Annotated in this window: 48 protein-coding genes and 1 pseudogene (1 of these 49 cut by a window edge); 7 read left to right on the forward strand and 42 right to left on the reverse strand. The window is 51.4% G+C overall.

Annotation, left to right across the window (positions count from 1 at the left end; all coding sequences use genetic code 11):
- Nucleotides 1–515, reverse strand: partial view of a signal peptidase II gene (gene lspA / locus DBR37_RS09045; RefSeq protein ID WP_124574095.1) — the start only. The gene continues 580 nt to the left of window position 1, outside the view; the window shows 515 of its 1095 coding nt (coding positions 1–515); its start codon is at nucleotides 513–515; its stop codon lies off the left edge, out of view.
- Nucleotides 512–2917, reverse strand: a complete 2406-nt coding sequence (locus DBR37_RS09050; RefSeq protein ID WP_124574096.1) for a heavy metal translocating P-type ATPase — start codon at nucleotides 2915–2917, stop codon at nucleotides 512–514. The genes lspA and DBR37_RS09050 overlap by 4 nt, the downstream gene beginning before the upstream one ends.
- Before the next feature lie 84 nt (nucleotides 2918–3001).
- Here DBR37_RS09050 and cadR (DBR37_RS09055) point away from each other — a divergent pair, with 84 nt between their 5' ends.
- Complete coding sequence (cadR, locus tag DBR37_RS09055; protein WP_124574097.1) at nucleotides 3002–3409, forward strand: Cd(II)/Pb(II)-responsive transcriptional regulator; 408 nt, start codon at nucleotides 3002–3004, stop codon at nucleotides 3407–3409.
- Nucleotides 3410–3506: 97 nt separating this feature from the next.
- On the opposite strand, the gene DBR37_RS09060 is transcribed toward cadR (DBR37_RS09055), so the two are convergent.
- The 20 genes from DBR37_RS09060 to DBR37_RS09160 all read right to left on the reverse strand — a co-directional run bounded on the left by DBR37_RS09060 (nucleotide 3507) and on the right by DBR37_RS09160 (nucleotide 28970).
- Complete coding sequence (locus tag DBR37_RS09060) at nucleotides 3507–3878, reverse strand: copper-binding protein (RefSeq protein WP_124574098.1); 372 nt, start codon at nucleotides 3876–3878, stop codon at nucleotides 3507–3509.
- A gap of 17 nt (nucleotides 3879–3895) precedes the next feature.
- On the reverse strand, nucleotides 3896–7048 hold the full coding sequence (locus tag DBR37_RS09065) for an efflux RND transporter permease subunit (RefSeq protein WP_124574099.1): 3153 nt from the start codon (nucleotides 7046–7048) through the stop codon (nucleotides 3896–3898).
- Nucleotides 7045–8538 (reverse strand): efflux RND transporter periplasmic adaptor subunit, encoded by a 1494-nt coding sequence (locus DBR37_RS09070; protein WP_124574100.1) that lies wholly within the window; start codon nucleotides 8536–8538, stop codon nucleotides 7045–7047. Before DBR37_RS09070 ends, DBR37_RS09065 begins: the two co-directional genes overlap by 4 nt.
- Nucleotides 8535–9842 carry a TolC family protein gene (locus DBR37_RS09075; protein ID WP_124574101.1) on the reverse strand — a complete coding sequence of 436 codons (1308 nt, stop codon included), beginning with the start codon at nucleotides 9840–9842 and terminating at the stop codon, nucleotides 8535–8537. The genes DBR37_RS09070 and DBR37_RS09075 overlap by 4 nt, the downstream gene beginning before the upstream one ends.
- A 71-nt stretch (nucleotides 9843–9913) precedes the next feature.
- Complete coding sequence (locus tag DBR37_RS09080) at nucleotides 9914–10291, reverse strand: hypothetical protein (RefSeq protein WP_124574102.1); 378 nt, start codon at nucleotides 10289–10291, stop codon at nucleotides 9914–9916.
- Between the two features lie 377 nt (nucleotides 10292–10668).
- Nucleotides 10669–11094, reverse strand: a complete 426-nt coding sequence (flgB, locus tag DBR37_RS09085; RefSeq protein ID WP_124574103.1) for a flagellar basal body rod protein FlgB — start codon at nucleotides 11092–11094, stop codon at nucleotides 10669–10671.
- 11 nt (nucleotides 11095–11105) lie between these two features.
- Nucleotides 11106–12737, reverse strand: coding sequence for a phosphoethanolamine transferase (locus DBR37_RS09090; RefSeq protein ID WP_124574104.1), 1632 nt, complete (start codon nucleotides 12735–12737; stop codon nucleotides 11106–11108).
- 9 nt (nucleotides 12738–12746) lie between these two features.
- A complete protein-coding gene (locus DBR37_RS09095) occupies nucleotides 12747–13871 on the reverse strand; it encodes a glycosyltransferase family 2 protein (RefSeq protein WP_233588320.1) in 1125 nt (374 codons plus the stop codon).
- 849 nt (nucleotides 13872–14720) lie between these two features.
- A complete protein-coding gene (locus DBR37_RS09105) occupies nucleotides 14721–15665 on the reverse strand; it encodes a cation diffusion facilitator family transporter (RefSeq protein WP_124574106.1) in 945 nt (314 codons plus the stop codon).
- 70 nt (nucleotides 15666–15735) lie between these two features.
- Nucleotides 15736–16026, reverse strand: coding sequence for a zinc ribbon domain-containing protein (locus DBR37_RS17405; protein WP_124574107.1), 291 nt, complete (start codon nucleotides 16024–16026; stop codon nucleotides 15736–15738).
- A 61-nt stretch (nucleotides 16027–16087) separates the two neighbouring features.
- Nucleotides 16088–16522 (reverse strand): MgtC/SapB family protein, encoded by a 435-nt coding sequence (locus DBR37_RS09115; RefSeq protein WP_124574108.1) that lies wholly within the window; start codon nucleotides 16520–16522, stop codon nucleotides 16088–16090.
- A 108-nt stretch (nucleotides 16523–16630) separates the two neighbouring features.
- Nucleotides 16631–19855, reverse strand: a complete 3225-nt coding sequence (locus DBR37_RS09120; protein ID WP_124574109.1) for a CusA/CzcA family heavy metal efflux RND transporter — start codon at nucleotides 19853–19855, stop codon at nucleotides 16631–16633.
- Between the two features lie 14 nt (nucleotides 19856–19869).
- Nucleotides 19870–20211 carry a P-II family nitrogen regulator gene (locus DBR37_RS09125; RefSeq protein WP_124574110.1) on the reverse strand — a complete coding sequence of 114 codons (342 nt, stop codon included), beginning with the start codon at nucleotides 20209–20211 and terminating at the stop codon, nucleotides 19870–19872.
- 10 nt (nucleotides 20212–20221) lie between these two features.
- Nucleotides 20222–21802 (reverse strand): efflux RND transporter periplasmic adaptor subunit, encoded by a 1581-nt coding sequence (locus tag DBR37_RS09130; protein ID WP_124574111.1) that lies wholly within the window; start codon nucleotides 21800–21802, stop codon nucleotides 20222–20224.
- An 8-nt stretch (nucleotides 21803–21810) separates the two neighbouring features.
- Nucleotides 21811–23100 (reverse strand): TolC family protein, encoded by a 1290-nt coding sequence (locus DBR37_RS09135; protein ID WP_124574112.1) that lies wholly within the window; start codon nucleotides 23098–23100, stop codon nucleotides 21811–21813.
- Between the two features lie 93 nt (nucleotides 23101–23193).
- Nucleotides 23194–23529, reverse strand: coding sequence for a cobalt-zinc-cadmium resistance protein (locus DBR37_RS09140; RefSeq protein ID WP_231949211.1), 336 nt, complete (start codon nucleotides 23527–23529; stop codon nucleotides 23194–23196).
- Between the two features lie 198 nt (nucleotides 23530–23727).
- A complete protein-coding gene (locus tag DBR37_RS09145; RefSeq protein ID WP_148089227.1) occupies nucleotides 23728–25248 on the reverse strand; it encodes a hypothetical protein in 1521 nt (506 codons plus the stop codon).
- A complete protein-coding gene (locus DBR37_RS09150; RefSeq protein ID WP_124574114.1) occupies nucleotides 25245–26285 on the reverse strand; it encodes an ATP-binding protein in 1041 nt (346 codons plus the stop codon). Before DBR37_RS09150 ends, DBR37_RS09145 begins: the two co-directional genes overlap by 4 nt.
- 8 nt (nucleotides 26286–26293) lie before the next feature.
- A complete protein-coding gene (locus tag DBR37_RS09155; protein WP_124574115.1) occupies nucleotides 26294–28276 on the reverse strand; it encodes a hypothetical protein in 1983 nt (660 codons plus the stop codon).
- Entirely contained in the window at nucleotides 28263–28970 is a 708-nt protein-coding gene (locus tag DBR37_RS09160) for a hypothetical protein (RefSeq protein ID WP_124574116.1), read from the reverse strand. Before DBR37_RS09160 ends, DBR37_RS09155 begins: the two co-directional genes overlap by 14 nt.
- Nucleotides 28971–29351: 381 nt before the next feature.
- On the opposite strand from DBR37_RS09160, the gene DBR37_RS09165 reads away from it, so the two are divergent.
- Nucleotides 29352–29789, forward strand: a complete 438-nt coding sequence (locus DBR37_RS09165) for a universal stress protein (RefSeq protein ID WP_124574117.1) — start codon at nucleotides 29352–29354, stop codon at nucleotides 29787–29789.
- Nucleotides 29790–29825: 36 nt separating this feature from the next.
- Here DBR37_RS09165 and DBR37_RS09170 read toward each other — a convergent pair whose 3' ends face one another.
- Entirely contained in the window at nucleotides 29826–30419 is a 594-nt protein-coding gene (locus DBR37_RS09170; protein ID WP_199739069.1) for a hypothetical protein, read from the reverse strand.
- 313 nt (nucleotides 30420–30732) lie between these two features.
- Between DBR37_RS09170 and DBR37_RS09175 the strand changes: the two genes are divergently transcribed.
- Nucleotides 30733–31554, forward strand: coding sequence for a hypothetical protein (locus DBR37_RS09175; protein ID WP_124574118.1), 822 nt, complete (start codon nucleotides 30733–30735; stop codon nucleotides 31552–31554).
- A gap of 111 nt (nucleotides 31555–31665) precedes the next feature.
- On the opposite strand, the gene DBR37_RS09180 is transcribed toward DBR37_RS09175, so the two are convergent.
- The 10 genes and pseudogenes from DBR37_RS09180 to DBR37_RS09220 all read right to left on the reverse strand — a co-directional run bounded on the left by DBR37_RS09180 (nucleotide 31666) and on the right by DBR37_RS09220 (nucleotide 43132).
- Nucleotides 31666–31950: a helix-turn-helix transcriptional regulator gene (locus DBR37_RS09180; RefSeq protein WP_124574119.1), complete on the reverse strand. Its 285-nt coding sequence runs from the start codon at nucleotides 31948–31950 to the stop codon at nucleotides 31666–31668.
- Between the two features lie 303 nt (nucleotides 31951–32253).
- A complete protein-coding gene (locus DBR37_RS09185) occupies nucleotides 32254–32871 on the reverse strand; it encodes a hypothetical protein (RefSeq protein WP_124574120.1) in 618 nt (205 codons plus the stop codon).
- A 103-nt stretch (nucleotides 32872–32974) separates the two neighbouring features.
- Nucleotides 32975–33688, reverse strand: coding sequence for a phosphatase PAP2 family protein (locus tag DBR37_RS09190; RefSeq protein WP_158610244.1), 714 nt, complete (start codon nucleotides 33686–33688; stop codon nucleotides 32975–32977).
- 252 nt (nucleotides 33689–33940) lie between these two features.
- A complete protein-coding gene (locus DBR37_RS17195; protein WP_233588321.1) occupies nucleotides 33941–34420 on the reverse strand; it encodes a hypothetical protein in 480 nt (159 codons plus the stop codon).
- Nucleotides 34421–34456: 36 nt separating this feature from the next.
- Nucleotides 34457–34525, reverse strand: a pseudogene (locus DBR37_RS17410) (SEC-C metal-binding domain-containing protein); the annotation flags it as partial.
- A gap of 142 nt (nucleotides 34526–34667) precedes the next feature.
- Entirely contained in the window at nucleotides 34668–37823 is a 3156-nt protein-coding gene (locus DBR37_RS09200; protein WP_124574122.1) for a CusA/CzcA family heavy metal efflux RND transporter, read from the reverse strand.
- Between the two features lie 18 nt (nucleotides 37824–37841).
- Nucleotides 37842–39137 carry an efflux RND transporter periplasmic adaptor subunit gene (locus DBR37_RS09205; protein WP_124574123.1) on the reverse strand — a complete coding sequence of 432 codons (1296 nt, stop codon included), beginning with the start codon at nucleotides 39135–39137 and terminating at the stop codon, nucleotides 37842–37844.
- Nucleotides 39138–39146: 9 nt separating this feature from the next.
- Nucleotides 39147–40427, reverse strand: coding sequence for a TolC family protein (locus DBR37_RS09210; RefSeq protein WP_124574124.1), 1281 nt, complete (start codon nucleotides 40425–40427; stop codon nucleotides 39147–39149).
- Nucleotides 40428–40502: 75 nt separating this feature from the next.
- On the reverse strand, nucleotides 40503–40838 hold the full coding sequence (locus tag DBR37_RS09215; protein ID WP_233588322.1) for a cobalt-zinc-cadmium resistance protein: 336 nt from the start codon (nucleotides 40836–40838) through the stop codon (nucleotides 40503–40505).
- Nucleotides 40839–40885: 47 nt separating this feature from the next.
- Entirely contained in the window at nucleotides 40886–43132 is a 2247-nt protein-coding gene (locus DBR37_RS09220) for a heavy metal translocating P-type ATPase (protein ID WP_124574126.1), read from the reverse strand.
- Nucleotides 43133–43263: 131 nt separating this feature from the next.
- Between DBR37_RS09220 and cadR (DBR37_RS09225) the strand changes: the two genes are divergently transcribed.
- Complete coding sequence (cadR, locus tag DBR37_RS09225; RefSeq protein WP_124574127.1) at nucleotides 43264–43719, forward strand: Cd(II)/Pb(II)-responsive transcriptional regulator; 456 nt, start codon at nucleotides 43264–43266, stop codon at nucleotides 43717–43719.
- A gap of 80 nt (nucleotides 43720–43799) precedes the next feature.
- Here the strand turns inward: cadR (DBR37_RS09225) and DBR37_RS09230 are convergent, their stop codons facing one another.
- A complete protein-coding gene (locus DBR37_RS09230; protein WP_124574128.1) occupies nucleotides 43800–44408 on the reverse strand; it encodes a hypothetical protein in 609 nt (202 codons plus the stop codon).
- Nucleotides 44409–44459: 51 nt separating this feature from the next.
- A complete protein-coding gene (locus DBR37_RS09235) occupies nucleotides 44460–44822 on the reverse strand; it encodes a hypothetical protein (protein WP_124574129.1) in 363 nt (120 codons plus the stop codon).
- 390 nt (nucleotides 44823–45212) lie between these two features.
- Between DBR37_RS09235 and DBR37_RS09240 the strand changes: the two genes are divergently transcribed.
- The 3 genes from DBR37_RS09240 (at nucleotide 45213) to DBR37_RS09250 (ending at nucleotide 48669) form a co-directional block, all read left to right on the forward strand.
- Nucleotides 45213–45965 carry a TorF family putative porin gene (locus DBR37_RS09240; RefSeq protein ID WP_124574130.1) on the forward strand — a complete coding sequence of 251 codons (753 nt, stop codon included), beginning with the start codon at nucleotides 45213–45215 and terminating at the stop codon, nucleotides 45963–45965.
- Between the two features lie 222 nt (nucleotides 45966–46187).
- The gene (locus DBR37_RS09245; protein ID WP_124574131.1) at nucleotides 46188–47927 is read left to right on the forward strand and encodes a DUF3300 domain-containing protein; all 1740 of its coding nucleotides are present in this window, start codon (nucleotides 46188–46190) and stop codon (nucleotides 47925–47927) included.
- 94 nt (nucleotides 47928–48021) lie between these two features.
- Entirely contained in the window at nucleotides 48022–48669 is a 648-nt protein-coding gene (locus tag DBR37_RS09250) for an HD domain-containing protein (protein WP_199739071.1), read from the forward strand.
- An 88-nt stretch (nucleotides 48670–48757) separates the two neighbouring features.
- Here the strand turns inward: DBR37_RS09250 and kdpE are convergent, their stop codons facing one another.
- The 7 genes from kdpE to DBR37_RS09285 all read right to left on the reverse strand — a co-directional run bounded on the left by kdpE (nucleotide 48758) and on the right by DBR37_RS09285 (nucleotide 57667).
- Nucleotides 48758–49456: a two-component system response regulator KdpE gene (kdpE, locus tag DBR37_RS09255; protein ID WP_124574133.1), complete on the reverse strand. Its 699-nt coding sequence runs from the start codon at nucleotides 49454–49456 to the stop codon at nucleotides 48758–48760.
- On the reverse strand, nucleotides 49453–52173 hold the full coding sequence (gene kdpD, locus DBR37_RS09260) for a two-component system sensor histidine kinase KdpD (protein WP_124574134.1): 2721 nt from the start codon (nucleotides 52171–52173) through the stop codon (nucleotides 49453–49455). The genes kdpE and kdpD overlap by 4 nt, the downstream gene beginning before the upstream one ends.
- Before the next feature lie 95 nt (nucleotides 52174–52268).
- On the reverse strand, nucleotides 52269–52838 hold the full coding sequence (gene kdpC / locus DBR37_RS09265; protein ID WP_124574135.1) for a potassium-transporting ATPase subunit KdpC: 570 nt from the start codon (nucleotides 52836–52838) through the stop codon (nucleotides 52269–52271).
- Between the two features lie 12 nt (nucleotides 52839–52850).
- Complete coding sequence (gene kdpB / locus DBR37_RS09270) at nucleotides 52851–54959, reverse strand: potassium-transporting ATPase subunit KdpB (RefSeq protein WP_370454239.1); 2109 nt, start codon at nucleotides 54957–54959, stop codon at nucleotides 52851–52853.
- A gap of 19 nt (nucleotides 54960–54978) precedes the next feature.
- Complete coding sequence (gene kdpA, locus DBR37_RS09275) at nucleotides 54979–56781, reverse strand: potassium-transporting ATPase subunit KdpA (protein WP_124574136.1); 1803 nt, start codon at nucleotides 56779–56781, stop codon at nucleotides 54979–54981.
- Nucleotides 56782–56871, reverse strand: a complete 90-nt coding sequence (kdpF, locus tag DBR37_RS09280) for a K(+)-transporting ATPase subunit F (protein WP_124574137.1) — start codon at nucleotides 56869–56871, stop codon at nucleotides 56782–56784.
- Between the two features lie 304 nt (nucleotides 56872–57175).
- Nucleotides 57176–57667, reverse strand: a complete 492-nt coding sequence (locus DBR37_RS09285; RefSeq protein ID WP_124574220.1) for a plastocyanin/azurin family copper-binding protein — start codon at nucleotides 57665–57667, stop codon at nucleotides 57176–57178.
- Between the last annotated feature and the right edge of the window lie 4 nt (nucleotides 57668–57671).

The following is a 57671-nucleotide window of genomic DNA, read 5'->3' on the forward strand; positions in this document are numbered from 1 at the left end:
CACCAGCCCGTCACCACATCAGCCGGAAAATGCATTCCTGCAGCGATGCGCGACCAGCCAACCAAAACAGCATAGAGCACCAAGCCGATGTGGCCGCGGCGGCCCACCAAAGGCCAAAGCACGCCGAGAACTAATGCCGAATAAGTGGCATGTCCGCTTGGCAGACTATAGTTTTGTTCCCGCTCACCGATAACACGTACCAATTCGCCAAGAACGACGGGCGGACGCGGGAAGTCAAATACCAGTTTTAATACAGTGGCGGCCAGCAAGCCCAACAGGAAGGCAATAATAAAACCAATGAGCCGCTGCCAAACTGCGTCCGCGCGACCTGGATCGGTTACTTCTTTCGACCACCACCACAGCCCTGCCAGTAGCAAAGGAGCTGTCCAATAACTTCCGAAGAAGCTAAAGAACGACACCAACGGCGCAAGTGAGGCAGGTGTTCCAGTGTTAACCGCTTGGAACAACGTAACGTTAAAACCATACCAGTCATAAAGAACGAATTTCCAATTCATTTACGTAACAATCTCAAACCGTTGCCCACGACAAGCAAACTAGCGCCCATATCGGCAAACACCGCCATCCACATGGTCGCGTTGCCAGTGAAGGTAAGCACCAGAAACACCGCTTTAATGCCAAGGGCCAGTACGATGTTTTGCATCAGAACCCGAGCCGTCGCACGTGACAGCCGCACGAATGTCGGAATCTTGCGCAGGTCGTCATCCATGAGAGCCACGTCGGCCGTCTCAATAGCTGTATCGGTCCCTGCGGCACCCATGGCAAATCCGATGTCAGCGCGTGCCAGCGCGGGGGCATCGTTGATCCCGTCACCTACCATGCCGACTTTACCTATCTTCGCCAACTGTTCTACCTCGCGCAGCTTGTCTTCAGGTAGCAAATTACCATGTGCACGATCAATGCCGGCTTGGGTGGCAATCGCCTGTGCCGTGTGTGTGTTATCGCCTGTCAGCATCATGGTGCTAATGCCAAGTGCATGCAAATCGGCTATTGCGCTTCTGCTACTTTCTTTGATGGTGTCAGCTACCGCGATGAGAGCCCGCGCACCTTTTGGCCCGACCAGTATTACTACTGTTTTACCTTCACTCTCCAGTGCATCGAGACGGCTCTCCAATTCAGGGGTGCAATGCCCTAACTCTTCGAGCATTCGATGGTTACCAAGGTGATAGACGATACCGTCAATGCTGCCGCGAACACCACGACCAGGTAGTGCAGCGAATTCGACAACCTCATGAAGCGCAACGACGTCGTCTTTCGCGGCTTGCGTGAGGGCTTTAGAAACGGGGTGGTCAGAACGCGATGCGAGACTGGCGGCAATCCGACGACTGTCGGCAGGCAACTCATCGCCCCACGCTACAAAATCGGTTTGCGCAGGTTTACCATGCGTGATCGTGCCGGTCTTATCCAGTGCAAGCCAGCGAAGTTTGCGCCCCTCTTCCAGATACACACCACCCTTGATGAGGATACCTTGACGTGCGGCAGAGGCAAGACCACTGACGATACTAACTGGGGTTGAAATCACCAATGCACATGGGCAAGCAACGACCAACAAAACCAGCGAACGGTAAATCCAGTCAAGCCATGCAGCGCCCATGAATAGCGGAGGAATCAGGGCAACCGCGACCGCCACACCAAACACGGATGGCGTGTACCAACGCGCAAACTGATCAACGAAACGTTGGGTCGGTGCGCGGCTACCTTGCGCAGCTTCTACCGCGTGAATAATGCGAGCCAATGTGGAATCGGTGGCCACAGCTGTAACCCGATACTCGAATGAACCGGATTCGTTGATAGTGGCTGCGAACACCTGATCTCCAGGGGCTTTTTCAACTGGAAGACTTTCGCCGGTGATTGGTGCTTGGTTGATCGTAGAACGCCCCTCCAACACTTCCCCATCGAGTGCAATACGTTCACCTGGCTTGACCCTAACCCTGCTACCAATGACCACCTTTTTCGCAGCCTCTTCGCGCCAGGAACCATCCGGTTGTTGCACCATTGCTTGCTCTGGTGCCAGATCAAGCAGGCCGCGAATTGCGTTGCGTGCTCGGTCCAACGATTTAGCTTCAATTAACTCGGCCAAGGTAAACAGCACCATCACCATTGCCGCTTCCGGCCAGTGCCCTATCAGCATCGCCCCCGTGACCGCTATAGACATCAAGGCATTCATGTTTAGGTTGCGGTTTTTGAGCGCAATCCAGCCCTTTTTATAAGTCGAAAGTCCGCCGGTCAAGATGGCGACAAGCGCAAGGACGACGACTGCCCAATGGTTGCCGCTGTGATACCAGTAGACTGCTTCTGCAGACATGGCAGCGACCAAAGAAATGCCAAGTGGCCACCATTTCGTCGGCGTGTCTGTGATACCTGCTGGCGAAGAAGCGACAATCTGCGTATCGAGCACTTGCGCCTCAAAATCCAGTGATTTCAGCGCAGATAATACTTCTGGTAAGGTTTGCGCAGTATGAGTCACCAACAAAGTGCGCTGCATCAAGTTGAAATCGAGATTTGTCACCCCAATCACCGTTGTAAGCTTTTTGCGGATCAGCGCTTCTTCCGTTGGACAGTCCATCTTGGCGATGACCAATTTGGTAGTCTGTTCCCCAAAAGCTTTATTCATAAGTACGGCTTGCATGCCTATGGCTTTCAAGGCTTGCTCAACCGGGGCCAGCGAAGGCAATTCATGCCGCACGGACAAGGTGCGCTGCATTAGATTGAAATCAAGATCGAGCACGCCCGGCATCACAGCCAGCTTAGCCCTGATCAACGCTTCTTCCGTGGGGCAATCCATGTTCTCGATGCGGTAGACGGCTTGAGCCTGCCCATCCGTCAATTCAACTTGCTCGGTGGGCTGACTGATTGGCGTGGTCGAACAGCCGCATCCCTTTGAACCGCAATCACTCATAGCAATTCCTTAATGTAGATTTCCGTATTGCTTATTAAAGACCCTATAGCTACTATAGAGTCAAGCAATATATAAGGATGAACCATGGAAATGAAAATTGGTGAACTTGCCAAACGGACGAGATGTGAGATCGTCACCATCCGCTATTACGAAAAGGAAGGACTATTGCCAAAGCCAGCGCGCAGCGACGGCAATTTTCGACTATATAGCAACGCACATGTAGAACGATTGCAGTTCATCCGCCATTGCCGTTCGCTTGACATGAGACTGGGAGAAATCCAGACATTACTGAACTTCCGGGACAATCCAAATCGGGACTGCAGCGAGGTCAATGCGCTCTTGGATGTCCATATCCAAGAGGTCAAAACCCGCGTAGAAGCGCTGTTGAAGTTGGAGAACCAATTGGTCGTATTACGCAAACGGTGTTCAGGTGTTCGGCATGTAGAAACGTGCGGCATTTTACAAGGACTAACAGGTTGTTCTTGCCATTGAACTTCTGTAGCAGGATCGCTTATCGGTCATCAATCCGCGGTCAGAGTAGAGAAACTTCCACTCCGGCCGCTTTCCATGACGAAACCAAAGTGCCTAATTACTTTTGAACTAATAGAACAGTTACTATTGCCTCGCCATTTACATTTTCAACCGTAAATTTCACTTTATCACCGGCTTTAACATTGGAAAGTAGAGCTTTGTCTTTCACTGGAAACGACATTGTCATAGGCCCCATTTCAACTGTTGTGCTTTTGATGCGCCCGTGTTTCAAAGTAATATTGTTGCTCTCCTTATTGATGGCTTTGACTTCGCCATCCGCCAAGACTGTCGTGTTCGTTGTTTTCGCTGGCATGCCATCCATCTTCATACCTGCCATGTCCATACCTTTGCTACCTTGTTCAGCGTAGACATCCACAGCCAACAAAGAAAATCCACAGACGGCTACCAGATTTAAAAGCGATTTTTTCATTTGATACTCCTTAGTAGTTAAATTGATTTGGTTCGTACTGCTAAACGTAATTTGCGTTCTTGAAGCAAACGCCATGCCGCTGGAATCACAAAAAGCGACAACAATGGTGCGGTAATCATGCCACCCACCATCGGTGCAGCAATCCTTTGCATTACTTCAGAGCCAGCACCGCTGCCGAACATAATTGGGATAAGACCGGCCAAGATAACTGCCACTGTCATGGCTTTGGGACGCACACGCAGTACAGCTCCTTCTCGTATCGCTTCCGCAATGAGTTGCTTGCTCAGCGGTTGGCCTGACTGCAATTTTTGATTCAAGGAGTTGCGTAGATACACAAGCATCACAACGCCGAACTCAGCCGCCAGTCCCGCCAATGCAATGAACCCAACCGCAGTCGCCACCGAGACGGCATGACCCAGTAACCACACAAACCAGAAGCCGCCGATAAGTGCGAAAGGCACAGTCAACATGAGCAGGAACGCTTCCGAGGTAGAACGGAACGCCAGATACAGAAGAATGAAGATAACCGCCAACGTTAGCGGAATGACGGTTTGTAACTTGGCGACGGCTCGCTCCAGGTATTCAAACTGTCCCGACCAGCCTATGGAATATCCAGGTGGGAGTTTTACTTCTTTTGCCACTGCTGCCTGCATTGCCTTCACCGCTGTGTGCAAGTCGGTCCCACGCACATCGACATAGACCCAGCCAGAAAGCCGCGCGTTCTCACTGCGTATCATTGGTGGCCCGTCGGTCACCTTGATGTTCGTAATATCCCCCAGCCTTACCTGCGCACCTCTCTCTGTGACTATAGAAAAATCACGCAATGTTTGCACAGAGTTACGGTAATCCTGAGGGTAGCGGACATTGATAGGAAAGCGCTGGCGTCCATCCACAACTTCACCAACGTTCTCACCACCAATCGCGGACGAGATAACCGATTGCACGTCCGTCACCGCAAGGCCATATCGCGCTGCTTTTGCCCGGTCGATATCGACATCGATATAACGCCCACCGCTTACGCGCTCCGCCAATGCAGAAGTCACCCCTGGCACTTTTTTGACGACGGCTTCGATTTGCGTGGCGATTCTGTCGATTTGGCCTAGGTCGGCACCAGACACCTTCACACCGACTGGTGTCTTGATTCCGGTCGAAAGCATGTCGATACGGTTACGGATAGGCGGCACCCAAACATTCGATAGCCCAGGAACCTTGACTATCCGGTCCAATTCTTCAATGAGCTTTGCAGATGTCATACCAGGACGCCATTGGTCTTTCGGTTTGAACTGAATCGTCGTTTCAAACATCTCCAAAGGTGCAGGGTCGGTTGCAGATTCTGCACGGCCGGCTTTACCAAAGACCGTAGCGACTTCAGGCACTGTCTTAATGAGGCGGTCTGTCTGCTGCAGCAATTCGCTGGCTTTGGACGCAGACAATCCCGGCAACGCAGAAGGCATGTACAGCAAATCACCTTCGTCCAGAGGTGGCAGGAACTCGCCACCTAGCTTGGACAGCGGAATCACCGTCAGGACGAGAGCAATAAACGCTATCGCAATCGTCCATTTCGGATGCGCCAGGCTAGCATTTAACCAAGGCCTATACACTCGTATCAATACGCGATTAATCGGATTCGCAGCCTCGCTCGGGATGCGCCCGCGAATCATGTATCCCATCAATACTGGTATCAACGTAATCGCCAGGCCAGCCGCGGCAGCCAAGGTGTAGGTTTTTGTATAGGCCAATGGTGCAAATAGCTTACCCTCCTGCGCTTCCAGGGCAAATACAGGAATGAAAGATAGCGTAACGATAAGGAGCGAGAAGAACAGCGCTGGCCCAACCTCAATCGCAGACTCTGCAATCAAATCCCATCGCTCACCCGGGCTAATTTCCTGATTTGGATGTGCGTGCGAATAGGCTTCAAGATGCTTGTGCGCATTCTCAATCATGACAATTGCCGCATCGACCATAGCACCCACCGCAATCGCGATGCCACCCAACGACATCAAATTAGCATTGACTCCTTGGTATCTCATCACAATGAAAGCCGCGAGCACGCCCAAAGGAAGCGAGATGATGGCGACCAAGGCACTACGCAGATGAAATAGAAATATCGCGCAAACCAGTGCGACCACAACAAACTCTTCAATCAGCTTGTCGCGCAGATTGGTCACTGCCGCGGTAATCAGTTTGGAGCGGTCGTAGGTCGTGACGATTTCCACGCCTTTAGGAAGCGAACTTTGCAAAGTAGCGAGTTTTGCTTTGACTGCTTTGATGGTTTCCAGCGCATTCTTACCAGAGCGCATGACGACGACGCCACCAGCAACTTCACCTTCGCCATTCAACTCAGCAATCCCGCGCCGCATTTCAGGCCCAATGCGAACTGTCGCGACATCCCGAAGCAACACAGGTGTCCCTGCCTCATTTGCGTTGAGCAGAACATTGCGAAAATCCTCTAGTGAACGCAAATACCCGTGCGAACGCACCATATATTCTGTCTCAGCCATTTCGACGACCGAACCACCGGATTCCTGATTTGCCTTCGCCAATGCATCAAGCACCTTTGCATGCGAGATACCGAAAGCACGTAACTTGTCCGGGTCGAGGATGACTTGATACTGCTTCACCATGCCTCCGATACTGGCGACCTCGGCCACGTCTGGAACGGTTTTGAGCTCGAACTTCAGAAACCAGTCGTTCAATGTTCGCAACTGACTGAGGTCGTTTTGCCCAGTTCGGTCGACCAGCGCATATTCAAATACCCAGCCGACTCCAGTTCCATCCGGCCCAAGTTCTGCGCGTACACCCTGAGGCAAGCGACTTTGCACCTGGCTGATGTACTCCAGCACTCTGGAGCGAGCCCAGTATTGGTCCGTGGCATCGTCAAAAAGAACATAGACGAATGAGTCACCAAAAAAGGAATAACCCCGAACGGTCTTGGCGCCGGGAACGGCCAACAGCGCCGTAGTTAGTGGGTAAGTGACCTGGTCCTCCACTATCTGTGGTGCCTTGCCGGGATACTGAGCGCGAATGATGACTTGCGTGTCTGACAAGTCTGGCAATGCATCCAAAGGCGTTTTGTTCAACGACCAGAGCCCCCATCCTGCGATGACGAGCGCGGCAAGTAGTACCCAAAATCGATTGGTAATAGACCAGCGAATAATTCGCGCAATCATCGCTTGCCTCCAACCGGTTTCACGCTTTCGAGCAGATAGCCGTCATCGTATTCCTTGAACGAGAACTCAACTTCCTGCCCTGCTTTTATTTCGCTGAATTGCTCAGGACTTGACTTGTTAAAGTCCATCGTCATCGCCCCCCATTCAAGCTCCGGAATGGGTTTGTGCGACAGGGTCAATGCTTTTGGCGTTACTTTCTCCACCGTGCCTATGCCCCGGTGAACAGCAGATGCTGCCGGCTGCATTGTCTGGTTGTTTCCAGCAAACTTAGGTAGCACTGACTTCAAGCTTGCTTCCGAATCAATAAGGAATTGTCCCGAGGCGACCACTTTCTGCCCCTCATTCAATCCACTCAAAATCTCGGTATCGTTGCCGGTATCTCGGCCAGTCGTAACCACCACAGGTTGCATGCTGTTGTTTTCACCAACCACTAGGACGACGGATTGCTTGCCGCTTGCAATCACGGCCTCACTCGGAATCAGAAGCCGCGAAACTGGCTTCTCAGCATCCAGGCGAACACGCATGAGCATGCCAGGTGTAAGACTGCCATCACGATTATCCAGCTCCAGTCGAGCCTGCAAGGTCCGCGTTGCAGTGCTGATACCCGGCAGGATTTCGCGAACCTTGCCGTTATACTTTCTATTCGTGTCCCCGGAGAACATCGCTTCAACCGTCATCCCGGAGCGCACGGCATTGCTGAGCGTCTCTGGTACCTCTGCTACCAGCCAAACCTTGTTTAAACCAGAAACTTTCGCGATAGTCACACCTGGCGCAACCATCGCGCCATCGCGCACGGACAACTCGGTAATAACACCTGTAACTGGCGATGTCAGGGTGTAGTGTTTTTGTGATTGCCCGGTACGGTCCGCCTGATTTATCAATCCGTCCGGGATAGACATCGCTCGCATTCTTTGTCGAGCGGCTGCCGCCAGTTCGGTATTGCCACCACGTTTGAGTGCCAGATACTCCTCTTGCGGTGCAATCCAGTCGGGAACGAAAATAGAAGCAATTGCCTCTCCGCGTTTAATGCGTTGCTGAGGTGAGCGGGCATACAGTTTTTCGATGTATCCCGTCACGCGACTTTGCACGACTTCCGATGCACTCTCATCAAACTGAGTCGTGCCGACCATTTCAAATGCATCTCGTACTTCTTCACGTCTTACGGTTGCAAAGCGAATACCGAGATTCTGTTGAAGTGCTGGACTGACTTTAACCCCACCATCTTCCGAACCTTCATCCGCATAAACCGGAACCAACTGCATATCCATAAAAGGACTTTTGCCAGGCTTATCGAACTTGTTTCCCGGGACCATGGGGTCATGCCAGTACAGGACTTTGCGCCCCGTCTTTGGGTCAACTTTCCCGGTTGTCGCGCCGGATGTAGTTGCGCCCTCCATATTTCTTTGTGTCCCGAACCAATACCCGCCAAACACCAGACCAGCACCTGCTAGTACCAAGACAATCGCTTTCAATGCGAATTTTGTTTTCATTTCATTTCTCCTGCAGACACCATGTCGTGTGGAACCACGTGATATTCCAGCGCAGCCCAAGTCAGTGCTGCTTCTCTTTCAAGCTCAACTATTTGCAGCCGTCGTTCCAACAACATTTTTTTCGCATTGAAAACGGCACTTAGACTGCCGGCACCCGAACGGTAAGCTGCAGTTGCCAGCTCCACCTGCTGTGATGCAGGCGGTAGCAATTGCGTATTGAGTTGCACGACACGGGATTTGAGACTTTCCAGAGTGGATGACTGATTCTCGATTTCAGTTTGCAGGTCACGCAATGCCTCTTCGTACTGCATCCTGGCTTTGGTACCCAGGGCAGATTTTTCAGCGATGTCGCGATTCTGTTTTTGTGCGCGATTAACCGCTAGAGGAATGCTGATGCCAAAGGACACCATGTTTGAGTACTGGCTACCCCGTTGACTATATGACGCTTCGAACGACCAGTCAGGATGGCTTTCGCGTGTCGCGACGGTGCTGTCGGCATCAGCCAGATTGACCGCTCGACGCGCAGATAAAAGCATTGGATGATATTTTTCAAGTTCTTCTACTGGCAACCCAGGCACATGTGAGGTCAGTGTAGGCGTCTCGTCCGCGACAGTAGCGGCTGGCATGCCGGTCCAACGGCTTAACGCAAGGCGTGCATTTCTTAAATCCTGTGAGTTCTTTCGCGTTGCATCTTCCGCCTGAGAAAGCGTCAATTGTGCTTGCATCACGTCCGAAGCGCTTACTTTGGCACCACGATGTGCAGCATTCATCGCATTGAGGTCTGCCGCGGCCTCTTTTTCCATTGCGCTGACCAATGCCAATGTGCGCTGGCCGTAGAGTACATTGACCCATGCCTTGGCTGCTTCTTCCCTTACCTTGGCAATGGTTTCTAGGTATGTACTTTCTTCCATTTCGACAGCGCGTTGGGCACGTTCTGAACGTGCAGCACGCTTATCGGAAGAGACCCATTGCTGTTCGATTCCAATCCTACGCATGGTCATAAAGTCACTCGTAGTGCTGTAACGGTCGCTACCCGTCACTGGTAGATTGTCGATGCCTACTTTCAGCATCGGGTCTGGTAACTGGTCAGCTTTCGCCGCGGATTCGCGACTGGCCGACACGGAAGCATTGGCAGCTTTGGTCAGAGATGACCGCTGCAATGAAAGCCGCAATGCTTCGTTTAATGTAAGCCCGTTAGATTGGGCGTGAACAAGAGATGTGCCAACAGTCAGCGCCAGTAAAACGCAGACTCGACAGAGATTGCGCGACTGACAATTCAGTCGCGCGTGGATACGCAAAAACATATAACCCCCAGTAGTAAAGACGAACGCCGACCACGGCACATTGCCGGTCAGCGGAACAACTGAGGGTTAAATCAAATGCGGAGTCGTTGAGTTCGGAGATAAGGCGGGTCTACGCCTAATTCCAGAGGAGCGCTAGTCCAAGCTGATGCCAAGACGGCAGGAATAATCGGCAGAACGGCCGGAATGATGAAAGAAACGGTGCTTGGTGTCAGCGAAGGTGCTGTTGCCAAATACTCAAGTGCTTGTTCGGAACCTGATTGTTGTTCAGCACAATGAACTGGCTTTTCGATGTCCATCCCTGCACATGGCATGTCACCCGTTGCCATTTCTTGCACCGAAACCAAAGTCTGCGGGCAGACGTAGGCAGCCATTGCTATTCCTGAGGTCAGAACAGTCATGACCAGGAGCAAGGCAATCGAACGGGAAAATAATGAAAGTGAGCGTTGCATTAGCTGTACTTACAAAGTTTTATATAGTCTAACCTAATTTAATGAAAGAGGAGAAATTCAGTGTGATTTAATGCATAGCTTCAAATTCGATCTCTACAGATAGGATAAGGATTCTAGTCGTACATTTTCGAATGAATAACGTCAGGCGAACTAACGACTTCGGATAGCGCCTATCCGATCCTGGAGTCAGCAGAAGCAGCAAAAAGCCGATCGCAAACAAAGGCTGAACTGAAGCAGGCCCGAACTAGCGAAGAGCCACGAAAATTTGAACAAATATACGGCGGATAAACACCTCCGAATTTCATATAGAACCTGGCCCTTTCAGGCCATTTTCTTTTGTTCGCTCATCGTTAAGCAATGCATTAATAGGGAAACTACTACTTCAAATTTTTGAAAAGATCACTTAATTCCTTATATGTACTCACGGCCTGCTCCATTGCAAATTCATAGCGGATTGCGGTGGTTGTAAATACTGCTCGTTCCGCATCAAGCTCCACGGTATTGCCATCGATACTCTGTTGATAAGGGGTGCGATATAAAAGTTTAGGTAATACATCATTCACGGCAGCTGATGGCGGTAAGGTCGTTGATGGCGCGAGCTTATTTGGCGCTGATAACGTTCGATTTAAGGCCGTCTTAAAATCAATGTCTCGCGCTTTATAGTTTGGTGTATCCGCATTCGCGATGTTAGAAGCGACGATCTCCAATCGTTTGCTAAACAACCGTACCGATGTTTCCCAGAAGCGATCATCCGAACTTTGGTTTCCAATAGGTATGTGCCCCTTGTTTGTAACATTGTCCATTTGACCGCTCCTTATAAACGACGACATTGTCTTAACATGTCCAGCTTTGGCGTGTAGACAGCATTTTCAATTTCTGTCATGCCAAGAATCGTGTGATAAATGTTGTCATGACTAAACGATTTGGTTTGCAATGACTTCATGCAGTTGGCGTCAACTGCCATCCGGCTGCGATACCCTTCCGACATCCATAACAAAAGGGGGATGTTTTTCTGGACATCTGGCGCAAAGTAATACGGTGCGCCATGCAGGAACAAACCATTCTCACCAAGCGACTCACCATGGTCAGAGACGTATAGAAATACGGTGTCGTACTTGTCTGACAGGCCTTGGAGCATGCTGATCATTTGGCTAAGAACATGATCGGTATAAAGAATTGTGTTGTCGTAGGCGTTATGTATCTCGTCTAGAGAACATGCCCCTAAATCCGTTGTACGACATGCTGGCTTGAAAACTTCGAAGGCTGCGGGATATCGACGCCAGTATGCTGGCCCATGACTTCCAATTTTGTGTAAGACCATTAGTTGATCTGTCGATTGTTGAGTAATTGATTCCGACAATCCGGTGAGCAATATCTCGTCATGGCAGTAGTCCTGTTCACACAACGATGGAGCCATTTGAGGTTGCATAACGACAGTTTTAACCCTGACACAAATTCCTTTGCAGCCGCTATTATTGTCTCGCCACTCTACTGCGATGCCATTTTTAGATAGTGTATCAAGTAGATTTGTTCTGTTACGCTCGTTGACAACGTCAAAGTCTTCTCTACCTAATCCAGAAAATATGCAGGGTAATGAAACAGCTGTGGATGTTCCACAACTCGTCATGTTGGTAAAACGATAAAGATTGCTTATCGCACTGAGTTTCGGGTTCGTCTGACGCGAATGTCCCATCAGCTGGAAATCGACTGCTCTGGCCGTCTCCCCAATGACGAGGAAGATGAGCAATGGTTTAGAACTAGAGGTCGAAATGACGCGATGCGTGTTTCCATCAATATCTGTTACGGCAGAATCTGATGGCCTGGCTTCATGACGTGCATAATTCCAAGCTGCATACATCAGATTGCCGGGGTTCATCATGTAACGTACTGATTTTTGCTCTCTTAAGAACGTGGCAAATTTCCCCGATTGAGGCAGTATCGCCACAAGAACAAAGATCGCGCCAATCCAAATGAATACGATCCGTTGAAGAGCGTATCTACGAAATGAAATAGGCTGAAATTTGATCTTCCATAGCACCCATGCTGGAGCAAAGCCAAACACTAAAATATAGGCAAGAAGACGGACATTAAGCAAACCAAATGCTTCGGTTGAGTCTGTTTGCGCGACATTGCGAAACATCTCAAGGTCAATTCCAATACCGAAATTGTCGACGAAATAAGCGCTAGAAGAAGCTACGATAATTAAGGTGACGCCTAGCAGCCTCATTGCAGTACGCCCGGGGATCAATAAAAGCAAGACGGCGTACAACCAGGTAAAAAGCAAAAGCAAAGAAAAAATGAAGGCAGCTCCGGAAAATCCAGATAGCGACATATTTTTCGTGAGCGTCGTCCAAAATTGCCAATTACAAAGGGCGACTAAGACGATAGCCGTAGCCGAAGCAAATAAAATGTCCGGATAGGACTTAAGTAATTTGTTCGCAGGCATATATGGAACTCAATGTTTATTTGTCCACATGACAGATTCTTGATAGGAACCGATCGCAGGATTTACGCTATCTTCAGATTGAGATGGAGGCTGGTATTGTTCTAGAAGATAGAGAGGACGACGCTTACTCTCAATAAAAAGACGTCCTAAGTACTCACCGATAATTCCAATAGCCATCAATTGCAGTCCGCCGAGAATCATCACAGTGACGATCAATGTTGGAAATCCCCTCACCGACTCGCCAATGAGCAATGTCTTTACCAAAAAATACAAGGCATAAAGAAATGCCATACTCGAAAAGACCAAACCTAGATAAGTTGCGATTTTTAAAGGTGCGACCGAAAAGCCAGTAATGCCTTCAAGTGCAAAGTTCCATAGTCTCCAGTAACGCCACTTGGTTGTGCCGGCTGCACGGGCGTCACGGTCGTAATCCAACGTCACATGTTTGTATCCCACCCAGGCAAACAAGCCTTTCATAAAGCGATTGCGCTCTTCTAAGAGATTAAGTGCATCTACCGCGCGTTTGCTCAGCAAACGAAAATCCCCAACGTCTGCTGGTACTGGCACATCACTTAAGCGATTAATGACTCTATAGAAAGCATGTGCGGTTGCTTTTTTTAGCCACGACTCACCGCTGCGCTGGCGCCTACGCATATTCACAATGTCGGCACCGGCCAGCCATGCCGTGATCATTTTCGGAATGAGTTCAGGAGGGTCTTGAAGATCGGAATCGATAATGATCGCAGCATCCCCGGTTGCCAAACGCAACCCAGCGCTCATGGCCTCTTCTTTGCCAAAATTTCTGGTGAAACGAGCTATGCCGACCTTTGGGTTATCTGCACGTAGTTGCCCTAACAGAGCATATGATCTGTCAGTGCTGCCATCATCAACGTAGATAATTTCCCAATCATGATTAAGGTCTGAAAGTACATTTTTCAAACGTTCATGAAAAATCGGCAAAACACTCTCCTCGTTGAACAGAGGGACAATTACGGACAACTTGTATGAGGAAGTCTTGACGTCTTCAAAACTAGAGATTGAATATAGGTTTTCCATCGCACTTCTCTTTTCTTTCACGACAAATTGCGGGCGCGCGTGGACGATGAATGAATAAAGATCGAAATATTTATTCATTCATTTGAAAACTAATCCAACAAGCGCAAACAAGAGCTATCAGACGCAGCGGCTAAGGCTGCGACGAAACTTCTGTGCAAGATGTACTTTTTAGTTATTAACAGTGAACCGACAGCTGCCCACGAAATCGCAGGCGGACTGCTAGATTGGGAGGGCGGTGGATCGAGGGGGGCGAAAAGGTGCGTCAAATGCTGCGAGAGGGAGCTCCCTAAAATGGGGGTATGTCTTTATGATCGTAGACAGAGGAAGGAGCGAAATTTTCTGTTCTGTTCCTAAAAAATACTGTAAATGATTGGCAGCATGAAGTAATTCGTGTTCGACAGCTAAAGAGCTTGTGGCGCTAATATCGTCTGGCGACTCAACATCATGCAATGCAACATAATCTGCCGTCGCCTGATCAGGAATGACATTCACGTTGTGTTCAAGATCATGAGTGAGCCAGTTCGAATGGTTACTCCATATGCCAACGTTGGTCATAAATGCAAATATGACCAACATTAACAACGAGAAGTATTTCGAAAATGATATGCCCATGATTTTGTAATTTAATGCCTCTACCGACCTTTAGAAAAAGAAGAATATCACTTAAATATATGACCAATTAAATTTGCATATACTATTTTTTTCTACGCAACTTCCGTCTTTTTCTCTTGGTTTTATGCTGCTTTTCATTTCGTGGTGTAGAAGATTTCGTTCCCGAACGGCCAAACCAAATTAATGCACCAAAAATGACTATGGCGATAATTATCGATACGCCAATAAGCGTATTGGCGAGATTCATCGGTACCCATCTATTTTCTAAAAACATAATGTGTAATCAAGTCGAAACATTCCATTAATGGATCAGTTTCATTTTTCTGGTGTGAGATATTTTTCGGATTCACCAGTCGGACCAAAGGTGTGCTCGTTCGTGGCTTGATCACATGCTTCTGCCTCCATCTGTATCGTTGTATGGTGAATTTCCCATTGCTCGGCCAGTGTTGTTTGAATTTCTTTCAACAAATTATCTTTGTTAAAGGCCTCAAGATCGCTAACGACGTGCATGGTCAAACTAATTTTTCCGCTTGTAATTGACCAAACGTGCAAGTCGTGAATACTTCGGACGCCTGCAATATCGGACACCGATTTGCGCAATTTTTCTAGATCAATATGCTCAGGCACCCCCTCCAGTAGGACATTTATACTTTCTCTTAACAAAATCCATGTCCGTGGAAGAACCCAAAATCCTATCCCGACCGCAATTACCGAATCAACCCAGGCCCATCCTGTAAAGCGAATGATCAATGCGCCAGCGATAACGCCAACTGAACCCAACATATCGCTCCATACCTCAAGATAAGCCCCCTTGACATTGAGACTTGCATCCTTTCCGGAGCTCAGCAATTTCATACTGATCAGATTAATGATCAGTCCCAGAGACGCAATAATCAGCATCCCCATCGATTGGATTTCTATCGGTGACTTAAAGCGGCGATATGCTTCGTAGAGAATGTACATGGCCACGAAAAACAGCATGATCGCGTTGAATGACGCAGCTAATATTTCGAAGCGATGATAGCCAAACGTGCGTCGTGAGTCGGCAGCACGTTTGGCTATTTGAATCGCTATCAGCGCAATAGCTAGTGCGCTGGCATCCGTCAGCATGTGTGCGGCATCAGACAGCAATGCCAGGCTTCCTGTTACCAACCCGCCTATTACTTCAGCGACCAGAAAAGTTGACGTTAATACGAACGCTATCAGCAGATACTTCTGATTCTGCCCTTTTGGTAGTGCATGGTTATGACCGGCGCTCATGAGATTCCTCAAATAGATTATCTGTCTCGTTGAATATACGTTTAACGTGCAACCTTCCAGCCAACTCTTGTCAACGTTCCTTGCCACACTTTCCGCAGAATTTCATTCCCTGAGCCATATCTGCATTACACCCCGTACATTTATGTGGAGTCATCGACGTGCCGCATTGTTGGCAAAACCGGGCGGCACTGCTATTTGAAGTGCCACACGCATTGCACAGAGTCGATGGTGCTGCCGTGGGCTGTGATCTACCCCAGTTTTCGTCCTGATTTCTCGGATAAGAATTGTCATATCGACCGTGATGACCACCGCCATCCCGACGATGATGTCCGCCACCTAAAAGTCGCTCAAAGATGCCCATGATGTTTTCCTTTTTTCTTTGTTAACTGCCATAAGATACAAATCCACTTTCCACTACCAGACTACTCAGTTTCATTTTTAGCCCTGCATTTACTGCGCGTAAAACGTTTCCATCCAGGGAAATGGTGAAGCACTAACATGCCATAGATGAGTGCAGTAGTTAGTATTGCGAGCACATACATACCGAACGCACTTGCCATACCAACAGATGCAGTCGCCCATAAGGTAGCTGCTGTCGTTAGTCCTTCTATTCTTCCTCGAACTTGGAGAATCACGCCTGCGCCAAGGAAGCCGATTCCACTCACAACTTGTGCAGCAATCCTGGTTGGCTCGCCATTAACGACATGAAGCGAGATAAGACTAAATGCACAAGAGCCGATCGAAATAGCCATACAAGTACGCACGCCTGCATCGCTTCCTTGACGCTCTCGATCAAGGCCAATAATTGCGCCTAACAGACCTGAAAGCACGATCCTGGCGGCAAATAGCAATTCCATTTTCCAGTCCACATTAGTCCTCTTCTTAGTACTAATACGTTCGTACTATTCAATACCTTCTTGAATAGGGGCGTCGGAGCATACTTAGCCCCGACACCCCCCCCTCACCTAGATACTTTTAGAGCTTAAATTGCCCCATTTTTTCCAGAACGCGAGTTTTTGCATGAAACTTGGTTGTGAGTTTTCGGAATCAGCAGGCCCTTCTTCGTCTCGGCGATGCGCTATCTTGTACAACAACGGCAACACCAATAAGGTCAATATCGTCGAAGAAATAATTCCGCCAATGACGACAGTGGCGAGTGGTCGCTGAACTTCTGCGCCGGTACCTGTGGCGATCGCCATCGGTACAAAACCTAAGGACGCAACCAACGCCGTCATCAATACTGGCCGCAGTCGTGTTAATGCGCCCTCGTGTATCGCGATATCAAGCGTTCTACCCTCTTCGCGCAAACTTCGAATAAATGAAATCATCACCAAGCCGTTAAGAACAGCGACACCTGAAAGCGCGATAAAGCCAATCCCCGCCGAAATTGAAAGAGGAATGTCTCGCAGCCAAAGCGCTGCGATGCCACCGGTTAGTGCGAAAGGAACACCGGTGAAGACAAGCATCCCGTCCTTGGCATTGCCAAACATAACGAAGAGAAGCAGGAATACCAGCAATAGAGCAATTGGTACAACGATCTGTAGACGTTTTGTGGCGGATTCCAGTTGCTCAAACGTGCCGCCCCAACTGATCCAGTTGCCTGAAGGTATTTTGACGGTCTCTTGAATCTTCTTCTGAGCCTCCATTACGAACGAACCGATATCACGTCCCCGCACATTGGCTGTCACAATAACGAGACGTTTCCCATTCTCACGACTGACCTGATTAGGGCCTGGTGCGAGATTAAGGTCTGCTACTTCGCCGAGTTGCGTATAACCAACTTGACCGGGCGTAGGGCCCTCCGCAATAGGCAAACGAATAGGTATACGCTTTATAGCGTCAATATCGTTACGTAAGTCATCAGGCAAACGAACAAGGATGTCGAATCGGCGATCACCTTGAAACAATATCCCTGCCTCTCGTCCACCTACAGCAATAGACAGAGCATCCTGAATATCAGAAACATTGATTCCCAGTCTTGCTGCCTTATCTCTATCTATCTGAACTGTTAGCATAGGTAAGCCAGTAGTTTGCTCTACTTTCACGTCAGCAGAACCCGGCACGCTAGATAGTGCGTCGGAAATCTGATCCGCAGTGGCGTTCATGACGTCCATATTGTCACCAAATACTTTCACCGCAACGTCGGCGCGCACACCTGAAATCAGTTCATTGAAACGCATTTGGATTGGCTGCGTAAATTCATAGTTATTGCCGGGGACCTGAGCTACAACCTTCTGCATAGCCATGACCAACTCTTCTTTTGTACGTTTAGGAGACGGCCATTCAGATTCTGGCTTTAAAATGATGAAAGTGTCAGCGACATTCGGCGGCATCGGATCTGTCGCAATTTCTGCCGTACCAATTTTTGCAAAGACGCGTTTTACTTCAGGGAAAGTTCGAAGATTCCGCTCGAGCTCCTTCTGCATTTCAATCGATTGCGTCAAACTAGTTCCAGGTATTCGCATCGCTTGCAGAGCAATATCACCCTCATTGAGACTCGGGATGAATTCACTTCCCATACGTGTCAACAACAAGCCGCAAAGCACTACCGTAACGCTAACAGTTGTAAGAACGAGCGGTTTTCTATCCATTACCCAATCCAGCATCGGTTCATAGCGACGTTTGGACCAGCCAATCAGACGATTCTCTTTTTCAGAAACTTTGTCACCGATGAGAAGCGCTACAGCCGCGGGGATAAAGGTAAGCGAAAGAATCATCGCTCCAAATAAAGCCACCACCACCGTAAATGCCATCGGATGGAACATTTTCCCTTCTACCCCTGATAGGGCAAAAATCGGGAGATACACAACCATGATGATCAGTTGCCCGAAAATCAGTGGACGACGCGCCTCCTTTGAAGCTTCAAAGACTTCGTGGAAGCGTTCGTTTCGTGTCAAAGACCTTCCAGCGTGCGCTTGGGCGTGTGATAGCCGCCTAATACAGTTTTCTACGATAACAACGGCACCATCAATGATGATCCCGAAATCTAGCGCCCCCAAACTCATAAGATTGGCGCTTACCTTGTTATTGACCATGCCGGTGAACGTAAAAAGCATGGCCAATGGAATTACCATCGCGGTAATAATTGCAGCGCGAATGTTGCCTAAGAAAAGAAAGAGAATCGCGATGACAAGTAATGCCCCCTCCATCAAATTCTTTTTAACTGTTGCAATTGCCTTATCAACCAAAACCGTGCGGTCATAGACAGTAGCCGCCACCACACCTTCCGGTAATGTCCGGCGAATTTCGTCCATTTTTTTGTCTACGGCTTCGGCCACCGAACGGCTATTTTCGCCAATCAGCATGAACACCGTACCTAAGACTATTTCACGAGAATTTTCTGTGGCAGCACCTGTTCGCAATTGAGAGCCAAGCATAACTTCAGCTACATCCTTGATTCGCACAGGAATACTTTGTTTGGTACCGATAACGATATTTGAAATATCGTTCAAGTCAGTCACCTGTCCTGGGGCACGAATCAAGTACTGTTCGCCACGTTTCTCAATGTAACCGGCACCGACGTTGTTGTTATTGCGTTCCAGGGCTGTAACTAAATCCGCTAAAGAAAGCCCGTAAGACATCAATTTCCCGGGGTATGGTGCGACTTGAAATTCCTTTGCGTTGCCGCCAATAGTATTGATTTCTGTGACGCCAGGGACATTACGTAATTGCGGTTTGATAATCCAGTCTTGGATCTCTTTCAGATCGGTCGGCGTGTAGGGCTTTCCATCCGGTTTCAATGCACCTTCTTCAGCCTCGACTGTCCACATATAGATTTCACCGAGACCAGTCGAAATTGGGCCTAGCGCTGGGACAACACCTGGAGGCAACTTATCTTTTGCTTCTTGAATTCGTTCGTTGACCAGTTGTCGAGCAAAATAGATGTCGGTCCCTTCCTTGAAGATGACCGTTACTTGGGACAGGCCATACCGCGAAATGGAGCGCGTTTGCTCCAATTTAGGCAGACCTGCCATAACGGTTTCGATTGGATAGGTAATCCGTTGTTCAGACTCCAATGGGGAATAGCCTGGAGCGCTGGTGTTAATCTGAACCTGGACATTGGTAATGTCTGGTACAGCATCGATAGGAAGTTTCTGGTAACTATAGATACCAAATGCTGCAATACCTAATGTCATTAACATGACCAGCCATCGCTGGTCGATGGCAAAGCGAATGATTTTCTCAAACATGAATTTTCCTTGAGCTAGAGGGCTGCGTTGCCGCGTTCGCCACTTTGTATGCGCACAATGTCATCAACCGTGGAAACGGCAATTAGACCGTCTCCTGTATTGCCGGTGTGCGACGCGCTTCGTATAGCTTCAACAACTTCTTGGGCGATGTCGTCAGAACAAAACATCAGCAGCGCAGTGTGCTCATGCATATCTGGATTCCATTCATCCGCTGCGAATAGATGCCCTATTCCACGACCTCTTGCGTGACCCCGTACTTGAAACAAGGTAAAACCAGGCAAATGACTAAGGCTTTGCAAGGCATGTTCGACAGCGTCAAGCCTATGCGGCTGAATAATCGCGATGATCTGTTTCATATCGATATCCTTAATGAGCGTGGCTAGCGGACGCTTTGCCTAATTCAGCTTTGATAAGGAAGCTGTTTGTCCCTGCATAGTCCTCTCCAGTCTCTAGCCCCTTCAGAACCTCAACGTACTTCGCGCCACGACGGCCAAGCTCAAGCGGTCGTGCCTCAAAGAGTTCACCATAGCGACCGAAAACAACGGTTGCATTGCCTAACGTTTGGATAGAGTCCGTCGTCACTGCCACAGGAACGTCGACTTCATCAGACACCAACGCAACGTTAACTGCTAAGCCTGGACGCCAAGTACCTTTAGGGTTCGCCATCACTATCCGTGCTTTAGCAGCGCGCGTTTGTTCGCCTACGAGGGAACCTATATACGAAACCGTTCCAGTGCCTTCAGCATCAAATGCTGTCGCCTTCACAGTCGCTTTTTGACCAGTTTTTACGGCATTGATATCTTGAGCGCGGACGGTCAGATCAACCCACACTGTGGACAAGTCCGAAATATCAAAGATATTTGCGTCTTCTTTCGCAACTGTTCCGGCAGAAATACGCTTCTCAGTGATGACGCCATCAATTGGCGATCGAATTTCGTATTGAGTCAGATTTGTCGAGGATGGTGACGCACCTAAAGCAGCGAGCTTCTGTTGCGCGCTTTGTGCAATGATTTGTGCTTCCTGCATTGTGGTACGAGCTTGCAAATAATCCTGTTCAGCAGATATTTTTTCTTCCCACAATGTTTTTTCGCGCTCATAGGTAGTACGAGCTAACGCAAGACGTTTTTGAGCGGCAAGAAGTTCGCTACGTTGATCGGAAAGCGCTTGGCTAGATATCACTGCAAGTATCTGGCCCTTACGCACCCGATCCCCAGCGTTTGCACGGACCGATTCAACAATGCCCGCTAGTCTAGGTACCACTTGGACGGTGCGGTCTTCATTAAGACGAATTTCTCCGATTAGTTGCAACTCTGTTTTGATGCGGACAGGCCCTGCCTTGAGGATTTTTACGCCGTTTTTTGTTAATTGTTCGTCGCTCATAGCAACTTGGCCTTCTTCTTGCGCATATGAGAACTCATATGATTGGTCGCCTTTGGTGGCCTTGATCTGAACCTTAAATGAGTGAGGTTCTTCGATGATCGAGTTACTTTTTAAATAGTCATTCTCCTTTGAGAATGAAATACTTTGAGGGCTTCGTCCAAGTCGCTCCAGAATTACGACGGCCTTAGTCGCGGCTGGATCGATTGGCTTTCCATCTTGGTAGGTATATATACGAAATTGAGGCTTGCCCTCATTTTCAGAAATAGTCAGCTCAAGGCTGTATCCATCTTTAGTGAATAATTTCCCGCCCTTAGGACCACTTTGAGGCGTTGATTCGGCGTGATGCTCATTGTCTTCATGCCCACCCGCATCATCATGTTTTGTCGCACTTTTTTTTCCATGATGCTCAGTGTCAGCGTGCTCCTTAGTTTCCGCATGTCCTTTGCCGGACTCTTCATTTTGCGCGCCTTTCGGATCTGAGACTAAGATCAAGCCTCCTAAAAGAAGGCCGATAGCTATTACGATTATGATGAAGGTGGTTTGTTTGTTACGGGGAATGTTTTTCATCGTGGCCTCTAGTTCTTTGTGGCAGAAAATTGTTCGCCAAGCAGACGGTCAATTGCGGCTGCGGCTCGGTGTGTGTCGGCTAACGAGCGCAAGTACTGCGACTTGGCTTGGAAGAAAGTGCGTTGAGCATCAAGGACTTCTAGGAAGCTAAATTTACCTAGTTCAAAACCTTTGGTCGTTGCTTCATAGGCACGTTGCGCGGCAGGCACGACTTCCGACTTCAGCATTTCTGCTTCAGTAATTGAAGTACTTAAACGTCCGTGCGTTTGCCCAAGTTCACGATTCAAACTCACTTCGGTTGTGGTCAAATCGTCACGTGCTTTGTCAGTCCTACGTAGGGCTTCGAGAATATTTCCTTGATTGCGATCGAATAGTGGCAACGGGATAGATAGACCAACTACTGCTGTATTACGACCCACTTGCTCATCTCGCTTAGAACCTAGAGTGAGCGTGACATTAGGGATCCTGCGTGAGCGCTCTACCGCAGTCATAGCTTTTCTTCGCTCAACTTCTATCCTTGCACGCGCCAAAAGCGGAGATTGCTCGAGGCGCTGCATCAAAGCAGGCAGAGGAATAAGAGGAGGCAGATCTTCAGCAGGTTCTTGTACCTTGTCGAAGTCTGGAGTACGAGCTCCCCAGGTAGCGGCCAGCTCGCGTCGTGCTGTCCCCAAATCATTTAAGGCTTGGGCAAGTTCGATACGTACGCCGGCTTCGGCGACACGTGCTCTTGTTTCTTCAACGGGAGAAATCTTCCCTGCCAATACACGTTTCGAGGCAATGGTCGTTGCTCGCTGTGCTAGTTCAACTGTGCTTAAGGCTAACCGATAACGCTCTTGACCGATAACTACGTCATAGAATGCAGCGACTACGAGCGCTCGTATGTCAGCTTGTTTGGCTGAAAGATCTGCTAACGCAAGATCTCGGGTACGTTCGGCGGCTGCGATACGTGCACTCCGTTTGCCCCCAAGTTCAATGGGCTGGCTGATCTGAACCGTCGTCGTACGCGTGTCACGTTTGAGGTCTTCTATCGTAGTAGAAAGCTCAGGATTAGGAATGATTCCAGCTTGTTGAATCATCCCTTCCGTAGCTTCTACTTCACGACGAGCAGCAGAAATTTCGGAATTGGCGCCATATGCCAGATCTAGAGCGGCAGCAAGTGTGAGCAGCGAGATATTAGCTGCCTTCATCTGCCCACTTTGAGTGGTTTCGCCACCATATGACGATATTACCTGCGCGTAAGCAGGAATTTGTAATGTTAGAGATGCCGCAAATAGAAGCGGCAATAACGGCTTTTGCATCGAATTTCCTTAGTAATAGACAAAGGGAATCCAGCAGCCAACGCTATGAACTACATCAAGAACGAGGAAAAAATAGAACGAGCGGGTGCCGGATTAGGAAGCGGCGTAGACCCACTTTGGGCGTTCTGGACGCGGAGGGAGAATTGAAGCAAGTATAGAAGTGTCAGGTATACGTGGTGTTACGCTAACGATGTCAGAAATCAGAATGGCTGCAGGAATTTCTGCAATAGCAATGCCACCAAGATGACAGAATGCGCAATCTATATCAGATGCCGAACTAGACTTCGGCACATCACTTTTTTGATCACTCAACGATGCAATATGCTTATGCTCATGGTGACCGAAATGCACAGTTACCGGGTTACTTTCATGCTGACAATAAACCGCTGCCGCTGCCCAGCTAATCTGGAGCGGTACGATCAAAAGCATGAGGATGACTAGTAAGCGTCGCATAATTGTGCTTATTTTATAGCAGTTTTAAAAAATTCTCGCAAAGTATTTAATTTTGAAATGGAAAACAGATGATTTCACCATTATGGTGAGATATTAAGACGCACTACGCAGTTGATTTGATGCATTCGGGCAATTATGGGGAGTGTCGTTTAAAACTCTCGTATCTCCAGGCGTTTAGACATAGAGATAATCATAATGGCCCTGATTCCGAAAGAATTTGGTTTTCGAAATAGTAAATCGTCGTTCACCCAATTTACGGTTCTTGCCCGTCCAGGAAGCGAACATCGCGTAGTTATTGTAAGTCTGGTAATCTAGCATTAGTTCTCCTGCTCGTCTTCTCTCATCACATTTGCCAGCAGCAGCTTTAACGAGCCTATCGGAAGATGGAAAAACTGCGTGGCACTGCCCTACTCTCTGCCTGGACTTATTCTGAAATGCGTCTTGTTTTTTGCTAGGAAAATTGCATTTCCAAAGAACATGCCCATCCCTATTTAAATTAATTCTTTCTATTCTGAATCTGTTGCGGCCGCATCGTTCATTAATCTGATGCCAGATACAGAAAAATGAAAAGTAACTCCATCGCAGAAGATCTCTGTTTGAAAGTCTAAACGCCGGATAAGGCCCCATGAAACTCAGTTGGGTATTTGCATCTCTTTTATCTTTCAGCTGATCGAGCACTACATTTTCAATCGACATTCTCCATGTAAGGAATGCAAGCGCAACAGGACAGACCAAAACGCCATTTAGCGCATTGGCCTCATAGCAATCCAACCCTAAAAGCTCTTTTAAGCAGTCTTTGTGGTTGTGGACATAAGCATTGGCAATATGCCGCCTGAGACTTCTGTAACAATGCCCTATATCACTTTGAAGTAAATGCTGCCTATTGCAGGACTCATTGTAGATAGGAGTTTCATCGATGACACCTTCTAAACGAACTAGATCAGCAGCGATAGGCTCGAAGAAAAATTCCCATCCTTCAGGCGGGGGGCCAGCTACAGCTATTGCCAGTCCAAGAAGCCATCGTTTTCCATCATTCGCATCTAGATCCGCTCCATCGAATAGTTCTTTGAGCAACATGCTGCTGTCGCCAAGCTTCTCGTTGAGCACATGAATCCAAGCAGCAAAGGAATCACAACATTCGCTAATTTGCGTCAACAGGTCCGGAGGCATCTGCTTAGATGACATTACTTCCTCGAAACCAAGAAACTCCCTGCTACACCTTGAGCAACTAGAAGGAGATTGGCTTTTACATATCGCGTTGAGCGATGCTCTGGTAACGCATCGATTACAACCACTGGTAAGGTCACACCGATGCCAAGGGCACTGCCGTAGGATGGGCAAGTCAAACAAAGAACAATGGTACTTATGCTTCCAGCATTGAGGGCAATAACGAGTTAAAAACTGTTGACCATTGATAGGAACGATTTGATCTACAAAGCCGTTCAATACTTCATGTTTTTTTGCGTTCAAAAGCTGTGCCAATTTATCGAAATTAATCCATCCGCTGCAGGACAAATTCGCAATGTCATAGGCCGAGGTCAACTTAGGATCAATTTCGATTAGCTTTTTTAACTCATTGATATCGACATGATTAAGCATGATGATTTTTCTGACGATCATCTTGCTGGATTCGTAGGGGGCAAGACTGCCGTCAGGCCAGGTTAGCCGACTCTCTTCGTTCCAATTAATTTTCATTGTTCCCATCCACCTTCCTTACTGGGCGACTGAAGGAGAGCACTGAAACTGGCTAAGTTCGACGATTCGACTGCAATCGCAATATCGCTATCCGAGATTGAAAAATTACTGCAGTCTTCCTTTTTTGATGCGAGTAGCAAATACTCTATAGACAAACATACATGCTCCATTGGAACCATACCAAGCCCTAGTGGGCCAGCGGCTGCGGCTAGTGCCTCCCACAGCTTGGATGCGTAACGATGAAGCCTAAATCCCTTGGCAAATGCTTCCGGAAGAAAAAAGCGTGTGTAACTCCAGCCAGATCCTTCAGGATATTCAGACTGCTCGTCATAGGCTTTCAATAAAAGCTGCAACTCAATCATGCTGGAACAACCTTCAAAAGCTATGGGTTCGCTGAGAAAGCGAGCGATGATTTGATGTTGCCCACTGACCAATAGTGCAGCGCGGCGATGCATGATTTGAGGTTGGGCAAAGAATATCGTCGTCATTTTTATTTTCATCAGATCTAGGGCATTGTGCAAAACGAAAAGTTGTTCCAGATCCGTATCTGACAATAACTGTGCTTCGTCCACAATTAAGACAAACTGGGACCCTCCAATTTTGCTCAACTTTAGAATTGTGTCGGTCTTAATATTCTCCAGAAGAAAACCTACTTTTGTACGGCTCGACAAGATATGTTTTTTGGCTTCTAGTATCAACGAATACATGTGGTATTCCGACGATTGCTTTGATCGTCGAGCACTTAGTAGTAGCGTATATGTTCGCGGGAATTCGTTATTCAACAGATTTTGAATCTCCTTGGCGCAGGTTGTTTTACCCATTCTAGGAGTCGCATAAAAGACGACGCCAGTACGTCTGGTCCATACTTTTTCTCGTGCAATTCTGTACGTACGTTCGAGCATGGGTGTGGGAAGCGTGTAGTCCCGTTCAAGTACAGGGTGAAACTCCAACAGCTGCTCACGGCGTCTTGGTGAGAGTTCGCACGGTTCCGCCTTGCCGATGATGGCAGGATCAACTGTATTGATCGACTCTGGCATACAAACTCCTATCTCCGATTTTTTACTTTCATCAAGCCTACAACCGGGGTATCCAACAGCGAACTACGATTAGCAACAACCTTCGTCGTACGAATATGGGATTCATCAGGCTTTGCTTTGGCATCGATAACAAGTTCAAGGCCCGATTCTCTAGAAACCTGCGTCGCCTTGGTTACTTGTTTTGCAGAAAGAGGTTGTATTCCTCTCTTAGTTTTCGAGTTGGTCTTGCCGAGATATGCCATATAGATGTGGACAGGGTCGTCAAACTCAGACACCACAATAGTCCTGTGGTAGACCAAACTATTTATGACCTTACGTGTTCTACGGCTATGTTTGGTGTGCGCCCATTTTCCCTGGACACACAAATAGCCGAAATCCGCACCATTTTCTAGGTAGGCTCGCACTTGGCGGAAGTCGTCATCGGCATTATCAATATCGATAAACAAACGTTTTCCAACTAAATAGCCAGCCTCAGCGAGAATTGGATTCGTATAACGCGCACCGTCGAGTTGTATGTAGGGGCGACGTCCTGACTCTCTCCCCCCACGCACGGTGACACTGATCGTAGTAGAGAATGTTCGTCCATTCTTTGACATCTCTTTAGGAAGGTGTCTGATTGTGCAAAGCGGAACTTCACCTTCTAGGTGATATTGTAGGTACTGCAATGGAGATAAACTTGAAAGGCCTGAATTCGGCGTGGCATTATGTTGAGCGATCGTTACATCCAATAATTCAGCCACTTCTGCAGCCCTAATTTTATGCTTTAACGCTTTTTTCTGCGCATTGGGCGCACGACCACTATGCGGATTACTTCCAGTTGTGGATGGCAGTCGTTTAAACAGCTTGTCGGCGATTTGACCAAACGTGCGCTCAACACTATCTCGCCTCTCAAAATGAGCTACTGCTCCCCAATTAATGACGAATCCTAGGCCTTTCCGCAGATTCTCATGAACCGGTTGCGCCAAGTGCGCCAATGCACCATCAAGCTTAGTGACGCTCCAAAGCGCGCCATAAGCCCTCTCTATAATTCCGCTTGGTAGTCCAGCATCGGGAGGGTAATTCAGCCCGTCAACAGTAAGCTCTATTGGATGCCATTTTTTTGTGATGGCATCGCGTACAACTTTAATCACGTCTTCTTTCGTTACTTCGCTCCTATACACGACCAAGTAGGACAATATAGCTGCGGAAGCACCCTCTACCACTGCAATCAACCACAGTCTGTCCAGAAGTAGATCTCTCTCAGTTCCTTCTGGAGTGCGAAAAGTTACAGTTGAATGACAGTCAATTCGATATGCGTCTATTTCCACTACATCATAAGGCTCACTGAAATACAAAAATGGCGCGTGCCCTGTACCAACATTAAGGTGTGCTTTCGCAGCTGCCCCCTCCCTGATATTTACAGCGCGCTTAAAGTTTCGGTCTAAGACATCACGCATAAAACTACGGATGGATTTAATCCCGCGATGTTTGGTTGTAAAAGGCCACTCGGAAGCACTCACCCCGTACTCTTTGATAGCCTTAATAAAAAGTTTATGCAGGTCGCGAGATCGCAGTCGAAATTCTGGGACATCTTTGTACTTTGCATCTTGCCTGATGAAGCGAGTAAGTTTTTCTTCTAATTCAGGAAAGCGATCCAACATCATGCCAAGCGCACCGGTTTGGCCGCCTTGCTGCTCGCCAAATTTCCTCCCTAATGGCGCGCGACGCCTATATGGTTCGATCCGAACATGTGGTACCAGTGCCCGAAAGCCGAATATCTTTCCGTCAGATGCAATTTCCAAGCATTTTCGCGCCATGCGTGGGAGACTCGCGGCGGCAATGCCGGTTCTTTCGGTAATAAATTTTACTGACTGGTATTCGAAATAGAGACGCATTGCCAATTCATTGCTCTCGTACTTCTCGACATCTTCAGACCTCAAGGCTGCTTTTTGCACTTTCGGCCAGAGGTCAAGTGGTAATGCCGTAGCTACGGCCTCTCTACGACTCCACATATCGAGCCCTTTGATTCCATGTCCATCTTGTAGATCTGCCGAATGGCTTCTTCGTAAGATCTAAGGAGATATGGCTTTGAAGCGCGTAACGAACAAGAAGCCCCATTACCACCGATTCGTCATAATCAATCAAATCGGAAAGCAGTTCTCCAACTGTCCCATCTGATTGATCTCGCAATCTACTAATAAGCGCTATTAGAGTGGGTGTTTGGTGCTGATCCCGAATGGCTGCGGCGAAAGCAATAGCTTTCAGCCACCTACAAGCAGATTGCACATGCGGCTTGAGTTCGTTGTCGCTGAAAACACGATACGAAACTCCTTGTTTGGCCGCAGCGGAAGATTGAGCCAAAAGTTGAGGTCGGGCTTCGACCAGCTCCTTTTCCGTACTTTTTACTTCATGCCACTCTGTTTTACCATTAGTCAACTCAACTATGGCATCGAGCTGCGTTCCTCTAGCTTCTTTTTCGTCGTGAGAAATGATGTTTTCGGGATGGAGGTCAAAGGATTTGACCTCAGGATTAATTTCTAGAAAATGTATCCAATGAACAAGTTGCCGATCGCTAGGCAGCAACCAGTCGGCATTCATCTTGGGACTGTAAATTAGCCAAAGATTATTATTTCTATGCCCACGCGCGCGGTATGCGTCCATTACATGCAAACGCTGCGTACTCTTCAATGAAGGATTTGATTTCATCAAAGCACCTTCAGGAAACGCGGTCCAAAAGGCGCGTTTTAAGGTCGGGCTTTTTACATTAGTTCAAAACGATGCGATGTCAAGATAACGATGTCCGGCCTTGATAAAAAGCGCGCATAGTTTTAACAACTTTAGTTCCGGCAGCATTATTTTTACAAAATTACTTCCATAAAAAGGAACTAAAGTTGCTATCTGAGTTAGGAGGAAGCATCAAAATAAATTTGTAAACTGTTGATTTTTATGAAATTCAGTTGACTTTGGAAGGTTGGAACTTTAGTTCCGAGCGCTTATGGATTGCAGATCAACCGCATAGGTAAGGAATCACGTTGAAAAGATGCAAAGAAATCCTACACTGAAGCACGACCAGAAAAGGAGAACAAAATGTTTAAAAATATCTTGCTCCCGACCGATGGATCAGCCCTGTCCGAAATTGCCATTCAGAAAAGCATAGCCCTTGCCAAGGTCCTCGGTGCCAAAATAACCGGCTTATACGTCATTCCTGAATACCAGATATTGACCTGGCAGGCAGAAATGCTCACGGATACAAGCCAAGATTTTAAAAAGCTCGCGGCATCGCATGCAGAAAAGTTTCTGGCCGTAATCAGCGACAGAGCAAAGGAAGCTGGCGTACCAGCAGCATTGGTTCAAGTAACAGGCGAGCATCCTTATGAGGCAATTCTCAAGGCTGCCGATGACAATAAATGTGATTTGATAACAATGGCATCTCATGGCCGTAAAGGTATTCAAGGCTTCCTAATAGGCAGCGAAACTCAAAAGGTTCTTGTGCATAGCAAAATACCTGTTTTGGTGTACCGATAAGTAGTGACGTCATCGATTTTGTAACTAAATCTGGTGTCACCTTAAAAGAGCTACAGCGACAGCAGCATTGACTGCACCCAGCATGTCGTCGCTATGCAAGCGCCATTGAACAATCTCCGGTTTAGAAATGCCACGGCTTGAGAAAAACCGCTTTTGATCAATCTCCCGGCAATCCATCGCCTTGGTGCAGTACTTGGCTATATATGCAGCCAGCTTGTGAATGCCGTTCTTACCGAATCCGAACCGATGCGGGTCACGCACGTTGACCTGCCCCATTTGCTGGCCAAGCTCATTTTTGCCAAGGACACGTTGCCATATAAAGCGTAGGAGCTCGTAGTTCTTGCGCCCTTGCACGGCGATGTGGAAGTGTATCGCTCCCCTCTTCTGATTTTCCATAATGGCTACATATTGAAATGCATGCTGCACCTTGCGTAGTCGGCGGGTGATTTCTTTCCAATCCTTGAGTACCTGTGCACTGTCTGTCAGGTTTTCTCTATAGGTCAACGTCACCAAGCGATCAGCACCAATTTGCTCGCAGCGATCGAGAATGTCGCCCTTAGCCTTGTGGCCAGCTACACGGCAATTTCGTTCGCGTTCTTCTGATCTGCCATCGTTGAAAGACCAGATCAACTTAGTATCAAATTATTTCCAGTTTTGTGTGATGAGCTGCCAGCCTGAAGTGAAGTGAAAACTTATTTTCAGGTGTTTACTGTATGAGGTTCAGAAGAAAAATTATCGAATTTTCTTAACATAATCAGCGAGCTATATTGCTGAAGTTAATCGAGAACCTGAAGTTTGCGAAGCCATAGCTTTAGTTTCAATCTTGTGCTTAACTGTTGTTAACTGATCAATGCCCAACCAGCTCAGTGTCAGGCACCCTCCACTCATCAGAGGATGCCTTGGCCGTGTCTTCATCTGCCGTCCAACCATGCCGGAGACTGCCATGAATATCTGCAAAGCAATTATTTTTGTAGTCTCATCCGCATCCTGCGTCAGCGCCATCGCGCAAATCCAGGAAATCAAATCGTCTAATAATCAGATCGGTATACAAGGCATTTCCAGCTACGTCGACTATACGGAAACCAACGATGGCCGATTCGGCACGACGGTCGGCAAGCTGAACACAGAAAAAGGCTGGGTACCGGGCTTTGCTGTATCGGCTTCTGTGATGCAGGACTGGCTGTTCGGGAACGATTATCTGCAGTTCCAGTACAGCAGGAATAAAGGGCATACCGACTACACAGGCTCGCGCCTGACCGGCGGCGTGTTCGGTTCTGCGGTACAGCAGAATGATGCGACGTTGACCGATTACAGCTTGCGTTGGGGTAAAGGCTTCACCGTAAACCAGAGCAGCATGTTCACTCCGTTTCTGGAAGTCGGCCGGCATGAATGGAAGCGTGCCGTCAATCAAGGCGAAACCTATACCAATAATTATTACGGCATCGGCGCCCTGGCGCAGTACTCACCTATGCCACGCCTGGTGTTGAGCGCCAACGCCCTGATCGGCCGGACTTTCAGTTCCGATATCAGCGTGAACGGCCCGCTCGGCTTTTCCGGTGGATTGGGGAACTCCAATCTGTATAGGGCTGGCTTGTCCGCGGATTACGCGTTCACGCAAAAATTCAGGGGGAATGTGGGCATTAATTACTCGGCGTTCAAGTACGGAGCCAGTTCCAATTATCCGGTCGGCGGCACGATTACCTGGGAGCCGGATAGCAGGACCCGCTATACGACGATTAGTGCAGGTGTTGGCTACGCATTTTAATGTAGGTAAACGCGACAGGGCGCCAGTGTGATCCGGCGCCCTGCTTTCTTGTGTGCTGTGATTACATTTGTTACGTGTAATCAAGCGTATACCAACGATGCCTGGAATACTTTACTGAAAAACTTCTCTGCCCTGTTTGCGCACGAAGTACCCCCAGATTGATTTCTTGCCGGATTTCTTTGCCCGATCTGTCCCCGCCGCCATTAATACCGGCAGCGGATGATCGAGTTTCAGTGCTACCGCGACCTTGAGACAAGTGTCTTCATCCATAATGCGCTGACCGCTTTTATACAAACTGATCGCACTCCTTGTGATCTTCAGTTTCTCGGCCAACGCAGCATCATTTTTCAGTGCGTATTTGTCTTGTACTTGCATCAGATACTTCACGCTTTTCATCACAATACTCCTTCAAGTTGTTCTGAAAAGGATTTTGCTGGATCACACTGGCAAAGTATTTAATGATCATACAGGTGTGGGACAATCGTCCGAAATTCTGCATCTGCCTGAGTTCGGACGCAAAGGTTACAGTCGTCATTGACAGCTGTTTGTCATAAAGACATCCAGGCATAAGACGCTATTGACGGCGGGCAATCCAAGCCTGGCACGCAGCTTGGGGGCAAATGATATTGGGAGTGTCCTGAGCGCTGTAATCAAATGAAAACCACCTCATGCCGAGGTGGTTTTGCGCATAAACCGGGTTTAACCGGCGTCACCACCGCTGACAAAATGTCGTTCTTTATGCAGGTAATGCGCGAGCCATTGCAGCAGCGCCACCGCATCGCCAAACTCCATAAAGCCTTCCTGCTCGCCATCGCCAAACAAGGGCTTGCCGGTCAGGCTGCTGTCTATCACCAGTCCGTCAAAGGTCGCCATCGGGATATACCCTTGCGGGATTTTGAAGGTGTTGGCATTCAGGATAGCGTCCATGACGTGATCAAGGAACTGGATTTCCGGAGTGCGCATGGAACCAAGATCGTGTTCCTTGAGGAACATCCCTATCGATAACAGGGCATTGCTAATGACGACGCGCAGATAAGTCGCTTTTTGCAAGGGACCTTCATGCAGGGTTTTATTGGAAGCCTGCAAATCCAGTACGGTCGTCGCTTGCGCGTTGTCCACCACAATGTTTCCGGCAGAACCTGTTTTTGCCTGTTTTTTCTTCCTGTGCAACATGAGTACTGGCGCATTACCTGCTTCTGACTCGCCGGCTTTGGCCGGTTGCAGGATCATGGCGATTGATACAGGCAACACTCTTAGCTGTTCTTCGATCAGATGAATAGCTAATAGTGATCTGCTTTCTTTACACGCGTTGCTCATATCAACTCCTTCTGTAATGAATGGCCTGTTGAGAACGATAGTAAGTGCGGTACGACAATCAGACTGTACGCCAGCGCACGGCGAAATTCAATTGCGACAATAATTATTTGCGCCACCAATGCCCGGACAGCCCCTGCCCTGCGTGCAAGGTCAGGTAATTGTGATGGAATAAAACGCGCAAGGTCATCACCCAACACAAAGCGACCATCCATCCGGCCAGAATATCGCTCGGATAGTGATAGCCAAGATACATGCGGCTCAGCCCTACCAGCGCAGCAAATAGCAAACCGCTGAACAATACCGCCTTATGCCAGCTGCTCAGACGCAGCAGTACCAGCAATGCAATAACGATGGCCATTGAATGGGTAGCGTGGCCGCTGGGAAAACCAAATGAGGTGTCCGGTGTATCCAGCCAAAGCTCCGGGCGGGCGCGCTGAATCAAGCCCTTCATGATATTGCCCAGGATGGCTGCACCCGAGACAGCGCACAACCAGAACAAGGCGATACGCCAAAGCTGGCGATACAACAGGTAGCACAATATGCCTACACTGACGACTGTTACCAGCATCGACAGGTACACTGCGAATTGTCCCAGCAGGGATTCAGTCTGTACGCGTAATGACCAGAGTATCGTTCTTTCCAGTGCAAGCCAGCCGCTGTTCCGAATCGTGTCCGCAAGAACACAAAACAAGGCCAGCGGCAAGATCACGCCCAGCAGGCACGCCAGGACCTTAATGCGGTCATTCAGCAGAGAATGACGGATGTAAGCAAACGACGGCCCGGACTTGTAGAAACTACGTTGTATTGCACGCATCATAAATACTCGTTTGTGTGACATTTAATGAAGGCACCAGCGCAGACTGTTCGATACGCCGCGTACTAAGCAGCACTATGCTAAGCAAGCAGCATGACGGCGCGATGACAGCAACAGCCATTAACGCTAATTATTGATGTCGGGTATGGAGTTTTTGATGCGGCAGATACCGGATTGGCGATACCCCAGACAGAAAATAAAGGCCGGAACAGTCCTTAAACTGATCCAGCCTTGTATTCAAAAAAACGAATGAAATTAACGCGATGCCGCGTGTGATTCAAATAGTGGCATGCCGCGCTGTATGCGCATTTGCATATCTTCCAGGAAGGCTGCCGGGCCGTAACCCAGAGTCTGGCCATGCTGTTCGTAGAAGAAAGGACGATTGGTCTTCTGACTGAAATTCATCATCCATTCCAGTTCGCTCTTCTCCAGGTCGCGTCCGCCATATGCCAGACGATAAGCAGGCTGGCCGCGCCAGGTAGTCTGCACAATGATGACACCGAGTTTGGTCGGTTTGAACTCATCCGGGAACGGGCTGCCTTCATCCACCCAGCCGCAAATAAACTGACGGCAAGGCGAATCAGGTCGCGTTTCATAAATGGTGCAACCGCCATCCTTCACAAAATGGCAACGCACGCCAGGCCGCATTTCGTGACCATAAATGGTCGATTTCAGCCAGCCGTCACAGCATGCGGTGCAGTCGCCGCACTCGCGACGTGCAGCGCTGTAGGGCACTGGGCGGACGGGTGCTGCAGGTGCTATTTGTATAACCTTGCCGCAGCATTTTTTGTACTTATTGCCGCTGCCGCAAGGGCAAGGATCGTTTCTGCTCGGTTTCACTGCCTGAACTGCCTTTCATACGATGACCGGATGCTGCGGGGTACTCAACTTGCCTGCATGCATCCACGGTGCGACCCGTCGCCTGTAGCGAACCCGGTCCAGCCCTAGATTATGCACCACCCGGCCATTTTCATGTGCGCGCTCAGCTATTTGCCGTACTTTCCGCCTCCTCTTCCTTGCGGTAAGCCATCCGGTACAACAAGGGCAAGACCAGCAGCGTCAGCATGGTAGACGACAGGATGCCGCCGATTACCACGGTTGCCAGCGGACGCTGCACTTCAGCGCCAGTTCCGGTTGCTATCGCCATCGGGACAAAACCAAGCGAGGCCACCAGTGCCGTCATCAGAACCGGGCGCAAGCGCGTCAAAGCGCCGTCGCGTACTGCCGCCGCCAGCGTATGGCCATCCTCACGCAGGCTGCGGATGAAGGAAATCATCACCAGTCCGTTCAGCACCGCCACCCCGGACAACGCAATGAAACCAACCGCCGCCGATATCGAAATCGGTATGTCCCGCAGCCACAGCGCAATAATGCCGCCGGTCAGCGCAAACGGTATTCCGCTAAAGACCAGCAAGCCATCCTTCATATTGCCGAACATGACAAACAGCAAAGTGAAGACCAGCGCCAGTGCGACCGGAATCACCAGTTGCAGGCGTTGCGTCGCCGATTGCAATTGCTCGAACTGACCACCCCAACTCGTCCAGTAACCGGACGGGATTTTGACTTGCTGCTCGATTTGCTCTTCTGCCTCGGAGACAAAGGTGCCGATATCACGTCCGCGTACGTTCGCACTGACGACAATGCGCCGCTTGCCGTTTTCGCGGCTGACCTGGTTCGGGCCGGGAGCCATATCCAGTGTCGCCACTTCAGACAGCGGGATATAGCTGGTGCGTCCGGCGCCAGCCTGTTCGCGTGGCAACGGCAAAGGCAGGCGCCTGATCGCGTCCAGATCGTTCCGCACTTCTTCCGGCAAGCGAACCAGGATGTCGAATCGACGGTCGCCCTGGAACAGGGTGCCGGCTTCCTTGCCACCTATCGCCGTCGCTACCGTATCCTGCACATCGGCCACGTTCAAGCCATACCGCGCAGTTTTTTCGCGATCGATATTCACGGTCAGCATAGGCAAACCTGTGGTCTGCTCAACCTTCACTTCTGCTGCGCCTGGAATTTTTTCCATCACAGTCGCGATCTTCGCTGCGGTGTCGTTGAGCACATCCATATCATCGCCAAACAATTTAACCGCGACATCGCTACGCACACCGGAGATCAGTTCATTGAAACGCAATTGAATCGGTTGCGAGAATTCATAGTTGTTACCCGGTAGCTGCGCTGCGGTTTTCTGTATAGCCGTCAGCAATTCAGCACGCGATTTTCTCGGTTCCGGCCACTCGCTTTCGGGCTTTAGCATCACGAGGCCATCGGAAATATTTGGCGGCATCGGGTCGGATGCGATTTCCGCCGTACCTATCCGTGAGACGACGCGCCGGATTTCCGGATGCGCTTTCGTCAAGGCGACTTCGAGCTGCTTCTGCATCTCTATCGATTGCGTCAGGCTGGTGCCTGGTATGCGCAGGGACTGGATCGCAATATCGCCTTCGTTCAGGTTAGGTACGAACTCACTCCCCATGCGCGTTACCAGCAATCCGGACAACAAAACCAGCACGCAGGCAAAGGTCAGCACCACAGGCTTGTTACCCATGACGTAGTCCAGTGCCGGCGCGTACCAGCGCTTGGCGGCCTGCATCAGCGCGTTTTCCTTTTCTGCCACTTTGTCGCCGATGAAGAGCGCGACCGCAGCAGGGATAAAGGTGATGGACAAGATCATCGCACCGACCAGCGCAATGACGACCGTAAACGCCATCGGATGGAACATGCGACCTTCGACGCCGCTGAGTGCGAAGATAGGCAGGTACACCACCATGATGATCAGTTGGCCGAAAATCAACGGACGTCGCGCTTCCTTCGCGGCAGCAAAGACTTCCTGGAAACGTTCGCTGCGACTCAGCGAGCGCCCTGCTGCGGCTTGCGCATGTGCCAGCCGCCGTACGCAGTTCTCTACGATCACGACCGCACCATCGACGATGATGCCGAAGTCCAGTGCCCCCAGACTCATCAGATTGGCGCTGACCTTATAGGTGACCATACCGCTGAAGGTAAACAGCATCGAGAGCGGGATCACCATCGCGGTGATCAGTGCGGCGCGGAAGTTGCCAAGGAAGAGGAACAACACCACGATGACCAGCACCGCCCCTTCCAGCAAGTTCTTCTTCACCGTATTGATGGCTTTATCGACAAGCACAGTGCGGTCGTACACGGTCACCGCATGCACACCTTCCGGCAATGTGCGATTGATTTCCACCATCTTCTTGTCCACCGCTTGCGAGACGGTACGGCTGTTCTGCCCGATCAGCATGAAGACCGTGCCCAGTACCACCTCACGCCCATTCTCGGTGGCAGCACCAGTACGCAATTCACGGCCAATCTCGACCGTACCGACATCGCGGATGCGGATCGGCACACCCTGCACGTTACCGAGGATGATATTGCCGATATCGGCAATCGATTGCACCTGCCCGGGCGTACGTATCAGCAATTGTTCGCCGCGTTTTTCGATATAACCTGCACCGACATTGCCGTTGTTCCGTTCGAGCGCGGTAACGATGTCTTGCAGATTTAAACCATACGATGCCAGTCGTTCTGCAACCGGCGCGACCTGATACTCCTTGGCGTAGCCGCCGATAGAGTTGATTTCCGTGACGCCCGGGACGTTACGAAGCTGTGGCTTGATAATCCAGTCCTGGATTTCACGCAGCTCCATCGGCGTATAAGACGAACCATCCGCTTTCTTTGCGCCCTCCTTCGCTTCCACTGTCCACAGGTAAATTTCGCCGAGTCCGGTGGAGATCGGTCCCATGCGTGGCGTCACACCGGCGGGCAAATACTCGCGCGCCTCCTGCAGGCGCTCACTGATCATCTGCCGCGCAAAGTAGATATCGGTACCATCTTCAAAAATAACCGTAATCTGCGATAAGCCATAACGTGACAGCGAACGTGTTTGTTTCAGGTTAGGCAAACCGGCCATCACGGTTTCCAGCGGAAAGGTCACCCTTTGCTCGGTCTCCAGCGGCGAATAACCGGACGCCTCTGTATTGATCTGTACCTGTACATTGGTAATGTCAGGTACTGCATCGATAGGCAGCTTCTGGTAGTTGTAAATTCCTAATGCAGCCATACCGGCCACCGCCAGCATCACCAGCCAGCGCTGCGCAATGGCAAAGCGTATTAAACGTTCAAACATAATCAGGACTCCTTCGCATCAATGCGAGTGTTCGGCGCTGGATTTACCCAATTCCGATTTGATGACGAAGCTGCCGCTGGCCGCGTATTCGCTGCCGGCTTTCAGGCCTTTGCTAATTTCGATGCGCTTGCCGTCGCTGCGCCCGGTGGTCACTTCCTGCGCGACAAAGCCATCCGCGACCTTGATGAAGACGACAGGTTTGTCATTGATGGTTTGTATTGCATCAACCGCCACTGCGACCGGCACCTGCACTTCGTTCGACACAATTTCGACATTCACGAACAAGCCCGGACGCCAGGTGCCTTGCGGATTCGGCAAGGTCACACGTGCATTTGCGGTACGCGTCTGCACGCCCAGCAAGGAACCGACATAAGCAATGGTGCCGGTGGCGCTGGATTCAAACGCGCTGGCTTTTACCGTGACTTTTTCACCCACGCGTACCACGTTCAGATCCTTGGCAGGTACGGCGATATCCGCCCACACCGTGCTCAGGTCGGACAAGGTAAAGACATTGGTATCTTCCTTCACCGCTTCACCCAGCGAGATGTGTTTCTCCACGACGATGCCGTCGAATGGTGCACGTATTTCATAGCGATTGGAGGCGCCTGCCGAACCGGAATCGGCACCGAGGGCAGCCAGTTTCTGACGTGCGTTTTGCACTGCGATTTCGGTTTCATGCAGCACTTGTTGCGCTTGCAGGTAGTCCTGTTCTGCCGAGATTTTTTCCTGCCACAGCTTCTTTTCACGCTCGAACGTCAGCTTGGCAAGCGTCAGGCGCTTCTGCGCAGCAAACAATTCACTGCGCTGTTCCGACAAACCAGTACTGGCGATGACTGCCAATACCTGCCCTTTTTTGACCTGCTGCCCGAGGTTGGCAGGCACGCTTTGCACCACGCCGGCAAGACGCGGCACCACGTGCGCGGTGCGATCCTCATTGAACTGAATTTCACCTGGTAACACCAGGGCCGTCTTGATGTGCGCACCATCGGCAACTTGCAGGCCGATACCAGCCGTCTTGATTTGCACATCGGTCAGGACGATCTTGTTTTCTTCGTCATCGTGACCTTCTGCCTCGGCCTTTGGCTTTTCGTCGTGGTGTTCATCGTCCGCGTGCTTATCTGCATCGGCATGGTCTTTCTTTTCGCTCTTATCCTCTGCATGATGTTCGGTATCGCCATGGCTGTCTGCATGGCCGTGGCCGTCGCCACCCGCACTATTTTTCCCTGGCCACAGAATCAGGCCGCCCAATAAAATCCCGATCGCGACGATGATGGCGATGGCTGTGCTTTGCTTTTTGTTCAGATTGATTTTCATGATGTCGTCTTAAGGCTGGTTCGCGTTGAAGGGCACACCGATGATGCGGTCGATCTCGGCGGCGGCGCTGTGGGCTTCGGATAAGGTACGCAGGTATTGCGATCTGGCTTGCAACAATGTGCGCTGTGCATCCAGCACATCAAGGAAATTGAATTTACCGAACTCAAAACCAGTAGTGGCTGCATCGTAGGCACTTTGCGCACCTGGCAGGATGTCGCGTTGCAAGGTTTCCGCTTCCGTCCGCGTGGTATTCAGCCGTTCGTATGCTTGCGCGAGTTGGCCATCGAGACGGATTTCCGCTGCATTCAGCTCATCCCGCGCTTTATCGACACGGCGCAAGGCTTCCAGGATGTTGCCCTGATTGCGGTCAAACATAGGGAATGGAATCGACAAGCCGACCACCGCCTGGTTGCCGGCATCGCCATTTTTCTTTACGCCCATGCTGACGGTGACGTCAGGAATGCGGCGGCTCTTCTCGACTTCCGCTACTGCTTGCAAGCGTTCCAGCTCGTGCCTTGCGCGTGTCAGCAATGGAGACTGGTTCAGGCGCGCATTCAGTTCAGGCCACTGCGGCAAGGCAGGCAGGCTTTCTACATTCCCCTGCGCCTGCTGAAAACGCGGCACCGGATTGCCCCAGGTTGCAGCCAGACGTTTGCGCGCAATGACGAGTTCGCTTTTAGCCTGGCTGAGTTCAAGGCGTACGTTTGCTTCTGCTACACGGGCCTTGGTTTCTTCGACTGGCGACACCTTCCCAGCTGCAACCCGACGCGACGCCACCAGGCTGCCACGCTGTGCCAGCTGCAAGGAAGCATCGGCCAGGCGCAGCCGTTCTTGTGCATTCAGTACATTGAAGAAAGCGGTGATGACGACAGCGCGTATTTCCGCCCGCTTGCTGCTCAGGTCAGCATAGGCAGTATCGTAAGCACGACTCGCGGCGTTGATACGTGCGGCACGCTTGCCGCCGAGCTCGATCGGCTGGTTTACCTGCCAGGTGGTGGTACGCGTATCACGCTGCGCGCCTTCAAGTTGCACCGACACTTCAGGATTCGGTATCAGCCCGGCTTGTTTGATGGTCGCATCGATAGCGGCCGCTTCATTACGTGCGGCTGATAAATCAGCATTACCGTCCAGCGCCATCCTGAGCGCGGCCTCCAGCGTAATGCCTTCCGGCGGCTCCACGACACGGTTTGCGGTGATGCCGCTCGCAACCGGTTCGTAAATAGTGTCTTGTGCATACGCAGGCTGCAGCGCAAACGCAGCTATGCCCAGCGGCAATAAATACCTGTACATCGAATTCTCCTGTTGATGGGAATGGAATTCGACGGGACGTCAGTGGGTAGAAAAATGAAGGATAGTCCCGTCGAGTCAGACGACGGGATGCCGATCAGGCCGTCTGGGCCCGTCCGGGATATGCGAGGAATAAAGCGGAGGATGTAACTCGGTATGTACTGTCGCTATCGTTGGCAATGCTGGTGGCAATTGCGACAGGAACAAGCCCTGGCTGTCAGGATGATGGAAGTCTTTATGGACTTTCAGCGACTGTGGATTGTCGCCCGGCAGTTCAATATCGTCCTGATGCTTGTGATGGCCGAAGTGCGCGCCTGCCGTGGCATTTTCATGCAGGCAGTAGGCAGCCGCCGCGGCCCAGGTGAACTGGAGCGGCAGAGCTAACAGCATCAGAATGATCAGCAGTTTTTTCACGGTCTGAATCATAACATCGTTTTATTTCAGAAAAAATACAGCACCGGTTAAACCGCACGCAGCAGGCGCAAACCGTTAAAAACAACCAACAGACTGGCGCCCATATCGGCAAACACCGCCATCCATAAGGTCGCTTCACCACCCAGTGCCAGGATCAGGAACACGGCCTTGATCCCCAAAGCCAGCGTAATGTTTTGCATCAACACACCGTGCGTTTTTTTGCTGAGAGCGATGAAATCAGCCAGCTTGCCCAGGTTGTCATCCATCAGCGCGACATCCGCGGTTTCCAGCGCGGTATCTGTACCGGCAGCACCCATTGCAAAGCCGATATCGGCCCTGGCCAGGGCTGGCGCATCGTTAATACCGTCGCCGACCATGCCGACATAAGCATAACGATCACGCAACTCATTGATCGCAGCCAGTTTATCGTCCGGCAATTGATTGCCGCGCACATCGCTGATCCCCACTTTGCTGCCTATCGCTTCCGCAGTGTGCGGATTGTCGCCAGTCAGCATGACGACTTGCACGCCCATTTGCTGCAACTTGCCTACTGCGGCCTGACTGCTGTCACGTATGGTGTCGGCCGCGGCCAGGATCAGCAAGGGCGAGGCACCGGAACCCAGTATCACCGCGGTTTTACCGGTTTGCTCAAATGCGTCCAGCGCCGCCTCCAGCTCGGGGCCGCAAATTCCCAGTTCATGTATCAGGCGATGGTTGCCCAGGTAGTAAGCTTCGCCGTTGATGACGCCACGTACGCCACGTCCGGTCAGTGCCTCAAAGTCACTGACTTCCAGCAGCGCCTCAGGACTTTGTTGCATCTGCCAGTGCGCGACGACGGCCGAAGACACTGGATGATCCGAGCGTTGCGACAGGCTGGCTGCCAGGCGCAGCATCGTGTGCAAGTCGCCTTGCTGTATCTGTTGGGTATCCGTGACGACCGGCTTGCCGACCGTGATGGTGCCGGTCTTATCCAGCGCTACTGCTTTCAGTTTGCGTCCCAGTTCCAGATAGACCCCGCCTTTGATCAGGATGCCGTGCCGTGCGGCCGCGGCCAGCCCGCTCACTACCGTGACAGGAGTGGAAATGACTAATGCACATGGACAGGCAATCACCAGTAATACCAAGGCTTTATAAAGCCACGGCTGGAATGGCTGCGCCAGCAGCAATGGCGGCAACACAGCCACCAGTATCGCCAATACCACAACGATAGGTATGTAGTAGCGCGCAAACTGATCGACAAAACGTTGCGTAGGCGCACGCTCGCCCTGCACTTGTTGCACGCTCTTAATAATGCGCGCCAGCGTCGAATTTGACTGCAAGGCGGTTACACGATAGTCAAAGGTGCCGCGTTCATTGATGGTGCCGGCAAATACCGGGTCGCCACTTTGTTTGGCAACCGGCATGCTTTCGCCCGTGATCGGCGCCTGGTTTACCGTGCTTTGCCCGTCAACGATGATGCCGTCCAGCGGCACGCGTTCACCCGGTTTAACGCGGACCAAGGCATCCAATTGCACCTGCGTGGCACTGAGCGGCAACCATTCATTGTTTGCATTGCGCACGGTCGCCATTTCGGGCGCCATTGCCATCAGCCCTTTGATCGCATTACGTGCACGATCCAGTGACAGGGCTTCTATCATTTCCGCTGCAGCAAACAGGAAGATAACGACTGCGGCTTCCGGCCACTGACCGATCAGCACTGCACCTATCACGGCCAGCGACATCAGGAAGTTCATGTTCAGCGAGAAGTGACGCAAGGCGATCCAGCCCTTCTTCAGCGTATCCAGGCCACCGCTCAGGATGGCGGTCAGCGCCAGTGCGATGACTAGCCACGACGTTTCATTGCCTGTGGTCCAGGCCACGACTTCAGAGCTGATCGCAGTTGCGCCGGAAATCGCCATCAAGGTCCATTTCAATGGTGATATACGATAATCCCCGGACAGCTCTCCGTGATCAGCCAGGCCTTCGCGTGCCAGATTTTGCGTATCGGATTTAACGACCGGATCGAGATCCAGCTTCTTCAATGCTGCCACGATGTCTGCCACTGACGGCAGATTGTGATGCACGGTCAGTTCGCGCTGCATCAGGTTGAATTCCATCGCAACAATGCCCGCCATCTTGTTAAAGCGATCACGGATCAGTTTTTCTTCGGTCGGGCAATCCATTTTCTGGATCAACAGGACAGCCTGTGCAGCGCCGCTGGCCGCAATCGCTGGCTGTACCGTAGCCTGCGCATGAGCATGCTGGTGCTGATGTGAATCGCCGCCCGGTTTATGGTCATGGTCACAACAATGCATAAATCTCTCCTTGCAAAGCACTGGATGCGTCACTATTGTATGCATTAGAAACCCTGTAGCGACTATAGGGTCAAGCACTTATTTGAAGAAGCGTGACAATGCGGGGAATGCCGCTGCAGGAGGATATGCAAATGACTCAGCAAGCTTTGAAGATCGGCGAATTGGCGCTGCAAACCGGTTCTTCGGTAGAAACCATACGGTATTACGAACAGCAAAATCTGTTGCCGCAAGCGTTGCGCTCCGCCAGCAACTATCGCTTATACGGCGACACTCACGTCAAACGCCTGCAGTTCATTCGTCATTGCCGTTCACTGGATATGACGCTGGACGAGATACGCACCCTGCTCAGCTTCCGCGATACGCCGGAAGAAAATTGCGCCGGCGTAAATACCTTGCTGGATAAACATATCGAACACGTATCCCATCGCATCAAGGAATTGAAGGCCCTGCAAACTGAGTTAACACAACTGCGCAGCCGCTGCATGACGACACAAACGGTGGAAGAATGCGGAATATTGCAAGGATTGGCGGATGCGGAAGACAGCGAACCGAAAAACCTCGGCACACATAGCGGCGGATGCCATTGACACTCCGGCCTGATCGCGCGACTAGGCCGGATACCAGAACGCATCTCGCAATTGAGCGGGAGATGCGTTCTGCTTTTTAATTACTTCGCAGCTTCTACCGACAAGGCTTCACCTTCAAGATAGGTGATCTCAACCTGATCGCCGACCTTTACTTTGGACAATACCTTAGGATCTTTCACCTTCAGCGTGTGGGTCTCTTTCACGCCGCGCAAAGTGATCCTGCCTTTCTTTTTATCGATAGCCGTCACATCAGCCACGACCTGCACCTGACGCGCCACCACTACACCTGGTTTTTCACCAGGTTTTGACACGCCTGCCCCTTCGGTTTCGGTACGTTCACGTATGCCATCGCCCTTTTTCTTCAGCTCCAGCAGGACAGCTTCACCGACACGATACACAACCTGATCGCCGGCTTTAATCTGATCGAAATTTTTCACCCGCTTGCCGACCTGTACCACCACTGTTTCACCATTTGCACGCTGTACCGTCATCAGGCGTGTCGCCTGATCAATAGCTGTAATCGTGCCACGTGTGGTAACCGTTTCTCCTATACCCAGACTGTCAGGTTTTTTCACAACCCTGACTTCATCTGTAGTGCCTGGCGCTGCCATCGGTTTGTCCTGCGCGGTAGCCATATGGCCGACGCTGCTGGCAGCCAGCAAGGCGATGCCGATTAAACGTTTCATCATAGAGTTCCCCCTGAAGTTGAACGGATCAGTTGTGCTTGTGGCGCAGATTAATTATTGCTTGCCTGCTTTATCCCATTTCCACTTGCCGCCAACTTTGCAAAACACAACATCATGTGTGCTGTACAGGGTCAGATGACGATTCTCGACTTTGGCCAGACGACAATCGGCACGTCCTTGCGGATCTTTGGCAGGCGTGATGCTGCCGCTGTTCGAAGCTTTAGGATTTTCCCAGGTGACGGCCTTGCCGTCTTCCGCTGTATCGAGTGCCTGATACAGGGTTTTGAACATCAGGTCGGTATCGGCCTTTTTGAACTTGCTGATAGGGGTGTCTTGCAGGAACCTCAGATTCGACTGCGCATAAACAGAAGATACAGCTGCAGTCATCAATATACCGGCAACCAGAAATCGCTTCATATTTGCTCCCTTTAGTAATGATATTGTCGAAAAATGGCGATCTATCGTGCAAACACATAGCTGTACGGGCAGATATTCCGTACAGCTAATATCTCAGTCTTGTGGGTCTATTCTACTCAAGTAATGATTTAATTGTTAAACAATAAATTACAGTCGTTCACTTACAATTCTAATGATTGCGTCTGCAAACAAGAACAACGTCAGCGGTGACATCTGGTCGCATACGAAATTACACCGCCAGGGATCACAAAATTTATACATTCTGTTTATAGATCTGCTGCGTCTTTTTAGAAATTTTTTACGTGCTGACGAATAAGCTGATGCACAAGTTGATGGCTGCACTACGCAGACAACTTCACATCGTTTTATTCAATCAAACCGAAAGGCAGCATGAAAAAATTAATCCTGGGCGCCGCCATCGCAGCAAGCCTTAGCGTCCATATTGCGTACGCAGAGGACAGCAAACCGGACAATGAAGTCAGCTTCAACGCAGCAGCGGTTTCCGACTACCGTTATCGCGGCATTTCGCAAACACGCTTGCAGCCCGCGTTACAAGGCGGCGCTGATTATGTACACAAGCCTAGCGGTTTTTACGCCGGCACATGGCTGTCCACCATCAAATGGGTCAAGGACGGCGGCGGCAGTAGCGATGTAGAAATCGATATCTATGGCGGCAAGCGTGGAGAGATCAGCAAAGAGGTCGCTTACGATTTCGGGGTACTGACTTATATCTATCCTTCGAATGGCCTGCGCCCGAATGCCAACACCACCGAAGTCTATGGCCAGCTCTCCTATGGCCCCGCTTACATCAAGTACTCGCATGCGCTCACTAATTTGTTTGGCTTCGCGGATAGTAAGAACAGTGCTTATCTGGATATAGGCGCCAACGTCGACATCAGCAACGGCTACATTCTCAACCTGCATGCCGGGCACCAAAAGGTTGCCGGCGACAATGCAGGCATCAGCAATGATCGTCTGAGCTATACCGACTGGAAACTGGGCATTACCAAGGACTTCGGCATACTGACAGGCGCGCTGGCCGTCATCGGAACTGACGCCGACAAATCGGTTTACGCATCGCCGGCAAACGGCAAATTCATGGGCAGGAACGCCGTCATACTCTCCATCAGCAAGACCTTCTGATGCGCTGATTGCCAGCTACAGCATGCTCATGCACCGGGGCAAGCTGTAGCCCCGGCAGGAACTGCCGACGGGGAAGTAAGGTCTTAGTATTATCGGGAAACGTTGTCAGCTGTTACAGTCGGTAACAAGGCCGGGTCAACTGCCGTTAGCCGACAGCCGTTTTAGATCCAACAGGACTGAATGCGCAGAAGCGCCTCAAAAAATAGCTGACAGGTGCACAACATGAAAGCTGGCAAAAACACATTCACTACCGTTGTCTCGTCGTCGCTGATCATCAGCTTGCTGGCGCTGGCAGCTTGTAACAAGACACAAGACAGCAAGGCCGCCGATCCGGTCGCCGTCACGCCCTCTCCGCAACTTCCGACAGCCCCCGTTTACACGCCGCCTACTGCCGAGCAACTCACGCAAATGGTGGCGCCGATCGCCTTATTCCCGGACAAGCTGCTGGCGCAAGTACTCGCGGGCGCCCAGTACCCGGATCAGATTAGCGCCGCCAATCTATGGCTGACACAGAATCCGGCACTGAAAGGAAATGCGCTGCAGGATGCAGCCAATCAGCAAGCTTGGGATGTCAGTGTCAAATCACTGACTGCTTTTCCAGCAGTACTGAGTCAGATGGCCAATAATATCCAGTGGACCACCGCCTTGGGCACGGCTTACGCCAATGCGCCCAACGACGTAATGAATGCAGTACAAACGATGCGCCTGCGCGCGCAGCAATCCGGTAATCTGAAAAACAGCAATCGCCTGAAAGTCACTTCCAGCGCACGCCTGGCACCGCCACCTGAGTATGCAGATGACGCCCGTTACTACGCGGTACCACCGCCACCGCAAACCATCGTCATCGAATCCGCACAACCTGATGTCGTGTATGTACCTGATTACAATCCGGCACTGGTTTATGGCGCGCCGATACCGGTTTATCCCAGCTACGTTTATCACCCCGGTTATGGCGGCAATTACATCACTACCGGCATCATTTCCTTCGGCATCGGTGTCATCGTCGGTTCCGCACTTACGCATCATGGCGGCTGGGGCTGGCATTCCTGGGGGATGAACTGGGGCGGTCACGGCCCCGGCTATGGACCCAACTATGGCCCCGGCAATGGCTGGGCACGTCCTGCAGTGACCTATAACAATACGGTTTACGCACCACGTTCCAGTATCACGATCAACCGCAACTACGATACACGCATCACGACCAATAACTTCGGCGACGCCGGTCGTCCGCCAGTCAGCGGTAATGTGCATGACAACGCCAATGACAATCGGCCGAATTTCGGCAATCCGAATCAACACCGACCACCACCAAATAATGGCCCGATGAGCATGCCGCATTTCTCTGCGGCGGACCAACATCCTGGCGCACGTCCGGCAGCACCTGTGCCGACACAGCAGTTCCACGCAAACCGCCCTGCTTCAGCGCTGCCGGCAAGAGAGGAACAACTACGCCAGCGCGAGCGCAGACAGGATAATCGTCCACGCTCGGAGACAGGTGAAAGATTGAATTCCGCCGACATGCAGGGTTCACATTCGCGTCACTCACTTTCTACTGCAGGTCGTCCGCAGACTGCACCTGAGCGCAGCATGGAGCGCATGGAAAACCGTAGCCCGACCAGCTTGCGTTCCGGCGACGTACAGCACAGCGGAATCAATCAGCGGCATGAAGAATTCAGACAGCAATCGCGTCCGGAACCACGCCCTTACAATCCGCCGGCCGCACCACAAATGAATCCGCAGCCGCAAGTACATCAGCAAATGCAGCAGATGCCGCAACCGCAAGCGCCACAGTTCCGTCCAGCGCCGCCACAACAGATGGCGCATCCGCAGGAGCCGCGGATACAAGCACCACGCCCGCCGCAACATATGCAGGAACGAGTGCAGCAGGAACGTCCGCAACAGCATGTGCAAGAGCGGCCTCGCCCTGCACCACGGCAGGAAGAGCACCGCGAAGGGAGATAAGTCTCCGTTGAAGCCCAGGCCAGTTTAACTACCGGTCTGGGTGCATGGGGCGGCTGCTATCATGGCGCTTCTCGCATCACGGTCTATATTCCATATGAATCATCCTTCTGCCAACTGGCAAACGCGCTTTATCCAATTGGCTACCGACGCCGCTGGTGATGACGGTGCACATGACATCAATCACTTGCATCGTGTCTGGCACACAGCAGTAACCTTGCTGGCCGATTATCCGGAAGCGGATGCGTTGGTGGTACAGGCTGCATGTTATCTGCATGACCTGGTAAACCTGCCGAAGAACGATCCGCAACGCCATCTGGCCTCACGCCAGGCGGCTGAACTTGCTTGCCGTGAGTTGGGCGCCATGCACTTCCCGGCAGACAAACTGCCTGCCTTGGCGCATGCCATAGAAGCGCATAGTTTCTCCGCAGCGATTACACCGACTACGATAGAAGCACGCATAGTGCAGGATGCTGATCGGCTGGATGCCCTCGGTGCGGTTGGTTTGGCGCGCTTGTTTTACATCGCAGGACGGATGGGGAGCGAGCTGGCACATCCTGATGATGCTTTGGGTACGCAGCGGGAGCTGGATGACAAGCGGTATGCGCTGGATCATATTGCTGTGAAGTTGGCGACGCTGCCTGCGAGTATGCAGACTGAGGCTGGGAGGAGGCTTGGTCAGGAACGGTTGGAGTGGTTGTATGAGTTTCGGGGGACTTTTTTGCAGGAATGGGACGGGAGGTAATTTTCTCTCTCCGTGGAAAGGTGCGTTGCCGGGGGGCGCCCGGCAAACCAAGTCTGATCGAAGAAAGAACAGTATCAGAACCCTCAGCTCACAAAGGCTGCAACAACCGATACCCCACCGCCGTCTCGGTTAACAAATAACGAGGCTGCGCCGGATCATCCTCCAGCTTCTGTCTTAAATGCCCCATATATATCCGCAAGTAATGCCCACTCTCCGAATGTGATGGCCCCCACACTTCGCGTAGCAGTTGTGGATTGGTCACGACACGCCCGGCATTGGCAACCAGTACGCTCAATAGCCGATACTCAGTCGGCGTCAGATGCACCATCTGATTCGCCTTGGTAACCAAGCGCGCCTTCAGGTCAACTTTGACGTCACCAAAACTGAAACTTCCTTGCGCATCTCCATCCACCCGCCTATGCCGCCTTATCGTCGAGCGCACACGCGCCAGCAATTCTCCGACGCCGAACGGTTTGATCAGATAATCATCAGCACCGGCATCCAGCGCCTTGATTTTGTCACTCTCGCTGACACGTGCTGACAACACGATAATCGGCACCTGCGACCATGCACGTATGTCCGCAATGAAGTTCATGCCGTCGCCATCGGGCAAGCCAAGATCGAGAATGATGAGGTTGGGCTTGCGGGTGCCTGCATCGATCAGACCGCGCTTCATGGTTTCGGCTTCAAACACATGCCAGCCTTCTTCCTCCATCGCGGCACGTACGAAGCGACGAATTTGTGGTTCGTCTTCTACCAGCAATGCTATCGGGACTGATTCACTCATGGTGTCTGATTTGTTATATCGCCTTCTTCCATGTCCGGCATGGCGGGAGGCGTGCCTAAAGGCAGAGTAAAGATAATGGCAGCACCACCTTGCGGCGCGTGTCCGCCACGAATAGTGCCATGATGCGCTTCGATGATCGCACGACAAATTGCCAGGCCCAGACCGACTCCGGGCGTCGCTGACTCCCGTTCGCCGCGCGTGAATTTTTCAAAAATAGTTTCTTCCTGCCCCGCTGGCAAACCAGGACCATTGTCATAGACCATCACGCTCAGATATTGCCCGCTGGTCTCGGCCGCTATCGTGATCTGTGAACCGGGTGGCGTGTATTTACTGGCGTTTTCCAGCAAATTGCATAGCACACGCTCTATCAGCACCGCATCAAAATTAACCAGGGGCAGATCTGATGCCAGTCTGGTCACGACCTGATGCTTGCCCAGCAGCGATTGCACTGCGCGCAGTGCACTGCCGACGACTTCCTCGAACTGCTGCCACTGCAGGTTCAGTTTCACTTCACCACTCTGAATACGGGCCATATCCAGCAGATTGGTAACCAGATTTCCCATGCGCAAAGCCTCGTCGTGCAAGGCATGCGCCAGCTCCTGCTGTGCCTTGCCCAACTCAGGTTTGGATAGTGTCAGAGATTCGGATAAGCCAACCAGCGCCGTCAAAGGTGTGCGCAAATCATGCGATATCGCCGCCAGCAAGGAGTTACGCAGGCGCTCCGACTCCATACGTAGCAAGGCATCCTGCGCCACTTCAATGTAATGCACACGTTCCAGTGCGATCGCGGCCAATGCGGCAAAGGTGTCCAGCTGCCTGCGTTGCTCCGGAACCAGCATCCAGCGCCGGTTATCCGGCTTGATCGCCAGCACGCCACGGGTCCGCATAGGTGCGACCAAGGGCAGGTAAAAGTACGCGCTGGCGGGTAAAGTATCCGTGCCCATGCCCGCAGGCGTCGCGCGATCAAATGCCCATTGCGCGATGCCGGGATCGATTTCATTGCTTTGCGTGGTTTGCAGTTTCGCCTCGTCATTCGGCAACAGCAGGATGGCGCGGGCACGAAAGGTGCGCTGGATGAAGTTTTGCGTGGTTTCGAATACCTGCTCTGCTTGCAAGGCACTCGAGAGCTCACGTGCGAATTCGTACAAGGCACGCGCCCTGCCTTCCCGCTGTGCCGCTATTCTGGCCTGGAAGCGCAAGCCTGAAGTCAATTGCCCGACGATCAGACCGACCACCAGCAAGACGGAGAAAGTCACCAGGTACTGCACATCGCTGACCGCGAAGGAAAAGCGCGGCGAGACAAAGAAGAAGTCGAATACGGCAACGCTGAGGAAAGCGGCGAGCACCGCCGGCCCGCGCCCGAAGCGTACCGCGATCAGGACTTCTGCCAGCAGAAATAACATGACGATGTTCGCCAGATCCAGGTGCTGCATCATCGGCGTCGTTACCAGTGCGGTCAGGATACAAATCGCCACTGTCCACACATAAGGCAGGTAGGCCGACTTTCCGCTTGCCACTGCCTCGTCATCCTGCGCTACAGCTTTAGCAGGCGTTTTGCCAGCAACGCTTGCACGTTCCTGCCGCTCACCAGTTTCGATCAAGTCGATATCCGGCGCATAAGTGGCAATGCGCTGCGCATGTGCTTTGCGCCACGGCCAGCGGTTGTGATTGCGACCGAGCGTGATGCGTGAGAAGTTGTGGCTGCGTGCATAGCTGACAATTTCATGCGCGATATCGCTGCCGGGCAAGACCGCGGTCGTCGCTCCCAGGTCTTGTGCCAGCTTCAATGTCTTCAGGATACGTTCACGCTCGGACGATGCCAGGCGTTGCAATTGCGGGGTCTCTACATATACGGCATGCCACTGCGCATTCAACTGGCTGGCCAGTTGTGCCGTGCTGCGGATCACATGTTCGGCGCCGGTGCGCGGCCCTATGCAGGCGAGCAAATCAGAATCGGTTTTCCATACTGCATTGATGGATTTTTCGATGCGATACGCCTGTACATCGTCTTCGATCCGGTCTGCAGTGCGACGCAAGGCCAGTTCGCGTAACGCAATCAGATTGCCTTTGCGGAAGAAATTACGCGATGCGCGCTCGGCTTGCTGCGGCTGATAAACCTTACCTTCCTTCAGTCGCGCCAGCAAATCGTCGGCCGGAATATCTACCAGCACGATTTCATCGGCCTGATCGAATACGGTATCCGGCAGCGTTTCTGCCACCCGTATGCCGGTGATGCCGCCGATGACGTCGTTCAGGCTTTCCAGATGCTGTACATTGACCGCCGTAAACACGTCTATGCCTGCACCCAGCAATTCCTCTACATCCTGCCAGCGTTTCGGGTGCCTTGAACCCGGCGCATTGGAATGGGCCAGTTCATCGACCAGGATCAGAGCCGGTTTGCGCGCCAGCGCCGCATCAATATCGAACTCGGCGATGGTTTTGTCGCGATAGGCGATTTCCTTGCGCGGCAGGACTTCCAGTCCATCCAGAAAAGCGGCCGTTTCCTTGCGCCCGTGCGTTTCCACCAGGCCCACCACGACATCGCGCTTTTCCGCCTGCATGCTGCGGGCGGCGTTCAGCATTGCGTAGGTCTTGCCCACCCCGGCTGACGCCCCGAAGTAAATCCGTAATTTGCCACGCGACGCGCGCCTTTCCTGCGCCTGCATTTGCGCGAGCAAGGTGTCAGGATCGGGGCGTTGGTATTCGCTGGATGGCATGTAAGGTCTGACTATGATGTGACGTCGATTGTGACACATTCGGATGCTGCTTACGCAACACCCGAACTATACTTAATTGCTGCCGCTCATGCGTTTCAGCGCTGATCCAGTGCCAGATTCAGCGCCAGTACGTTCACGCGGTTTTCACCGAAAAATCCCAGGTACTGTGGCTGGCTGATGCGATCCACGATGGCTTTGACCTTTTCCTCGGTCAATTGACGTACTCGTGCTACCCGCGGTATCTGATAGTAGGCAGCAGCGATGCTGATTTCGGGATCGAGACCGCTACCGGATGCAGTGACCAGATCCACCGGCACCGCAGCCGTATTACCCGGATCGGCAGCTTTCAAAGCCTCGATCCGGCCTTTCACCGCATCCAGCAATGCCGGATTGGTCGGGCCCAGATTGGAGCCGCCAGAAGCAGCTGCGTTGTTTGGCATCGGCGCCGTTGCCGAAGGACGTCCCCAGAAATACTGCGGCGAACTGAATGCCTGGCCTATCAGGCTGGAACCGACAGCAGTACCATTTTGCGTAACGATGCTGCCTTCGGCCTGGCTGGAGAAAGCCAGCTTGCCGATGCCGGTTACTGCATACGGATAAATCACGCCGCAAATCAAAGTCAGCATCGCGAAGATGACCAGGGCCGGACGAAAAGTGGATTTCATAATCTTATTTCCTTAAACGAGGTGTAGCAGGCTCAGAATCATGTCGATCAGCTTGATGCCGACAAACGGCACCAAGATCCCGCCCAGGCCATAAATCAGCATATTGCGACGTAGCAGCGATGCCGCACCGACCGCGCGATACTTCACGCCCTTCAATGCCAGCGGTATCAACACCACAATGATCAGCGCGTTAAAAATCACGGCAGACATGATGGCCGACGACGGGCTGCTCAGTTGCATGACGTCCAGTGTTTTCAGCTGTGGATAGGTGCTTACAAAAGCAGCCGGAATAATGGCGAAGTACTTGGCCACGTCATTCGCAATCGAAAAGGTTGTGAGCGAACCGCGCGTCATCAGCATTTGCTTGCCGATCTCGACGATCTCCAGCAACTTGGTCGGATTGGAATCCAGATCAACCATATTGCCGGCCTCTTTCGCCGCCTGCGTACCCGAGTTCATCGCCACCGCCACGTCAGCTTGCGCCAGCGCCGGAGCGTCATTGGTGCCGTCACCCGTCATCGCGACCAGCCGGCCTTGCGCCTGGTAATCACGTATCAGTTTAAGTTTGTCTTCCGGTGTGGCTTCTGCCAGGAAGTCATCGACGCCAGCTTCCGCCGCAATTGCGGCCGCTGTCAGTTTGTTGTCGCCTGTGATCATCACGGTTTTAATACCCATGCGACGCAGCTCGGCGAACCGTTCCTTGATGCCGCCCTTGACGATATCCTTCAGCTCCACCGCCCCCATCACACGACCGTCGTCGACGACTACCAATGGCGTGCTACCGCGACGTGAGATGTCATCCACCATGCGTGCAACTTCTTCCGGGAAACTGCGACCGAGTGCTTCCACATGCTTTTTCACTGCATCGACCGAACCTTTGCGGATAGCGCGATCACCAAGGTCGACGCCGCTCATCCTGGTCTGTGCACTGAAGTGCACGAAACTCGCCTGCAAGGCAGCGATATCGCGTTCGCGCATATTGAACTTCTGTTTGGCCAGAATCACGATGCTGCGACCTTCCGGTGTTTCATCTGCCAGCGAAGCCAGCTGTGCAACGTCGGCCAGCTGTATCTGCGTCACGCCAGGTGCCGGATAGAATTCGGACGCCTGGCGATTACCCAGGGTGATGGTGCCGGTTTTATCCAGCAGGAGCACATCCACATCGCCTGCCGCTTCGACCGCACGGCCAGACGTGGCAATCACATTTGCCTGCATCATGCGGCTCATGCCAGCCACGCCGATGGCGGATAACAAACCGCCTATGGTGGTCGGAATCAGGCACACCAGCAAGGCGATCAGCACCGTGATCGTGATCGGCGAACTGGCTACGCCCGCCGCCTGCGCCATTTCTACCGAGAACAAAGACATAGGCAACAAGGTCACAGTCACCACCAGGAACACGATACTCAAGGCCACCAGCAATATCGTCAGTGCGATTTCATTTGGCGTCTTTTGACGTTTGGCCCCTTCGACCATCGCGATCATGCGGTCGATGAAGGCTTCGCCCGGATTCACCGCTATCCTGACCACCAGCCAATCGGACAAGACGCGCGTACCGCCGGTGACAGCTGAAAAGTCACCGCCGGATTCGCGGATTACGGGCGCGGATTCGCCTGTGATCGCACTTTCATCGACCGACGCCACACCTTCTATGACTTCGCCATCGACCGGGATCACATCGCCCGCTTCTACCAGCACCGTATCGCCTTTACGCAAGTCGGCTGGCGATGCTGGCAACCAGCTAGTACCGTGTTTCGGTGTTGCCAGCTTCTTCGCCAGCACGGTTTGCTTCAAGGCGCGCAGCGATGCCGCTTGTGCCTTGCTGCGACCTTCTGCCAGCGATTCGGCGAAGTTGGCAAACAGCACCGTGAACCACAGCCATACGGTAGCGGCAAGAATGAAGCCCGGGCTGGCTTCGCCCTGCCCGGTAATCGACTGGATGAACAACAGCGTGGTAATGATGCTGCCGACATACACAACAAACATCACAGGACTGCGCAATTGCGTGCGTGGATGCAGTTTTTTGAACGAATCGACGATGGCCGGACCTATCAGCTTGCTATCGAATAGCGACAGGTTCTTGCGCGTCATGCTGGCTGCCTTGGTTTCTGACATACGCATAATGGTTTCTCTTTGCTTGTTATTTAAAAAGTTGCAGATGCTCGACCACTGGCCCCAGCGCCAATGCAGGTACATAGTTCAGGACACCGACCAGCAAGACGGTACCGACCAGCAAAGCGATGAATAAGGGGCCATGCGTAGGCATGGTTCCGGCATTGACTTCCAGCCGCTTCTTCGCTGCCAGCGAACCGGCAATTGCCAGCACCGGCACGATCACGGCAAAACGTCCGAACCACATCGCTATGGCCAGCATCACGTTATAGAAAGGCGTGTTGGCCGACAGTCCGGCAAACGCACTGCCGTTGTTATTCGCTGCGGAGGTGAATGCATACAACACTTCAGAGAATCCATGCGCACCCGGATTCAGAATGCCGGCCTTGCCCGGCTCTACCGCCACTGCAATCGCCGTACCCAGCAAGACCAGGCAAGGCGTCACCAGTATCACCAGCGATGCCATCTTCATTTCATAAGCCTGGATTTTCTTGCCGAGATACTCCGGTGTACGACCTATCATCAGGCCAGCGATAAATACCACCAGGATGGCAAATATCAGCATTCCGTATAAACCCGTGCCGACGCCGCCAAACACAACCTCACCCAGTTGCATCAGCACGGTCGGGATCATGCCGCCCAACGGCGTAAAGGAATCGTGCATGGCATTCACTGCACCGCATGAAGCCGCCGTGGTAACAGCTGCGAACAAGGCGGAGGCACTAATACCGAAGCGAGTCTCCTTGCCCTCCATATTGCCGCCCGCCTGCAACAGGCTCGCCCCCTGATCCACGCCCAGTGCTGCCATGCCCGGATGTGCCTGTTGCTCGGCCCCCATCACGACCGCAGTCAGTACGACAAACAGCAAAGTCATCGCGCCGAGGATGGCCCAACCCTGGCGCATATCACCGACCATGCGGCCGAAGGTAAAGCACAGCGCAGCCGGGATCAGGAAGATCGCCAGCATCTCCAGCAGATTGCTGAATGCAGTCGGGTTTTCATAAGGATGCGCCGAGTTCGCATTGAAGAAGCCGCCACCATTGGTGCCCAGCATCTTGATTGCTTCCTGCGAAGCGACCGGCCCCATTGCGATGGTCTGGGTTTTGGCGGTCAGCGTTTCCAGTACCGGCGCCCCCTGTGCATCGAGCACAGGCTGGCCGTCAGCGTTAACTTGCGGCTGCTGGTAAGTAATCGGATCAATCAGCGCGACTTCCTTATAGGCAGAGAAGTTCTGCAGCACGCCCTGACTCATCAGGATGACCGCCACGATCACGGACAAAGGCAGCAATACATACAAAGTGGAACGCGTCAGATCGACCCAGAAGTTGCCGATCGACTTGACCGAACGATGGCTGAAGCCGCGTATCAAGGCGTAGATCACCGCAATACCGGTCGCAGCGGAAAAGAAGTTTTGTCCGGTCAGCGCCAGCATCTGCGTCAGATAACTCATCGTCGATTCGCCGCCGTAGCCTTGCCAATTGGTATTGGCAACAAAGCTGACAGCAGTATTGAACGATGAATCCGGGCTGACGTTAGCGAATGCCTGCGGATTTAAAGGCAGCCAGGCTTGCAGACGCTGCACTGCATAGACAAATAACGTGCCCAGCACATTAAAGACCAGTAAGGCGATGGCATAAGCTTTCCAGCTCATTTCGGTTTGCGCATTGCTACCGGCCAGCCGGTACAGAAACTGTTCGAACCGTGCGAGCCAGCCCAGGCCGCGTATAGGCGCCGTACCGCCGACTTTAGCCAGATAGGTACCGAGCGGATATGCCAGCACCAGCAAGACCAGCAGGAACACTGCCAGCAAAATGACAGATTGCGTGCTCATTTACAGATCCTCCGCATGCAGCAAGGCTGCCAGCAGATACACCAGGATAGCGACGGCAACGACCGCGCCCACGATATAAAACATATTCATGAGCGCTCTCCCAACCGCTCTCCCAACTTGTCGCAGCCGCTAGCGTAGGCGCAAGTAAGACCAAACAGCACCGCAATCGCGGCAATAAATACAATGTCCATCCATCTTCCCCATACAGGTTGTTGATGAATAGAAGCGTAGTCTTATCAATCTAAAAAATTCGTAAAGACTAGTCGTGCTGGTGTAAACAAGGTGTAAAAATTGCGTGGGGGAGACGGGGAATGGCTACGCGCAGGATGCGCGTTGGAAGAGTGACCGCAACACCCTGTGCACAAGGGCGCTGCGGAATGAAGCAGATGTGCGATCAGTTGAAGTAATTGCGGCGATTCTTTTCGCCGACCTCGATTTTGCCGACCATGCCGGCTTCAAAATGGCCGGGAATCAGACAGGCAAAATCAAAGTGGCCCGGACGATTAAAAGTCCAGACGATTTCCTGAATACCGCCCGGCTTTACATGTGCCATATAGGGGGCTTCATGCGCCATCGTCGGATACTTGTGCATCATGGCCGCATGTTGCTGCAATGACGCCATCGTCCCCAGGACGACTTCGTGCATCATCTTGCCTTTATTCTTAACTACCAGCTTGACGGTTTCGCCTTCCTTGACCTTGATCCGGGTCGGGGTAAAACGCATATCGTCGTTCATGATTAACTTGATGGTTCTGTGTACCCTGGCCGGATCACCAGCTATCCCAAATTCTTTCTGCTCAGCCTTGCTCGCATCGAATGCCGGTTTGGTGTGCGCGTCATCGTGTGCCTGAACTACGGACGAAGCGAACAGCAAAGCTGCCAACATCAAT

The organism is Herminiimonas sp. KBW02 (assembly GCF_003852535.1).
Lineage (GTDB): Bacteria > Pseudomonadota > Gammaproteobacteria > Burkholderiales > Burkholderiaceae_D > Oxalicibacterium.

Bases quoted from the DNA above. Each gene is read 5' to 3' on its own strand.
- DBR37_RS09090 (WP_124574104.1), bottom strand. From the start codon at position 12,737: ATGCCTGCGAACAAATTACTTAAGTCCTATCCGGACATTTTATTTGCT.
- kdpB (WP_370454239.1), bottom strand. From the start codon at position 54,959: ATGCGTATGTCAGAAACCAAGGCAGCCAGCATGACGCGCAAGAACCTG.
- DBR37_RS09060 (WP_124574098.1), bottom strand. From the start codon at position 3,878: ATGAAAAAATCGCTTTTAAATCTGGTAGCCGTCTGTGGATTTTCTTTG.
- kdpD (WP_124574134.1), bottom strand. From the start codon at position 52,173: ATGCCATCCAGCGAATACCAACGCCCCGATCCTGACACCTTGCTCGCG.
- kdpE (WP_124574133.1), bottom strand. From the start codon at position 49,456: ATGAGTGAATCAGTCCCGATAGCATTGCTGGTAGAAGACGAACCACAA.
- DBR37_RS09175 (WP_124574118.1), top strand. From the start codon at position 30,733: ATGAATATCTGCAAAGCAATTATTTTTGTAGTCTCATCCGCATCCTGC.
- DBR37_RS09285 (WP_124574220.1), bottom strand. From the start codon at position 57,667: ATGTTGGCAGCTTTGCTGTTCGCTTCGTCCGTAGTTCAGGCACACGAT.
- DBR37_RS17405 (WP_124574107.1), bottom strand. From the start codon at position 16,026: ATGGGCATCTTTGAGCGACTTTTAGGTGGCGGACATCATCGTCGGGAT.
- DBR37_RS09140 (WP_231949211.1), bottom strand. From the start codon at position 23,529: ATGCTTTTGATCGTACCGCTCCAGATTAGCTGGGCAGCGGCAGCGGTT.
- DBR37_RS09200 (WP_124574122.1), bottom strand. From the start codon at position 37,823: ATGTTTGAACGTTTAATACGCTTTGCCATTGCGCAGCGCTGGCTGGTG.
- kdpF (WP_124574137.1), bottom strand. From the start codon at position 56,871: ATGAATATGTTTTATATCGTGGGCGCGGTCGTTGCCGTCGCTATCCTG.
- DBR37_RS09245 (WP_124574131.1), top strand. From the start codon at position 46,188: ATGAAAGCTGGCAAAAACACATTCACTACCGTTGTCTCGTCGTCGCTG.
- DBR37_RS09065 (WP_124574099.1), bottom strand. From the start codon at position 7,048: ATGATTGCGCGAATTATTCGCTGGTCTATTACCAATCGATTTTGGGTA.
- DBR37_RS09235 (WP_124574129.1), bottom strand. From the start codon at position 44,822: ATGAAGCGATTTCTGGTTGCCGGTATATTGATGACTGCAGCTGTATCT.
- DBR37_RS09185 (WP_124574120.1), bottom strand. From the start codon at position 32,871: ATGAGCAACGCGTGTAAAGAAAGCAGATCACTATTAGCTATTCATCTG.
- flgB (WP_124574103.1), bottom strand. From the start codon at position 11,094: ATGGACAATGTTACAAACAAGGGGCACATACCTATTGGAAACCAAAGT.
- DBR37_RS09220 (WP_124574126.1), bottom strand. From the start codon at position 43,132: ATGCATTGTTGTGACCATGACCATAAACCGGGCGGCGATTCACATCAG.
- DBR37_RS09210 (WP_124574124.1), bottom strand. From the start codon at position 40,427: ATGTACAGGTATTTATTGCCGCTGGGCATAGCTGCGTTTGCGCTGCAG.
- DBR37_RS09190 (WP_158610244.1), bottom strand. From the start codon at position 33,688: ATGATGCGTGCAATACAACGTAGTTTCTACAAGTCCGGGCCGTCGTTT.
- DBR37_RS09125 (WP_124574110.1), bottom strand. From the start codon at position 20,211: ATGAAACAGATCATCGCGATTATTCAGCCGCATAGGCTTGACGCTGTC.
- DBR37_RS09230 (WP_124574128.1), bottom strand. From the start codon at position 44,408: ATGATGAAACGTTTAATCGGCATCGCCTTGCTGGCTGCCAGCAGCGTC.
- DBR37_RS09115 (WP_124574108.1), bottom strand. From the start codon at position 16,522: ATGGAATTGCTATTTGCCGCCAGGATCGTGCTTTCAGGTCTGTTAGGC.
- DBR37_RS09080 (WP_124574102.1), bottom strand. From the start codon at position 10,291: ATGCAACGCTCACTTTCATTATTTTCCCGTTCGATTGCCTTGCTCCTG.
- DBR37_RS09070 (WP_124574100.1), bottom strand. From the start codon at position 8,538: ATGAAAACAAAATTCGCATTGAAAGCGATTGTCTTGGTACTAGCAGGT.
- DBR37_RS09205 (WP_124574123.1), bottom strand. From the start codon at position 39,137: ATGAAAATCAATCTGAACAAAAAGCAAAGCACAGCCATCGCCATCATC.
- DBR37_RS09155 (WP_124574115.1), bottom strand. From the start codon at position 28,276: ATGTGGAGTCGTAGAGAGGCCGTAGCTACGGCATTACCACTTGACCTC.
- DBR37_RS09145 (WP_148089227.1), bottom strand. From the start codon at position 25,248: ATGAAAATTAATTGGAACGAAGAGAGTCGGCTAACCTGGCCTGACGGC.
- DBR37_RS09180 (WP_124574119.1), bottom strand. From the start codon at position 31,950: ATGAAAAGCGTGAAGTATCTGATGCAAGTACAAGACAAATACGCACTG.
- DBR37_RS09150 (WP_124574114.1), bottom strand. From the start codon at position 26,285: ATGCCAGAGTCGATCAATACAGTTGATCCTGCCATCATCGGCAAGGCG.
- DBR37_RS09105 (WP_124574106.1), bottom strand. From the start codon at position 15,665: ATGAGCGCCGGTCATAACCATGCACTACCAAAAGGGCAGAATCAGAAG.
- DBR37_RS09135 (WP_124574112.1), bottom strand. From the start codon at position 23,100: ATGCAAAAGCCGTTATTGCCGCTTCTATTTGCGGCATCTCTAACATTA.
- cadR (WP_124574097.1), top strand. From the start codon at position 3,002: ATGGAAATGAAAATTGGTGAACTTGCCAAACGGACGAGATGTGAGATC.
- DBR37_RS09095 (WP_233588320.1), bottom strand. From the start codon at position 13,871: ATGAATAAATATTTCGATCTTTATTCATTCATCGTCCACGCGCGCCCG.
- DBR37_RS09120 (WP_124574109.1), bottom strand. From the start codon at position 19,855: ATGTTTGAGAAAATCATTCGCTTTGCCATCGACCAGCGATGGCTGGTC.
- DBR37_RS09050 (WP_124574096.1), bottom strand. From the start codon at position 2,917: ATGAGTGATTGCGGTTCAAAGGGATGCGGCTGTTCGACCACGCCAATC.
- DBR37_RS09130 (WP_124574111.1), bottom strand. From the start codon at position 21,802: ATGAAAAACATTCCCCGTAACAAACAAACCACCTTCATCATAATCGTA.
- DBR37_RS09160 (WP_124574116.1), bottom strand. From the start codon at position 28,970: ATGAAATCAAATCCTTCATTGAAGAGTACGCAGCGTTTGCATGTAATG.
- DBR37_RS09240 (WP_124574130.1), top strand. From the start codon at position 45,213: ATGAAAAAATTAATCCTGGGCGCCGCCATCGCAGCAAGCCTTAGCGTC.
- DBR37_RS09075 (WP_124574101.1), bottom strand. From the start codon at position 9,842: ATGTTTTTGCGTATCCACGCGCGACTGAATTGTCAGTCGCGCAATCTC.
- DBR37_RS09165 (WP_124574117.1), top strand. From the start codon at position 29,352: ATGTTTAAAAATATCTTGCTCCCGACCGATGGATCAGCCCTGTCCGAA.
- kdpA (WP_124574136.1), bottom strand. From the start codon at position 56,781: ATGAGCACGCAATCTGTCATTTTGCTGGCAGTGTTCCTGCTGGTCTTG.
- cadR (WP_124574127.1), top strand. From the start codon at position 43,264: ATGACTCAGCAAGCTTTGAAGATCGGCGAATTGGCGCTGCAAACCGGT.
- kdpC (WP_124574135.1), bottom strand. From the start codon at position 52,838: ATGAAATCCACTTTTCGTCCGGCCCTGGTCATCTTCGCGATGCTGACT.
- DBR37_RS09250 (WP_199739071.1), top strand. From the start codon at position 48,022: ATGAATCATCCTTCTGCCAACTGGCAAACGCGCTTTATCCAATTGGCT.